Here is a 47169-nt window from a genome sequence, read left to right on the forward strand (position 1 = left end):
TGAAAATTACACCAATGCCGGGGGGAGTGGCCCTCGGGCTACGCCCTCACGCCACTCCCCCCGGCATGTAACACGATGGCCTGGTTTTACGCCGCCGAATGGCCGACTTTTGCTCCGCCGTTGACACTCGAGGTAGCGCTGCGCCAGGGTGCCCTCGACAGGCTGCGCTTCAGCCCAAAGACGTTCGACATTGCCGGCGTGGGGCAAGGGCCCGTCATTGTAGGTAAACGGCCCGCGGTTTGGTACACGCCGGAGCTCGCGCAGGACATTTTCTCGATCACACCCGGCAAAGCAGGTGACGAGGATTCCGCGATTGCCTTGGCGCAAGGAAAGGCTCGGCCTGTTGTCAGCATGGGATGGGCAACGGCACATGGCGACCCGGCCATGCCATTGCCCGCCGAGGGATCCGACTAAATCGACCAGCTCCTGGCTGGGCTTGAGAGCGACTAGGGACATGAGCTCATCCTTTCGCTGCTAGCCCTCCCCCTCCCCTCTTTCCATGCGCCCACAGTGAAGCAGCCGTGGCGTCAGCGAGGTGCCGCCGTCTTTCTCTTCGCTTTGTATGAGCTTCGGGGGGCATCTCTACGCGGCCTGAACTGTTCAGATGAGGAACTGGGGGCGTGCACAGTGGCTGGCCTGGGCAGCGTTGCACCTTGTGCCGGACCCCTAGCGAAATGCTATGGAGTTCAAGGGATTAGCCTGAATCTCGGGCGAAGGACCAACAAGGACCTGCAGATCAGCGTAATGCCGCCGGTGAAGTCAACGCTGCTGTCTATGTGAGTTTGCGGGGGTTGAGCCAGCTACAACTGGCGAGCTACATCTTCTTCTTATGAGCCTTGGGGGGCACCTTCGTAGCGGCCCTCTAGGCTTACCTTGGATGGCGACGGCAGGGTTGCTCCCTCCCCCGCTGCTGTTCTCAGGCAGCATCGGAAACGCACGGAGATCATCGGTCATTCGCTGCCGGATTGAGATCGCCGCTCGGCATAGCGGATGACGAACGCCTCCCAGACGCGTAGCCATTCGGTGTCGGTCCGTGGCTGCTTGATCCCCGGAAAGCCTGCCCGGAACGCTGTCGCCATATCATCGACCGACCAGGGTTTGCCTTTTTCGAGGCCAATCGCTCTAAAGGCTGCCTCTCGTGTTCCGTAGCTCATCGAACCTGCAGGGAAAGCCTGCTTGGGCTCGTCCTTGCCGACCTGAGCTTTCGCTCTTGGCGCGCTGACCGATGATCTCGGTGCCGTTTGATCCGGCTGAGCACCGATGAGCCGCAAGTGTGACCCCACGAGCTTGCGCTCCAGCGGCGCCGGGGACGGGTGAAGCACGACCTTGCGTCCCGAGAGATCGACATTTGCGTTCGGATAGACAGCCGACACGAGCTGCATTGTCTCTCGAACCGTCTGACGAAAGCGCTTGCTGTCGGCATCGTTGCCGAGGTGCTTGGCAAGCTGATCCCAGGATATGACCTGACCCTTGCCTGTGATCCGCGGTAGCCGATATGCCAAATAGGTATAGAGATCGAGCGCCGTAGGGGTGCCCTTCAACTCGCGGATGGCGACTTCGTTGAGCGGTACCGCATGATCCACCAAATGGCTATAGAACGCTTCGGACATCCGGATCTCGCGGGCAAAAGCACCGTTCGCGCCCAAGCTTCCGGCATATTCGTTGGAGATCTTGACGTCTCGGACGGCGAAGGCGTTATCGCCGGCATCCGTCCCGTCCCACCGGATCTGCCACTCGCAAGCGAGCAGACGGTCGACCTGCTCGCGCATGAGGTTGGCCGTGCCGCGCGGTCCGTAGGACACGGTCTGATACCCGAGCCGGCGCATCCACTCGGTGAAGTTGCGGCCCAGATAAACATCACGCGAGCGCTTCGTGACGGCCTGGGAAAGCAAATAAATCAGCGCGACTCGCGGATAGGCTCCGTACGGAACTCCCAAGCTACGGAAGACGGGCTTTCCGTCCACCGTCTGAAGAATAGGCTTGGGATTGATGGCGAGAGCATACCTGCCGTCTTCGCGTAAGATCGGCTGGGTGTCGTCCTTCGGCCGTTTTGTGGGTAGGCTCATGGCGCAGAGCGCGGAATGGAGGAAAGCCGGAACCGGTTCTTCGTCATGAACGCGTAGGAAGGCGTCCATCGTAAGTTGGGTGCCAGCGGCCTGGGCGACCCGGCGAACCCGGTCCTCGCCGCCGTCGAGCATGGCCAGAGCGTATTGATGCCCTATCGGTTTATGGCTGTCACCGCTCATGCCTTTGCCCTTCCCCGACTCACGGGCTCTGATTGGCTCCTTTCAACAGCTTCGGACGGCTTTGGCAAGCATGTTGGCAGTTTCAGCGCCGGCAGCAGGGCGAAACCTCCAAATTTACCGATGATGTCGGTGCGGTTTGCCCCCTCCCCTTTTCAAAATTGAAAAACGATTCGCCCAATCGGATTTCTATAGGGATTCGAGTCTTTAGGTATGGGCTCCGAGATCATCGGTCGGGTCGGAACCGAGATCATCGCTTTCCGGCACCGAGTTCATCGGCTCGCACCGACATCATCGGCGGTTATCCACAGCCCTGATCCCCACAACGGCCTGAGCGCTCGGGAACGCACTGGCCGCGGAAAACCGCACCGAGATCATCGGTCGCTGCCGCAAGTCAGGAGCCGGCGAACTCTCGAAGCCCCAGAACGGCTCGGAGATCATCGGTGAAGTTGCAAGGTTGGTGGACAATTCTTGCTCCAAACTGCCAACGACGGTAGAGATTGGCTTCAATCTCACAAAGTGGCGGCCATGGCGAGCGAACAAACCTTAGAAGCACCTCAGGACGAACTGCTGGATGACGGTCTCGGCCTATTGCACCGGCGCGCGCTCACGATCCTGAAACGGATCCGGGACAACGCAATTGATCCAGAGACTGGCGCGAAGAAGGGGCCGTCCTTCCCCATCTCGAAGGCGGCGGCGCTGGTTAGCCGCACGGCTTCTGCAATCCGCGAGGCCGAACGGGACGGCCGCCTGCCGGCGCGGGGGCGGACAGCGTCCGGTCACCGGGTGCAATATTCACTCGAGGAACTCGACCATATGCGCGAGGTGTTCGGTACGCGGCCGTGGCGCTCGCCTGAGGACGTGCCGGCCATCATTTCCGTGTCGAACTTCAAGGGAGGTGTGGGCAAGTCGACGATTGCACTTCACCTAGCGCAGCATTTCGCCATTCGTGGCTATCGCGTGCTGTTCATCGACTGCGACAGCCAGGCAAGCTCGACGATGATGTTCGGGTATCGACCTGATATCGACCTGTCAGAAGAAGACACGCTTTACGGACACTTCCACAACCCCGAGCTGCTCGGGGTTCGTAAGATCATCCGCAAGACGCATTTCTTCGGACTAGATTTGATCCCTGCCAACCTCAAGCTCTACAATCTCGAATACGAGATCGCGGGCTATCTGGCGCAGAACCAGAGCTTCGACATCATCGACATGATCGCGCAAGCGATCGATGACGTGGTCGACGACTATGACGTCGTTGTCATGGATCCACCGCCAGCCCTCGGCATGGTCTCCATGGCTGTCCTCCAGGCGGCGAACGCGATGGTGATACCGGTTCCGCCGAGCGTGATTGACTTTGCGTCAACCGTTTCCTTCATCGACATGGCGCGCACTACCATGCGGCAGCTGGAAAAGCTCGCGGGGAGGGTGAAGCCGGCATACAATTTCATCCGCCTCGTCGGAAGTAGGGTGGACGAAAGCAAATCGATGCAAAGCGAAATCCTGACCATGATGCGTCAGGTTTTTGGAGGTTCGATGATCAGTTCGGTGCTGCGTACGAGCGCCGAAATCGACAACGCAAGCTCTCGCATGAAGACCGTTTTCGAACTGGATCGACCGGTCACTTCCCACGAGGTCCACAACCGCTGTGTGAAGTACCTGAACGAGGTCTGCCTCGACATCGAGAAGGATGTCCTGCGCACCTGGCAGAGCCGGGCAGGGGAGGTGGCGTGACATGAATTGCCACGTGGCAACAACTCGAAACACGTCAGTATATGAATATGTTACGTCTGGCGCGGCGAGGCACACGCAGTGGATCACCCGCGACGATGAACGCCGGTTGCCACGTGGCAACGCAACCCTCGCCAAGCGGCTTTCAGGCCAAGTTGCCACGTGGCAATCGCGGCAGGGTGGAACAATTTCAAGTGGGATAAGCGATGATGTCCAAGGGTAACAGAGGCTTCGGCAGCAGTCTTACTGAGGGTCTCGACGAGGCAACCGACGTCGACACCGCTGCGCCGGCCGAAGGCATTATGGCGAGCCGCAGCCAAGCCTTGGCCCGCATCGCATCGGGCAAGGTGGTGACAGACCGTACCGAGTGGGTCGATCCTGCGAGGTGCCGGCCGTGGCGACTTCATAATCGCGATCTCGACCATCTCAATGAAGAGACCTGTCGCGATCTCATTGACGCTTTTCTCTCGGCGAAGAAGCAGCGCATTCCGGCAATCGTCAGGAGGCTGCAAGGCGATCCCGACTTCGATTTTGAAATCATCGCCGGGGTGCGGCGCTGGTGGACGGTCAAGTGGCTTCGTGAGCATCACCATCCTGAATATGACTACCTCATCACGATCCAGTCGGTTTCCGACGAGGAAGCATTCCGGGTCTCGGACATCGAGAATCGTTCCCGCAAAGACATCTCCGATTGGGAGCGGGCGAAGGAATATTCACGTGCCCTGGCGGAGTTCTACAATGGCTCGCAGGCCGAAATGGCAGAGCACCTCAAAATATCTCGCTCGTGGCTCAGCCGGCTGCTCGACGTGGCGCGCCTGCCGCAGTCCATCGTAGCCGCCTTCAGCGATCCTCACGATATCACCGTGCGGATTGCCCGCGACGTTAAGCCGCTCTCAGTTGACGCGAAGATGTTGCCGTTGATGGAGGCAGAGGCGCGGCTGATCGAGAGCGAGCGAGCCGATCTCGGAGCCAAACTGCCGGGCGCCGAGGTCGCCAAACGGCTCGTGCGCGCGACTGTCGCCCCAAAGCAAAAGGGTGGCGCGGAAGTGGAGCTTAAGGCGAGGAACGGGAAGGCGATGTTGCGCTATACGCGGGGCAGCCGCGGCGGCCTGTCCTTGAAGGTACTGCCACGCTCGGGTGCTTCGACCGACGAGGTTCTGGAATCGATCCGCAGCCTGCTTGAACCTTGAGCAAAACCGGCGGACTGCGACTCCGGAAGCGCTAGCCAATGCGACCGGAGTGGAGGTCAGCGGCTCGCAAGAAGCGCGTCTATGCGCTCCATCTCCTGGTCGAAGGCGACAAACGCCTCGGCCAGGTCCCGGCGTGGGGGCAGGGGAGGGGGCTCCTTTGGAGGTCGGCCGCGTTTGGGCGCCACAAAGCCAAAGTCGACAGCTAGATCTGCGGCAACGAAGATGCGCCAGGAACGCCGCCGCGTAATCTCGACGAGAAGCTTGGCCGAGGCGGCTCGTGCTAGGAGCTTGCTCGCGCCAGCAAGAGTCAAGCCGAGCGCGCCAGCCACCGATTGCGGCGAAAGCACCGGATGATGGCAGCTTAGCGCAGCAAGGGCGGGAAGCATGCCTGGCCGATACTCGGCCATAATCTTGCGCTGCGCATCCCGATAAAGCCTTTCGAGTCGATCGAGGCGATCAAGCCCGGCAATGGCGGCCGCTTCAACCGAGCGAACGGCCGCTTGCCAGTCATGGTCCGCTGGCATGCGTTTGAGGCGCAGCGCCTTGGCCCCTCCCGCGAGGCAAGGCAGCGGCGTCGTCGTCAGATCGTAATCGCGCAGCGCGAAGGCCAGGCCTAGCCATGGCTCGATGGTCGCGTCGATGCGGGCATGCTGGCGAACACGCTCGAGGGCCCGGACGAGGGCTGGGTGCTCCGTGACAAAATGCGGTTCCGTTACAGCTACCGGCAGTTTGTCACGCCAGGCGAGCCGATCAGGCTCGCGCAGCGCCTGCGCCCACGCCGGGAAGCCGTCGAATACATCCACGTTGGTCGCGCGCCGCGGCCGTTCTGGAATATGGATGCCGCAGCCCCAGGAAAATACGTCGATTTCGTCGATCTCCGCCGCCTGCAGGTGGAGCGCCCGCGCATAGCCCGACCAAGCAGCTCGGCGCGCCCAGGCGGATGCGGCTGAACTGACGCAAATGCGGGCATCGAGGCGCGAAATTGCCGCTGTACACGACGCTACGCTTGCAACCATCCGCGGGCTGTAAGTGGGGCCGAAGCGGGCCGGCGAGGAAGGTGCGGGCATAGCCAACAGTAAACCGAACAGGCATCTAAGTAAATCGTGCCGAGATACACAGTGGTGATAATAGGTCGTTATCAACACTGGTGGGCTGCGGACCGATCGTGTAAGACGCCGCAGCAATATCAAGGCGCCAGAAGGAAACCCGTGAATTTCGATGATGATCCGATCCGCAAGGCGATGCGGGACCTGAACGGCACGTCCGATATCATCCGCGCCGCAACGCAGGCGGGAAGGAACGCCGATGTCCTCGCTAGGGCGCTGAAAGGGCAGCGACGCCTTGACGAGATGCTTAAGCTTCGACCGACGATCTTCGAAGAGATGGCGGCGAATCACAAGCGCATCACAGACATGCTCGAGCGCCGTCCCAACATCATCGAGGAGATGGCCCGCCGACAAAGCGAGTTCGATAAGTTCGTTTCGAGCGGCGGCTATGCGCAAGCGACCGGTCGCCTTTCCGCCTTCCAAGAGGCGCTCGCGAGCGTCGAGCGGCTCGACAAGCTCCTGCCGAAGGCTGACGTTTATCAGCGCATGCTGGGTGCGCGCCCGCTGATCCCCGATACGGTGGCCGATGCTCTGGCGCGTGGTGGCGCGCTTGCGCCCATGCTCGAACGGCTCGGCACCGCGGCCGCGCTGGACCGATCGATTGTAGAGCAGCTTGCCGGTGTCGAGGAGTTCATTGCTGGCACGAATGCCGCGCGCCTTTCCCGCGCCGCGCTTTCGTCGAACTTCCCGGACCTCGTGCCTGAGCTGCGCTTTCCCACCGCGGCCGAGATCGCCGCAGTGGACCTTGCCGGAGTTGCGGGGGTGGGTGATCCGGCAGGGGAGTGGGCGCGTGCGACCGCCGCGCAGATGGCGGGCATTGAAACCCCCTGGGTGCGCGATGATCAGCCCGAGCTTTCAATCGAGGGTTATGCCGCTTTCAAGGGCATGACCGAGATTGTGGCGCGCACCAGTCCTGCCGCCCCTCGAGCCACCCAGCTGGTGCGCGCCGAGCTTGGCGACTATCGGCGCGAGGATCAGGGCGACGAAGCGGTCGACGACGCGATGCTGGCCTCAGGCCTGCGCATCGCGCGGGGCTTCGACATGCGCTTGGCCAGCCTGCCGATGGCGCTCGTGGGCAATATATTCGTGCCCTTTGGCATGGTTCCGGAAGCACCACCCGAAGCCGACCCCGATGAGCTCGATGCGGTCATCTCCTTGATGTTCCGCCAGCTCGAGCGCCGGCTGCGGGCCTTCATCGATCGGTCGATGAAGGCCGGGGTAGGGGAGAAATGGATCCGCCAGCGCGTCCACAAGAATATCCGCGAGGAATGGGAAAGACGGCGCCAGGCCGATGTGGACGCGCAGCGCGCACCTGGAGAGCTATTCGACTATGCCGATTTCGGTGACTATCGCGGCATCATCGAACGTGGCGAGAATTGGCGCGACGTGTTCCAACCGTTCTTCAAGGTGAAAACGTCAATCGGCGAGACGCTCGGCCGCCTCAGCGTCATTCGCAATCCAGTCGCGCACGTGCGGCCTTTGACCGTCGAGGATCTGCTCGTGCTGCGTGTCGAGGGCAACCGCCTGTACCGCTGGATGGGTGAGCCCGTGCCATGATCGATAGCGCAATCCTGGCACCCCAGGGCGAGACCGATCGCCATGGCAGTCTGGCGGTTGTCGCGGACGTCCGCGAGCTGGTGGGTCCAAGAGCACCGATCGACGAGGCGCTCGTTGCCGCCGCCGTTCGAGGATGGTCTGCGAACACGCGCCGCGCCTTCCGTTCGGACCTGACTCTCTGGGGCAAATGGTGCCGTCAGAACCGGATCGCGGCCGATCGCGCCGATGCCGCGCTCGTGGCGTCCTGGATCCGCGCTCTCGCCGGCATCGACGACAGCAGCGAGACTCAGCGGGCGATGGCGACGATCGAGCGCTACATCGTCAATGTCGGTTGGGCTTACCGCATGGCTGGTCTTCCCGATCCAACGTCCATGCCGCTCGTTCGGCTTGAGAAGAAAGCGGCGCGCAAGGCTCTCGGCGTCAAGCAGCGACAGGCCCGAGCCATTCGCTTCAAAGGCGAAATATCGGACCTGGACAGCCCGGCCGTGGGGGTCTGTCTCGCTCATCTCGTCAGAGCGTGCCGGCGCGACGAACTGGGCCTTCGCGATGAGGCATTCCTGCGCGTCGCCTACGACACCGGGGCGCGGCGGTCTGAGCTCGTGGCGATCGATGTCGACCATGTCGAAGGGCCAGATACCGAGGGGGCGGGCATTCTCTTCATACCTTCGTCGAAAACCGACCAGGTGGGGGAGGGGGCCTACGCCTATCTTGCGCCCAAGACGATGGCGGCGATACGCCGCTGGCGCGACAAGGCCGATGTTCGAAAAGGCCCCCTATTCCGGCGGGTCGAAACCCATTTTGACGGGTCTGTAGCTGCTATAGGCCGAAACCGTCTCCATCCCAACAGCGTCACCTTGATTTACCGGCGGCTGATACGAGCGGCCTGGGAACGCAAGCTTCTGGGTGCGATGTCTGAAGCCGAGCTTGAGCGCTGGGTGGCCGCGGTTTCGTCGCACTCGATCCGTGTAGGCGTGGCCCAGGACAATTTCGCGGCCGGGGAAGGCTTGCCCGCGATCATGCAGGCTTACCGCTGGCGCGACCCGAAGACGGTCATGCGCTATGGTGCGCGTCTCGCGGCCAAGAGCGGCTCCAGCGCTAGACTGGCCAAACGTTTCGCTGATTGAGCGAGCTGATCGACCCAGCCGAACGACGTTCTGGTCGTGGTTGCGCTCTCGTCAGGCAGCCTTGAGCCAGCTTACATCTTTTGCATCGTCGCTCGGGCCAGCCGTGAGGCCGCCGGTCATTTGATGCCCGGCGGTCTCAACCGGCTCGGGTCAACCCGTGGCAGGCAGGCGAACCTCGAAGGTGCTCCCTTCGCCCACCGCGCTTCTGGCCAGCACGATCGAACCGTCATGAAGCTCCACCAGCTGTCGAACCAGCGCGAGGCCGATGCCGAGACCGTCTTGCGTTGCACGCGCGCCACCTTCGATCTGCTCGAAGATCTCGAAAATTCGGCTCTGCTGCTCGGCCGGTATGCCAACGCCGTTGTCGGTGACCTGCAAGAGCGCCGAGGACCCGTCCCGGCCGACACTGAGATCGATCCTTCCGCCCGGCGGGGTATATTTCACGGCATTGCCTACGAGGTTGTTGATGATCTGGGTGATCCGGGCCGGGTCCGCATCGAGCCAGATGGGCTCCGGCGTCACGTCGAGATGGAGCGCGTGCTCTGCCTCCTCGAGGGCGGGCCGAACCGCCTCCATTGCAAAGCCGAGAACCTCCTGAAGATGCAAGCGCTCCTTTCTCAAGGATATCTTGCCCTGATCGATCCGCGCGATGTCGAGGAGATCTTCGACCAACCGGGTCACATGCTTGAGACTGCGGCGCATGCCGCTGCGGATTTCGCGCGCCAGCTCGGTTCCTTCGCGCTTTTCGAGGAGCTCGAGTCCACCGCTCAGCGCCATGATCGGATTGCGGAGCTCGTGACCAAGCACGGCGAGGAAGCGGTTCTTCTGCCGGTCGGCTTCCTGAAGCGCTTTCGTGAGGCCTGCGAGTTCGTCCCTTTGTGCGATGATCTGCCGCCGCTGACCGTAGAGATCGAAGAAGACATTGGCCTTGGAGCGCAGCACGTCGGCTTCGATCGGCTTCTGGATGAAGTCTACGGCGCCCGCTTCATAGCCGCGGAAGCGCCGGGTGACGTCGGCGCTGCCTGCGGTAACGAAGATGATCGGGATATGACGCGAACGCTCGTTGGCGCGCATGATTTCGGCGAGTTCGAACCCGTCCATGCCGGGCACGCGAGCGGTGTCCGCCGTTCACGCGCTCAGTTTGCGGACGTCGATTTGTTTGGACGCAGCTTCAATGCTGATCTCGAAATGATCGGTCTGGACGACATCGATGATTCCAGCCGGCCGATATCCAACGACGTTCGTGCCGCCCCGATGGCGCAAGCTGTCATAGGCAATGCCGGCTGAGGCCGACGCGCGAATTGTCTCGCCGAATGCCTGTGCTCCGGCATAGCTGTTCGGGAGATAGGCATCGGGATAGGCTGACTGCTGGCCGCAGATATCTAGGTAATTGCCGACCAGCGTGGCGCTGTAGGAGCGATAGGTCCGTGCCATGGCCTCTACCGAGCGCGCCACCGTTTCACGCCGCAGATGATGTCCGACCTCGGCCGCAGCCGTGACGATCGAGGCCGACGCGTACCAAGCGCCAAGATCGGGACCATTGAACCGCATGCCGCCGGGCGCGACATGGAGAAAGGATGCCATGATGATGCTCGCGTTGGGACGGCCATAAACCCACTGATCGCGAGGCAGGCGATCGATCCGTTCGGCCACCAGGCGGTCGTTCGTCCAACCGGCAAGCTCCATTACGGCAGCCGCGTCGGCGGCTGTCGCCACCGTGTCGAACAGGCCGATGGGGGGAAAGCGCGACGGCACAAGTCGATACGCCGGCCGAGGCGCGGGCCTGTAGTCGGTCACCCGAAGACGATTTCGCTGTCGCTGTAGGGAGCGAAGCCTTCGTCGGCGGCGTTCGGAGCCATGTAGATGCCGCCGCGCGCACTATCGAGGAAACGGCGCACGGTCATCAGCCCGTCCTGGGTGCCGCTCGTCAGCAGATCAATCGGCGGATGGCCGCCGAACACCGGAGCGTCGTGAGGCTGGCGCAGCCAGTCGATGCCTTCATGCTCGTCGGCGAACAGCACGCCCAGCGCCTGATGAATGCCGAACAGTGCCGAGATCCGGGTAAGCACGTCGACATCGAGGGTGATGGTCCCATGTTCGCGCGCCTGCTTGCACCAGCTATGATAGGTCGATCGGGAGGGATAGCCGAGCACCAACCGGCGCTGTTCCTCGTTAAGCCCCCACAGGTCGGCAATCGCGACGAAGGTCCGCATGGCAGGTGCGCTCAGGCGGCGTCGATTGGCCGGCGCGAAGCGGGACAGGTCCAGGCGCGGCGGAAGTTCCGCCGTCTGGCCGCCGCCTTCAATCGCGTTCCTCGCCATTTGCGCCTCCTGAACGGATTTGGATATAGTCCAAATCTGGACAGTTCGCAATTGCGCGAGTGCTTGTCGCGAATGGCTGGGGGGAGGGGCGACGGCACGAGCAACCAACGCCCGTGCCGCTCCATCCATCGATCCAGCATGTCGGGCGACACGCGCAGTCGACACAATACCAGAACAGCGCTGAACGGCATCGAGACCGCTAAGCGGGACAGGTTTCCGCCGCCATAATAGCGCCCGTTGCCGATGGCGATCTGAAGGGTGCGAACCCTGACGGTCTGTCCATCGTGCGAGACGGTCGCCCGGAACGGACGGACCGCGCGCAGCGCCCGGAGCGCCGCAATGATGTAGCTCCACCGGCCAAAGCGGCGTTTCGCCTCGCGAGTCAGCGCCTGCGCCAGGTCGGCGCTGAGCCCGATGCTGGCCACGTTGAAGAAGAGGTGTCCGTTTGCTTCACCCAGGTCGATCTTCGATGTGCGCCCTATGGTGGGCAGCGACACGCATTGCTCCAGCGTGCAACCGCCAAGGCCCAAGGTCCGCGCGAGATCGTTCGCGGTGCCGGCCGGCAGCAGGGCGAGCGGCAGGCCCGTTGCGAGCAGGCCTCGCGCGGCCGCATTCATCGTTCCGTCGCCGCCTGCGACCATCACGAAATCCGCGGCGTCGCCCTGCTGGGCGATCCAGGGGCTGACCTCCTCGGATGTCCTGCTGTCGAGCCGAGTGACCGTGCAGCCCTGGTCGGCGAGCAACCGGTGCGCTGCCTCGCCCATCGCTGCGCCCGACCGGCTCAGAGCATTGATCACGAGCAGTGCGCGCGTTGGACGAGACGCCAAGACCATTCCTTTCCAAATGAGCGGCGCTTGCATGCGGACGAGGCAAGGGCAGAAAAAAGACGCCGGCGGGAAGGCAGGGGGGACGTCCCCGCCGGCAAGGTTGTTCAGGCCGGGTGCGCGGCCTGGTCCCTCGTCTTCCATAGCGACCAGCCGATGCCGGCCGCCAGGATCGCGAAGGTGACCGAAAGCGAAGCCACGGGCGGGATCTTCGCCAGCCCCAGAGCGTCGGCGACGAAGATCTTGGAGCCAATGAACACAAGCAGGATCGCCAGCGCGTACTTGAGATAGTGGAACCGGTCCACCATCGCGGCCAGGGCGAAATAGAGCGCCCTGAGGCCGAGTATGGCGAAGATGTTCGATGTGTAGACGATGAACGGATCGGTCGTGATGGCGAAGATCGCCGGCACGCTGTCGACGGCAAAGACCACGTCGACGATTTCGACCATGAGCAGGGCCAGCATGAGCGGGGTCATGAACCAGGCCTGCTTGCCGGTGGCGGGGTCTGCCTGCTTCACCCAGAAATGCTCACCATGCAGGCGGTCGGTCACGCGGAAATGCCGGCGCACGAACTTGAGCACGGGATTGGCCGCGACGTCATATTCCTTGTCGGCGAAGAGCCACATCTTGACGCCGGTGAAGATCAGGAAGGCCGCGAAGACATATAGCACCCAGCTGAACTGCTCGACCAGCGTTGCTCCGACGCCGATCATGATCGCGCGCAGGACGATGACGCCAAGGATGCCCCAGAACAGCACGCGATGCTGGTAGAGGCGCGGTACGGCGAAATAGGTGAAGATCATGGCGATGACGAAGACGTTGTCCATCGCCAGGCTTTTCTCGACAACGAAGCCGGTCAGATAGTTCATGCCCGCGGTTGCGCCCATGTACCACCAGACCCAGCCGCCGAAGGCGAGGCCGAGCAGGATGTAGGCCGCGGACGTCACCAGGCTTTCGGTGACGCCGATTTCCTTCGACTTGCGGTGCACGATGCCGAGATCGACCGCGAGCATGACGATGACGATTCCCAGGAAGCTCAGCCAGAGCCACAGCGGCTTGCCGAGCCAATCAACAAACAGGAAATCCATGTGTCTCTCCTTTCGCGGCCGGCAAGCGGCCGCGTTTGTCCCTCCGACATCGCAGACGGTCAGTCTGCCAGCGGGGCCCGGCGGGAAGAGTGACGGCGGCCGCGCGGGGCGGCGCGCCGCCGATCAGTCGAAGAGCTCTTCGAGAAAGCTCTTTCGGCGCTTCTGATAAGGCGGGTGGTAACCGCTTTGATGGGGCGGACCGCTCCAGCCGGGCGACGTCTGGGCAGCCGCGGCTGGTGGGGCGGGCGGGGCCGCACTGCGCTCGATGATCTTGTCGAGCTCGCCGCGGTCGAGCCACACGCCCCGGCAGGAGGGGCAATAGTCGATTTCGATGCCTGAGCGCTCCGACATCTGGAGCTCGGTTCTGCACGAAGGGCAAAGCATGATCAGTTCTCCTGGCGCTGGCCGAAGAAGGTCAGCAGCAGCTGGAAAAGGTTGACGAGATTGAGGTAGAGCGAGAGCGCGCTCATCACGGCGAGCTTCTCGGCGGCTTGCGTGCCGCCATAAGCCAGATAGTCCGACTTGGCGCGCTGGGTGTCGAACGCGGTGAGCGCGGTGAACACGATCACCCCGACGATGCTGAGCACGAGCTGCAAGACGCTCGAGGCGAGGAAGAGGTTGACCAGGCTCGCGATGACGACGCCGACCAGACCCATCAGCAGGAAAGTCGACCATTTCGAAAGGTCGCGGCCGGTCGTGTAGCCCCATAAGCTCATCGCGAGGAACATCGAGGCGGCGATGAAGAAGGTCGTCGCGATGCTCTGCCCGGTAAAGACCAGGAAGATGCTCGCCATGGAGATGCCCATGACCGCGGCGAACGCAAAGAACGCCGTTCGGGCCCCAGCCGTGCTCATGCGCTCGATGCGGAAGGAGAAGAAGAGGACAAAGGCCAGCGGCGCGAACATCGCCGCCCATTTGAGCGGCGTATTGAAGATCGGCTCATAGATCGCCGGGCTCGAGGCGACGCCGAGTGCGACCGCGCCGGTGATGGCGAGGCCGAGGCCCATGTTGCGGTAGATGCCCAGCATGTGCCGGCGCAGGCCGGCGTCAAAGGTTGCCGTCGCCGCGCTCGCGGCATGCGCGTTCGCAGATGGGTAGGATCTGTAACGCTCCATCGTCACACTCTCCTCGGTGTTCGCGCGAGGGCAGCGAGCCGGTCCTTCAGGGCCAGCTTGAGCTTCTTCAGGCGCATGATTTCGAAGGGGTTGGGGACCGTATGGCGCTGCTCGGCGCGAAGCGCTTCATCGATCCGCTTGTGCATCTCGTGCAGACGGAAGGCACGCCAGTTCATTGTATATCTCCTCTAGTCACAAACCATGGGTTCGATCGGAGAGCTGACGGCATTTCGGCGATGATAGGGCCCGCTTGCATGCCATCGGAACGTCCGATGTGGTCCGACATCGCACGACAGGACTTCTCGCCGCTGCCGTGCCAGAGGGGCCCGGGCCACGTCATGTAATTAGCGAAGGAGCGGTGTTCTCGCCAATCGATCTCTCCCCTCTCGGTGATAGGATTAGCCTATCGGCTTACGCGCCTACGATTGTCAGCGCCTCGCATCGGACGCATTCCGCGATACGGGCATAGGCGTCGGCAAAGGCGGCGCCGTGCCGCCAGGCCGCGGCGATGCTGCGGGTCGGTTGCCAGTTCTTGACCTCCAGCACTTTGACTCCGGCGCTGCCGCCTACTTCCGAGCGGATATAGAGATCGGGAAGTATGGTGAGCGCGAGGCCCGTCGCCGCCATCTGCCGCAGGCTATCGAGGCTAGTGCCCTCGTAATCGCGCAGCAGCTCCATTCCGAGTTCCATGCAGAAGCCAGCGACCTGCCGATGGAGATGGTGCGCTGAATGAAGGCTCAACACCTGCGCGCCCTTGAGGTCGCTTTTGCGAAGGACCGGCCGCTGCGCAAGGGGGTGGTCCGGCGCGGCCACAAGCCGGAGCCGTTCGCGAAAAAGCGGCTCGACTATCGCCCCTTCGCCGGCGATCGGCAGCGGACCGAGCAGCATGTCGAGCTGACCGCGCGCCAGCTCGAGCGCCTGTTCATCCGGAATGCCCTCGCGGATATAGAGCCGCAAGCCCGGCTGTTGGCGGTGCAGCGCCAGGATCACGTTCGACATAAGATAGGGCCCTAAGGTGGGCGTGACGCCGAAGCGGATCGTGCCGGCGTTGCCTTCCTGCGCGCGCCTGGCGAGCTCGCGCATGTCTTCCACGGCCACCAGCACGCCGCGCGCGCGTTCGGCAAGCTCGCGGCCGATGGGCGTTAGTTCGACACTGCCCTGATTGCGTTCGACAAGAACGGTTCCGAGGCGCTGCTCGAGCGCGCGCAGCTGCTGGCTGAGCGAGGGCTGAGAGACGTGACTGGCCTGCGCGGCTCGACCGAAGTGGCGCAGGTCCGCGAGGGCGACGAGATATTCGAGCTGGCGGAGTGTCGGCATGACAGGACGATAGAGCGAAACTATCGCGTGGCTCAATCCTCATTGGCGCTGTCTCTTCTCGTCAGCTAGGTCCCCGCTTCCAGTTCCACTGGAACTTCCCGGGCTGCTTCGCCGCGCGACACGGTGAGCTTGACGACATTGCCGACCTTGCGGTCGTCGAGCTTCGCCAAAAGCGCGCCGAGGCTGTCGACATCTTCTCCGTCGATCGCGGTTATGCGGTCTCCCGGCACGATCCCGCCCGGTGTCGCCGTGATGCCGACAAGGCCTGCGCGGGCCGCGGGCGATCCGGGGCGAACGCTTAGGACATAAACCCCTTCCCGTCCGGTGATCGCTTGCAGGCGTTCGTTCACCTGCTCGTCCGCTTCGACGCCGAGAGCCGGCCGAACATAGCGGCCGCTTTTGATAAGTTGCGGGACAACGCGCATGACGGTGGCGACCGGGACCGCGAAACCGATGCCTGCCGATGCGCCTGACGGGCTGAAGATCGCCGTGTTGATCCCGATCAGGCGTCCGCTCGAGTCGAGCAGCGGGCCGCCCGAGTTGCCGGGGTTGATGGCGGCGTCGGTCTGAATGAGATGTTCGATGCTGGGTCCGCCGCGCTCGCTTGGCAGCGATCGGTCGAGCGCAGAAATTATGCCGGTGGTGAGCGTCCAGTCGAGCCCGAACGGATTGCCGATGGCAAAGACCTTCTGTCCGACCTTCAGATCCTCGCTGGTACCGATGGGAACGGGTGCCGGGCGGCGCAGCGCAACGCCGATCTTGAGCAGCGCAAGATCGTGGCTCGGGCTGGCGCCGACCAGCGAGGCGCGGAACTTGCGACCGTCGGCAAGTTGGACCGTCGCCTCCGAGGCGCCCTGGATCACGTGGAAGTTGGTGACGACGTGCCCGGCGCCGTCCCAAATTAAGCCGGACCCTGTGCCGCGCGGGACGGAGAATACATTGCGCGACCAGGCGTCCTCCACCAGCTGGGATGTCGAGATATAGACGACCGATCCGCGGGCCTTTTCGAACAGGGCTATGGTCGCCTTTTCATCGCCGGCAAGGTCGCCCCGCGCCGTTACAAGCCGGGATGCGGGATCCGCTGGAGCCATCGGCTGCAGGACGCGCCACAACAGGATCAGTGCGGCGGCGCAGGCAGTGACGAGAAGACAGCGGCCGATAAAGCCGAGTTTCGCTGTTTCAGGGCTCATTCCTGAAGACATGTTGCGCCTCGGGGAATTGCGTCAAGTATCTCAGATCCCGATTGTTGCAGGCGAGCTGCCGCGAGGCTCGCGACTTGCGGATGGTGGCGGGGTGAATGGCATGCTCCTGCTATGAGCGAACGTTCCGCGCCGCTCGGACGATCGACGTCCATGATACGCTTGATCGTCGTAACGTCTGTGCCCTGACCTTGACCCCATGGTGAAGCAGCGTTCGCTATCGGCCCACTGCCGCGTACTTGTGAAATCGTGAGGTGTTGGTCAGAGGATCTGCGACGTAGATCTCGGCTTCGAAGACAGAGAAAGGACGATCATGATCGGCAAGATTCTGGGTGCGATTGCGGGCGAACGAGCGGCCAAGCACGTGCGGGGGCTCGGGGGCCCCGGCGGAGCGCTCCTTGGCGCTGGCGCAGCCGCGCTGATACGGCGTCTGGGGCCGCTCGGCCTCGTTGCGGTCGCTGTCGGCGGATATGCGCTGAAGCGGCACCTCGACGCCAAGAACGCCGAACAGCCGGGGGCAGATGGGCAGGACAACGAGATGCCTGCCAATAAAGCCAGTCAGCCCGGTCAAGCGTAAGCTCTATATCGCGCCTCTGGCGGCCCAGAGATCAGGCGCAGCCAGTGACTCCTGTTCCCGGTCCGCGAGAGCGATAACTTTCGTAAAAGCCTCATGCTGCGACAGCCAGACCTTGCCTGAGAGGCCGTCGAGCAGATGCGAGCGCTCGAGCGCGTCCATGACCGGGCCTTTGACTTCCGACAGGTGCAGGCAAACACCGGCGTCGGCAAGACGCCGATTGATCATCTCGAGGCTCTCGAGTGCGGAGGCATCGATGGCGTTGACCGCCGAGCACATCAAGATGAGGTGCCTCACGTCACGTTTTTCGGCGATTTGTTCGAGAATAAACTCCTCCAGCCACCGAGCGTTGAGATAGGTCAGGCTCTCATCGATGCGGATCGTGAGCACCCGGGGGTCTGTGAAAACCCTATGGCGCGCGACATTGCGAAAATGCTCGGTTTCAGGAACGCGGCCGACGATTGCAGCGTGCGGTCGTGACGCCCGCCAGAGATAGAGCGCCAGGCTGAGACCGACGCCGGCGATGATTCCCGCCTCGACTCCGACGGCCAGCGTCAGAAGGATCGTCGCCAGCATCGCTGCGAAATCGGGTTTGGAATAGCGCCAGATCTCGACCGGTTTCCTCAGGTCCACCAGACTGAGAACGGCGACGATGATCGTCGCGGCGAGCGTGGCAATCGGAAGCGCGGCGAGGAGCGGCGTCAGGAAGAGGGCGGCGACGAGAATGCCGGCGGCAGTGTAAACGCCGGCGGCCGGCGTTTGCGCTCCGGCGTCGAAATTGACGACCGAGCGTGCGAAGCCGCCCGTCACCGGATAGCCGCCGGTGAACGCGGCCGCGACATTGGCGGCGCCCAGGCCGATCAGTTCCTGGTCCGGATCGATCTTCTGGCGCCGCTTGGCGGCGAGTGTCTGGGATACAGATACGCTCTCGACGAAGCCAATCACCGAGAGAAGAAGCGCGGGAATAGCGAGCTGCCGCCAGAGCTGCGCGTCGAACAAGGGCAGCGTGAGGGGCGGCAGGCTCTGGGGAATCTGGCCGACCACCCGGACGCCCTTGTCCTCGAGTTCCAGCGCGAGGACGGCGAGCGTTGAAGCCGCGACAGCCGCGATCGGACCGGTCTTGGCGAGAAGATCGGCGACGCGAGGCGCGATGCCGAGGCGGATCAGCAGAGGCTTTGCTCCGCTGCGCACCCAGAACAGGAAAGCGCAGGCGCTGACGCCGATTGCGAGCGTGGGCGGATGGATCGAGGCGAGATCGCTAGCAAGTCCGGCAATAAGCTCGGGCAAGGTGGCGCCCCCGCCGTCGACGCCGAGCAGCGACTTCATCTGACTTGCTGCAATGAGAATGCCGCTCGCGGTGATGAAGCCCGAGACGACTGGATGCGAGAGAAGGCTGGCGAGGAACCCCAGTCTGAGAAGGCCCATCGCCAGCAAGATCAGTCCTGATAGCAGCGCAAGTATGAGCGCGGCTGCGATGAAGCGCGGGCTTCCCGGCGCTCCAATCGCGCTGGCGGCGGTCAGCGTCATCAAGGAGATTACGGCGACCGGCCCCACCGCCAGAGTTCGGCTCGTGCCAAAGGCGGCATAGGCGAGGAGGGGCGCGACCGAGGCGTAAAGCCCGATTTCGGGTGGGAGCCCCGCGAGCATTGCATAGGCGAGGCTCTGGGGGATGAGCATGATCGTGACGATCGCCGCCGCGGTCATGTCGCTTGCGAGCGTGGCCCGGTCATAGCCGCGTGCCCAGGCGAGCGCCGGCAGGTAATGCGCAAGCTTCGCCATCACGCGCCGATCGGCTGCGGCCTGACCATCCATTCCCGGCCTTTGAGCATCCCATGCCAGTAGACCGGGGGCAGGATCGTGTCCTTGAGGAGCCAGGAGAGCCGCGAGGGGCGGGAGCCGTCGATCAGCCATCCTGGGAAGCTCGGCAGGAGCTTGCCTCCATAGCCGAACTCGGCGAGCACGATCTTGCCGGCCTCGACCGTCAGGGGACAGCTGCCATAGCCATTATAGGCCGCGGCTGGCGGCCGGCCGTCGAGCGCTGCGAGCGCGTTGACGGCAACGACCGGCGCCTGGGCCCGGGCGGCCGCCGCGGTCTTCGCGTTCGACGCCGAGCAGGCGTCCCCGAGGGCAAAGATGTTCGAGTATTGCGGGTGACGCAGCGTCGTCTCGTCGACTTCGACAAAGCCCGACGCCGCGGCGAGCGGACTTTCGCGGATGAAGTCGGGCGCGACCTGCGGTGGGACGACATGGATCATGTCGAAGCGCTCGGCCGCGCGCTGCGTGCCTTTGCCGTCGGCTCGTTCAAATACCGCCGTCTGTCGGGGTCCGTCGAGCTCCACCAGCCTCGAGCCGAAATGCAGATTTATGCCGTAGCGCTCGACATAGTCCATGAGCGCTGGGACATAATCGGGCACCCCGAACAGGACGCCGCCGGCTGTGTGGAAATGCACGTCGGCGGCGCCGAGCACGCCGGCTTTTTCCCAGCGATGGCAGGAGAGGTACATCGCCTTTTGCGGGGCGCCGGCGCATTTGATCGGCATCACAGGCTGAGTGAACAGCGCCCTGCCGCCCTTGAAAGCTTTGACGAGCCGGTGCGTATAGGGTGCCAGGTCGTAGCGGTAGTTCGACGTGACGCCATTACGGCCGAGCGTTGCGGCAAGACCGGGGATGGCGTCCCAGTCGAGCTTGATGCCGGGGCAGACGATCAGGACCTTGTAGCTGAGCCGCCGGCCGTCCTGCAGCATCACCTGATTGGCATCGGGCTGAAAGCTGCGCGCCGCTGCCTTGACCCAGTGCGCGCCTTTTGGAATCAGCCGCGCTTCCTCGCGCCGGGTGACCGCGGCGTCGAACACGCCGGCCCCGACCATTGTCCAGCCAGGCTGATAATAATGGTCTTCATTGGGCTCGACGACCGCGAGGCGCAGATGGTCCCGCCGCTTCAGGATGCTGGCGGCAGCAGCTATTCCCGCGCTACCTCCGCCAACCACCACGATGTCATAGTCCTCTTCCGCCGCACGCTGCCGGGCCCGCCCCGCCATTTCCGCGAGCTTTTCCGACCGTGCTCCCGAGCGGCAGTAGGCCAGGACGGGCGCCGGAAGCCTGTCGAGCGCCTTGGCCATGGCCTCGGCATCCGCATCGGTCAGCGCGCCGGCGACGGCGGGAACATGGACGAAGGCCAAGCCGGCGCTTGTCGCCGCCTGCTCGATGCTGCGAGCGGGCGGCTGGCCGGGTGCTTCACCGTCCGGGCGATTGCAGATGATCGAGCGGAACCCCGCTGCGGCTATGTCGGCGATATCCGCTGCGGTGAGCTGCGGCGCGACGCTGAGCGTCGGAGAAAGCTGCTTGATGGTAATGCGGACGTTTCCCAAAAAAGGCGTGCTTACCGCGATGTCAGGCGATGCAGCGCCATGCCCGCGAGCATGGCGAGCAGGAACGGCGCGGCTGCTGCAGGCGCGAGCGCGAGATTGGCCACGGCGGGGCCCGGACACAGGCCGGCGATACCCCAGCCCACACCGAAGAGAATGGAGCCGATCGCCAGCCGGCGATCGATGCGGCCAGTATCGGGGAGGTTGAAGGTTTTTGCCGCGAAGGGCCGGGCCATGCGGCTCTGGACCCTCCAGGCCATGGCCATCGGCACGATGGCGCCGGCCATGACGAAGGCAAGCGTCGGGTCCCAGGGGCCGAGCAGGTCGAGAAATGCCCGCACGCGCATCGGGTCGGTCATCCCCGAGACAGCCAGGCCCGCGCCGAACAGCGTGCCGCAGAGGAGGGCGATGAGCGCGCGCATCAAAGCGTTCCTGTCAGGCGCATCGCCGCCACGGTCGCGAAGCCGCTAGCCATGAAAAGCGCCGTGGCGACGAGCGAGCGGCGCGAGAGCCGGGAGAGGCCGCATACGCCATGGCCGCTGGTGCAGCCTGAGCCGAGCCGCGTGCCGTATCCGACGATCAAGCCGGCGACCAGCAAGAGGGGTGTTGTAGGGAAATGCGCCGGAGCCACTTCCGCGGTCGCTGCGAGAAGCCACGCGCCAAGGGGAAGGCCGAGGACAAATGCGGTCGCCTCGGCCCAAGGCGGCCCGGCGTCGGATAGTTTCAGAGCGCGGGCCGCGAGGCCGCTTACGCCCGCGATCCGACCCAGCGCCAGCAGCATGACGGCTGCGGCCAAGCCGATCATCAGGCCGCCAATAAATCCCGCCAGCGGCTGCGCATGGGAGAGGGCCGGAATCATAGCTGATTCACCGGGAGCTTGAGATAGCTGACGCCATTCCCCTCGGGGGGCGGCAGATGCCCCGCGCGCATGTTCACCTGGACGGAGGGAAGGATCAGCCGAGGCACGGGGAGCGTACGGTCGCGGCTCTCGCGCATTGCGACAAATTCGTCTTCGGTAATCCCGTCATGCGCGTGAATGTTCGCGCGCCGCTGCTCGGCGACGGTCGTTTCCCAGACATAGTGCCCGCGGCCCTCGGGCAGGTAGTCATGGCACATGAAAAGGCGGGTCTGCGGCGGCAGCTCGAGCAGGCGCCGAAGCGAGCGGAACAGGGTGCGCGCGTCACCGCCGGGAAAGTCCGCCCGAGCCGTCCCATAGTCGGGCATGAACATCGTGTCGCCGACGAACACGGCGTCGCCGATCACATAAGCGACGCAGGCTGGTGTGTGGCCCGGGACATGGAGAACCGTCACCGAGAGCTCGCCGATCAAGAAGGTGTCACCGTCTTTCCACAGCTGGTCGAAATCGGACCCGTCCCGCTGGAAGTCGCTGCCGGCGTTGAACAGCTTGCCGAAAGTCTCCTGCACCGTGCAGATGTGCGCGCCGATCGCGATTTTGCCGCCGAGCTTCTGTTGGAGATAGGGGGCCGCCGAGAGATGGTCAGCATGGGCGTGGGTCTCCAGGTGCCAGTCCACGTGCAGCCCGGCCTCTTGCACATGCGCGATGATCCGGTCGGCTGCTTCATGCGACGTGCGTCCCGACGCGGGGTCGAAGGTCAGCACGCTGTCGATCACGGCGGCGCGAAGCGTCTCCGGATCATGGACGACGTAAGTGACCGTGAAGGTCGGCTCGTCGAAGAACGCCGCGATGACGGGAACGCCCGCTTGCGCAGCGGTGATCTGCGTTGCGGCATGGGCAAGAGCGGGGTCGGTCATGCGACTCTCCTTGATTTCAAAGTTACAATAATCATGTATGTAACCGATCATAGATCGTCAACGGCTTGCTTCGTCGGGCGGGCATCTGCAGGAGGACCTCATGATTGAAGCAGCTGCCAGCATGCCGTCGGCGATCCGGATCGGGGATGCCGCGCCGGATTTTCAGGCGCGCTCGACAAGGGGCGAATTCCAGCTTTCCAAGCTCCGCGGCCATTGGGTGCTGCTGTTTTCGCATCCGGCCGATTTCACGCCGGTCTGCAGCACCGAATTCGTGGCGCTGGCGCGCCGGCAAGCCGAGTTCGAGGCGCTGGGATGCAAGCTTGTCGGCGTGTCGGTCGATAGCCTCTACGCGCATATCGCCTGGGTGCGGGCGTTGAAGGACCTCTTCGAGGTCGAGATCGGTTTCCCGATCATCGAGGATCCCAGCATGGCGGTGGGCCGCGCCTACGGCATGATCGGCGAGAACGCGGCCGACAGCATGGCGATGCGCTCGACCTTCTTCATCGATCCTCAGGGGGTGGTCCGTGCCACAACCGCGTATCCGCATAATGTCGGCCGCTCCGTCGACGAGCTCCTGCGGCTCTTGCGCGCTCTCAAGTGCGTCGATGAGAAGGACGTGCTTACGCCCGAGGGCTGGACAGAGGGCGAGGCCGCGCTCCTGCCGGTCGACGATCAGACGAGCGGCGCGCGCGACTGGTTCTGCCGTTTCGAGCCGCAGCCATGACTCCACTCTTCGAAAACAAGGATGCTGCATCGGCCGCAGCCGACAAGCTCAAGGTCTTCGCCCAGCCGCAACGGCTCATGATCCTCTCCTGTTTGCTCCTCGGTGAGCGTAATGTGGGCGAGATTGCTCAGGCGACGGGGATCGGGCAGCCGGCGCTGAGCCAGCAGCTGGCCGAATTGCGCCGGGCAGAGCTGGTGAAGGCGCGCAAGGCGGCAAAGCAGGTGTGGTACACGCTTGCCGATGAAAGCGTCGAGCAGTGCGTCAGCAATATCGAAGCCATGCTCGGCGGCGCCGCGCCGACAATCCGATCCGGTCAACAAAGCAACAGCGCTGCTCCTCACGGCGTGGCGAGCTTCGCTCGAATCCTTTAGCGAGCTGCCCGGTGATCCAACCTCGCAAGTGCTGAGGAAAGACCAGATACCGTTCCGCCAGGAGCTGTTTTCCTATAGGCCCGGGATGCAAGAGCCAAGGCGATGAACTTTCTTGCGCGGACCTCCATATTCTCGGGCACCCGTATTCACGGCTAAAGTGTCGATCGCGAAGATATAGCTCACGGCGTTGCTTCTGAACCTGAAGCTCCTGCAGACAGATATTGGACCGCTACGGGCAACCTACTGTCACTCGTCTTCGGCATGCGCTTAAGCAGATATATTCTCTTTCTTCCTTATCTGCTACGCGGCAAGGGCGCGCTCATGCGAGGCTGGGCTGCAGCATTTGTTCTTGTCGAATGAAGGGGGAAGTCGGCTGATGGTGCGATCGGATTTGCTCAGGTGCTTGGGTCAGGACAATCCCGAGCTTGCTGCTGCCGATATCGAACGTCTTGTCGACCTGTTCTTCGACGCAATCGCGCGGCAGATGGCTGCCGGTGGGCGTGTCGAGCTGCGCGGGTTCGGCGTCTTCGAAGCGCGGTGGCGCCGCGCGCGTGCGGGCCGAAACCCGAAAAACGGGTCGACCGTCGCGGTGCTTGGCAAGCGTGTTCCCTTCTTCAAGGCGGGTAAGACGCTCCGCGCGCGCTTGAACGGCGATGCGCATGCTGACTGAGCGACGAAGCGCATTTAGGATCGGTTTTCAGCCGATTGTCGCTTGATCGCCATGGCAAAACAGTGACAACGGGCGTCGTTTCTGAGGAAGGCACGCCCCTGCCGCGAGTCCGGAAAACAGAAACACCAGGTGGGGACTGGCCCGACCTGGTGCTCGATATTCCGTGTCGAGGGCGCTTGGCGATGCCAGTGGGGCCGATTCGACTGCTGTTATGGTCTTGCGCGTGAATGGCTGAAAGTCAAGTTCCTTATCCCTATCTCCCGGCGCAAGTGGACGCGATTCGCGCCTCGCTGTCGGAACCGAGGTTCGGCGCCTACCTTTCCAAAGGTGGCAATGACACGGGCTACGCGCTGGCGCTCTACCTCTACAATGCCCGGCTCGCCAAGGCGTTCCTCTATCCGCTGCACGTGGTCGAAGTAACGCTGCGGAACGCGATCGATGGTCTTCTCGTAAGTCGCTACGGCCAGACCTGGCCGCACGAGGCGGCGCTGCGCGATGGGCTCCTGACAGATGCCGGACGAGCGACGCTCGACAAGGCGATCGGACGCGCGGGCGCCGGCGCATCGCGGGGGCAGATTGTCGCGGAACTCACCTTCGACTTCTGGTCGCATTTGCTCCGACCCGAATACCACGCCCTCTGGCGCACGGCGCTCAACATCGTCTTCCCGCATGCGCGGCCGCCGGTCGGCCGGCACGAGGTCCAGGGCCTGGCAAGGTCGATCAACCGGTTTCGCAACAGGGTCGCGCACCATGAGCCGATCCTCGACCAGAATGTGGGTGACCTGCAGGCCAAGATCGTCGAGTTGATCGCCTTGCGTTGCCCGGAAACGGCAGCCTGGACCCGCCACCATACGACCATCGGACAGGTGCTCCGGACGCGGCCGCGAAACGGCCGCGGGCACGGCGAGCTTCTGTCGTCGAAGCTCGCGCCCGAGTTTGTCCCGGCGACGCTCGCCTCGAGCCTCGAGGACGTGATGCGCGCGCTCGATCGCGGCCGTCCGGTTGCGATCTGCCTCGACGATGACGGGCGTCCCGTCGCGGCTTTTTCGGCCCTAGACATTACCCGCTACATTCTGGCCGACGCGGACCGGAATGCCGGCCTGTTTGCGCCGGCCGAGCGGACCGTCGCGGACATGCTCGCCGGGATCGACGCGCCGGCGCGCACGGCGGTCATGCAGGAGGACGAGCCCCTTGCGCTGGCGGTCGATACGCTGCGGCGGCCGCGCGTCGACATCCTGGTCGGGGTTGGGGCTGGCGATGGGCGTCCCACGGGGACGATCATGCGCGCGCATCGGCGCTATTAGCCCATTCGCCCGTCGCGCGGGTGACCGCCGCCAGCTTTATCCATCATCCGGGGCAGCGCTGCGGCCGATCGCGTCACAATTGCTTGAAGCTCATGCGGCCGATCTGCATGCTGGTGACAAAGCGGCATTTGCAAGCAAGGAGGCATGCGTCATGCACAGGGTGATCGAGGCTGGCGATGATGTCATCGCGCTCGAGGTTTCCGGAAAGATCACGGGCGCCGATCTCGACGCCATGATGGACCGGCTCGACCAAGCGATGGCCCATCACGAGAAAATCCATATATTTGTCGAGACGCGCGGCATCGACGGCATCGAGCTCACCGGCCTTCCGGGCTATGTGGCGCGCGCCATGCCCCTTTTCGGCAAGCTGACACGGTTCGGACGCGTGGCGGTCGTTGCCGACCAGACATGGGTGCGGATCGGCACCCGGGTCGAGAGCGCGGTTCTGCCCTTTATCAGCTACAAGACTTTCGAGCCGGCGCAGCGCGAGGAAGCACTCGCCTGGGTCAAGGGCGCGCCTTCCGCGGCCTAGCAGGATGGCTGATCGCGCTCGAGGCAGCGTCGGCCACTCAACGCGCGGCTGTGGGTCGGCGCCTCGCGGCGGTCTCGCAACGGGTCGGAGCGCTTGAGATGCACTGCCATCCGTACAACTCCTAATGATGCACGAGAAATGATCCTTTTATCCGGCGGCTCGACGATCACGTCGCGTTGGAGCTGGTACGGTGCCCGATCTGGAGTTGAACGAAGAAGGTCTCGGCGAGCTCGTCGATGCGTTCTACGCCCGCGTGCGGAAGGATCCGGAACTCGGTCCCATATTCAATGACGCCATTGGCGACTGGCCCGAGCACCTGACGAGGCTGCGTGCCTTCTGGTCCTCGGTCATGACGGGCAGCGGGCGGTACAAGGGCCAACCGGTGCCCGCTCATCTCAAGCATCGCGACCGGCTGTCGCCCGCCTTGTTCGAGCGGTGGCTCGCGCTCTGGGCGCAGACCAGCAACGAGCTGATGAGCCGCGAAGCCGCGGCCGCGCTGCAGGCCAAGGCCGCGCGCATCGCCGAGAGCCTCCAGCTCGCCATGTTCTTCCGGCTGGAGCGCCAGCCGGACCACCATTCCGCCTGAGCCGCGGTTGCAAACAGGATTGAACCAATGACCGAGATTCCCCTCGTCGACCTCAACGTCCATCATGCGCCGCGCGACATGCGCGATCGCGTCGCTCTGGGCTTTACGAAGATGCTTCGCTTCTGCGCCGACACCTTCTTCGCCAAGCGTTATGGCCATCGGGCCATCGTTCTCGAGACGGTGGCGGCCGTGCCCGGCATGGTGGGGGCGACGGTCAATCACCTCAAGTGCCTGCGCCGAATGTGCGACGACAAGGGGTGGATCCGGACGCTCATGGAAGAAGCCGAGAACGAGCGCATGCATCTGATGACCTTCATCGAGGTCGCCAAGCCGACGCTTTTCGAGCGACTGGTGATCCTGGCCGTGCAGTGGGTGTTCTACCTTGCCTTCTTCGCGCTTTATCTGGTGAGCGCCCGAACCGCGCACCGGGTGGTCGGCTATTTCGAGGAAGAGGCGGTGATCAGCTACACCCTCTACCTCAAGGAGATCGATGAGGGGCGTAGCGCAAATGTGGCAGCGCCTGCGATCGCGCGGCACTATTGGAAGCTGCCCGAGGGCGCGACACTGCGCGATGTCGTGCTGGTCGTGCGGGCCGATGAGGCACATCACCGCGACGTCAATCATGGGTTCGCGAACGAGCTCGCGGGCTTGGCGCCGGCGGAGACGGTCGCGCCCTATCCCGAGCACGCCGAGCAAATCCGGCTGGCCGCCTGAGATGAGCGCTCCGACGCCCTATCGCTCGACCCCGGTCTTCGATCAGGACACGCTACCGGCCGCGCTCCGCGCCCGCCATACCACCAAGGCGGGCGTCTGGGGCGTGATCCGGGTGCTGGAAGGTGAGCTTCGGCTCACCATCCTCGAGCCGCCATCGGAAGTCGTCATCACGCCCGGCAATCCGGCCGTGATCATGCCGCAGCAGCCGCATCTGGTGACGCCGCTCGGGCCGATGCGGATGCAGGTGGACTTCTACGACGAAGCGCCGAACTAGGCGTCCCCGCCACCGTCACCGCCTCTCGGCGGGGCATATTGCTGAGCCGGCAAAGATGATCAACCAGCGGTTGGTAGAGCGGCGTCTCGAATGCGAGGCCGGCGGCACCATATTCGGACCAGATGACCGTCGCGCAGAGGCCCTCGAAACCTTGCGGTCGAACGACGACGCGCTGGCCTTCAGCGAGGTGGATGCCCATTGCCTCGATGCGGCAGCCGGCGGACGAGAGATCCACCAGCATGACCGGCTCCTTGAGCGTTGACGTCCTGAACTGGGCAGGGTGGCGCAAGGGCTGGCGGCTTTGTCGCCGGCGAGATCTATGAGGCGTCGTCATGGCCGCAACTTGCGCCGGAACGTTTTCGCAAAAGTTGAAGGGCACCGATAAGCCTGTAAAATTATGTAAAGCCAGAAGAGTAAAGCCTCGGAGCGGGCGTGAGCATGATCGATGTTGAACCGGATTAGAGCGGTTTTCGATCAATCTGGGTCATATCCGCACGAACTGAAGTAGTTGGCGCATTCCTTGGGCTGGAAGATGTCGACGAGCTTGCCGATGAGGCTCCACAAGCCGCTGACGGTTCTCTCACCTGCCTTGCGGAGCATGGCCTTGAGGCGGGAGAAGGCCTTCTCAATCGGGTTGAAGTCGGGGCTGTAGGGTGGGAGGAAGCGCAGCGTTGCTCCTGCCGCCTCGATCCGGTCGCGGACTGCGGGACGTTTGTGGCTCGACAGTTTGTCCATGATCACGACGTCGCCTGGCCGCAATTCGGGCACGAGTACCTGCGCCACATATGCTTCAAACCAATCACCGTTGATCGGGCCGTCTAGCACCATCGGCGCGACCATGCCGGTCATGCGTAGGCCGGCGACCAGCGTGGTGGTCTTGCGGTGACCATGCGGGAAGCCCATTCGCAGGCGCTGACCTCTGGCGCAGCGCCCATGACTACGGGTCATGTTCGTGGCAGTCCATGTCTCGTCAATGAAGACCAGGCGTTCCGGATCGAGATCGATCTGGCCGTCAAACCAGTCGTGGCGCTGCCTCAGGACGTCGGGCCGGTCTTGCTCGATGGCATGCCCAGTCTTTTTTTGCGCGTCATGCCCCGCCGCGCGAAAAACCGATGCAGCCCGGCAACCGAGATGGCGAGCCCCTCCTCGACCAAGGCGAGGCGCAGTTCTTCAAGCGAGATGTCCTTGCGCGCTTCCCAGAGGGCGAGAATGTCGGCAGATCGCTCCTCGACACGGCGCGAGCGCATATCTCCGCCTTGAGGTTTGGAGGCAACGCTGCCGGTTCCGCGCTGCTGCGCATGCCACCGGATCGCCGTCGACGGTGCTACGCCGAAACGCGCCGCCGCTGCCCGGCAACTCAGCCCGCCTGCAATCGCAGCCAGAAGCCGAACCCGCAAATCCATCGAGAGAGCGTGACCCATCCATGCCGGCCTCCTTCACCAGCACGGATTCTGAATCAGAAATCACGCGGAGAGGGAATCCCTCATCGATTCAAAGCGGTCGAAAAACGCTCTAACAGTGATCTTGCTATGCGATCCGACCTCTCATCTCACGGATCAACATGGCGGGCCGAAGGCATCCACCTTTACATGTTTTTACAGTGAAGAGGGTTTCTCGAGCGAGCGCGAACTATCCGATTGCGCCATAAGCTTTAGAGTGGGTCTTGGAACGCGGCGCGACGCGCTGCAGTCGGGAGCATGGATTTGATCCTCTATTCGCGCGGCTTCGCATCGGCCGGACGAACAACCGTGGTCACGATGACGAAGCGCTTGCGTCCTGGCGGTCAGGAGACCGCCTATGACAGGGGGGCCGGCAGGAATTTCCGCCCATGAGCGCAGGTCCTCTCCTCACCAGCGCTTCGCGTGTGCGCAACGTCGGCCTCGAAGGCGAGCATCCCGACAATATTGTCGCTGACATCGCCAGGCGCGGGAAGCTGCCAGCACGGATCATCGTCGTCGCCAACGAGAAGGGCGGGGTGGGCAAATCGACGATCGCATTTCACCTGGCGGTCGGCTTGCTCCATCGCGGCCACAGCGTCGCGGCGATCGATCTCGATCGACGACAACAGACCTTGTCCCGCGTCCTGGGCTATCGGGACGGAACGATCTGCCGGCTTAAGGCGCCGCTCAAGAGCCCGAGGCATGCCGTTCTGCAGGTCCCGAGCGGCGCGATGCTATGTCAGGAGATGATGCGCATCGGGTCGGCTTGCGACTACATCGTGATCGACGTGCCGGGGTATGACTCGGCCATCGCCCGCCGTGCTCTGGCGCTGGCTGACATCCTTGTCACGCCGATCAGTTCCAGTTTCGTCGATCTCGACCTCCTGGCCCGCGTGCACCCCCTCACGCTCGACATCGTGTCACCGGGCTGCTTTGCCACGGCGGTGAACGAAATCAGGCAAGCGCGTCTTCGGCAGGGGCTCGGCGGCATCGATTGGATCGTGCTCGAGAACCGCCTCCGGCGCGAAACCAGCCATAACCGTGACCGGGTCGAAGCGGCACTGCGGACTATCGCCCCCGAAGCCGGTTTTCGCATGACCAAGGGCCTTGCCGAGCGAGTCGCCTATCGCGACCTCTTCCTGATGGGGCTGACCCATCTCGATCTTAAGGCATTGCCTGCGCTTCCGTTTCCCAATTCGCGCGTCGTGCAAGAGATCAGGAATCTGGTTGCAACGGTGGAAGAGACGCCGGCGGACCGGCGGTGTCTGGTGAATGCCTGACGGGCACGGCGCCAGCATGTTGTGCTGAAGAGAGGCGCTGTTTCACTGACCCTACGGACTATCACGGATGGCCCGAGAGTGCCCGCGCGTGGAAACGGTCCTCATGAACCTGTCTTTGGAACTTGCGGTCGCCACTGCCTTGGTGGTGCTGACCATCTTCATCCATCTTGGCGGGATCGCGCTTCTCCTCGCGCTGCTCCGCCGTCATCGCGGAAGGCGAACCGTTCGCACGCTCTGGCATGAAGGATTGGGGATCCTGGGCGCGGCCGGCGGCCTGTTCGTTCTCCATGCCCTTGAAATCTGGCTCTATGCAGGCTTCTACATCGCCGTCGAGGCGCTCAGGAGCTTCGAGGCGGCGCTCTACTTTTCAACCTCTTCCTACACGACGGTGGGATATGGGGATGTCGTCCTCGACGAGCGCTGGCGTCTGCTCGGCGCGATCGAGGGAGCGAACGGCCTCATCCTTCTGGGATGGTCGACCGCGTTCTTTGTCGCCATCGTCGGCCGGATCCGCGGGCTTGAGAACGAGGTTCAGGCGCTGCCATGAAGGTAAAAACGCGCTGGCTTGCAACCGCCCTGCGCCTTTGCTCATGAAGGAAGGCGCGGGTTTCACAATCAGACCCTTGCAGCTCGGCCCGCCGCTCGGGGCGGGAATGCATTGGCTCAAGATCAATCAAGAGGGAAACAGGTGACCCATCAGCTCACGATGAAGTTCCACGGTGCGGCAGGCACTGTCACCGGCTCATGCATGGAGCTCGCGCTAGGCGCCCGCTCGATCCTGGTCGATTGCGGTCTGTTCCAAGGCTCGCGCAGTCTCGAGGCGCTCAACCTCGGCAGCTTCGGGTTCGATCCGCGGAGGATCGACGCGGTGATTCTGACCCATGCGCATATCGATCATTGCGGCCTTCTCCCCAAGCTTGCGGCCCAGGGCTATGAGGGTGCGATCTGGTGCACACAGGCCACGAGCGACCTTCTCGAATTCATGCTGGCCGATGCCGGCAGGATCCAGGAATATGAGGCGGAGCGCCGGAACCGACGGCGCGACCGCGCCGGCGACGCGCTGTTCGAACCTCTCTACACCGAAGAAGATGCGATCAGCGCGTGGCGGCTTTCTCGTCCGGTCGCGCTCGGGAACTGGTTCGAACCCGCCCCCGGGTTCAAGGCCAGGCTCTGGAACGCGGGCCATATTCTCGGCTCAGCCTCGGTGGAGCTCTATGCCGGCGGGGCACATATCCTCTTGTCGGGCGATCTCGGGCCCGACAACAAGGCGTTCCACGCCGATCCCGCCGCGCCCAAGGGCCTCGATCACGTCGTCTGCGAATCCACATACGGCAATCGCGCGCGCGAGAAGCTCACGATCGACGAGCGCCGCGCGCAGCTCGAAGGGGTGGTCAAGGAAGCCATCGCGCGCGGCGGCAACCTCGTCATCCCGAGCTTCGCGCTCGAGCGGACACAGGAGCTGCTCCTCGACCTTGCGCGACTTTCGGACGCTAACCGCATCCCGAACGTGCCGATCTTCGTCGACCCGCCGTTGGCGAGCCGGGCAATCAAGGTCTTCTCGAGTCATATCGACGAGATGGAGGATGTCGACGGTCGCGACATCTTCCGCCATCCGAGCATCCGTTACGTCGAGGACAGCCTGGAATCGATGCGCCTCAACACCGTTTCGGGGGCGATCATCCTGGCCGCGTCGGGCATGTGCGAAGCCGGGCGCATCCGCCATCACCTCAAGCACAATCTGTTCAGGCGGGAGTCGACTGTCCTCTTCGTCGGTTTCCAGGCCGAAGGAACGCTTGGCCGCGTCATTCTGGACGGCGCGCAACGAGTACGGATCTCCGGCGAGGACGTGAATGTGCGCGCGCAAATCCGCCGCATCGACAGCTATTCCGCGCATGCGGACCGCGACGAGCTGCACGACTGGATCCGCGACAGAGGCAAGCTTGGTGGCAGCCTGTTCCTTTCGCATGGCGAGGGCCAGGCGGTAGAAGGGCTCCGCGCGCTCGTACAGGGCGACGACCCGGCCGCCAGCGTCATCGCGCCGCAGATGGGCGAGCGGTTTGCGCTTCCGCCAGGCGCGCCAGCCAAGCGGCTCGAGACCGGCCGCGTCGATCTCAACCAGCTGGCGGGCGAGGATTGGCAGAACGACTATGCCGACTTCATCACCAACCTGAAGCGCAACCTCTATTCGATCAAAAGCGCGCGGGCGCGCCGCGAAGCGCTCGACGACATGCGCCGCGTCCTCGACAGCTACAATGCGTTACGCGAGGAACGTAAGGCGCGCGCGTCCGCCGGCGCGAAGCCGTCGGGAAGACAAGAACGCTAGGGCAGGCAAAGCAGGTTGCGAGCTTCCAGCGCGTCCGCGAGCAGGGGCGCGAGATGCACCTGATTCGTGCGGTGAGGAATGCTGTCGCTGCTCGCCAGGCGCTCGATCCCGCTTGCCGTCAGTCGCGCGAGGTCCTGGTCCGATGCGAGACAATGAGTGACGATCGCCTCGACGCGGGCGGCACCCGCTGAGAGCAGCAGCTTCGCGGTCTCGACCAATGTGTGACCGCTCGAGACAAGGTCGTCGACGAGGATGACCCGGCGCCCTCGGGCGCGTTCCGCGCCGTCTAGCGCGAGCGATACGGATCGGTCGCCATGCCGCTGCTTCGTCCCGACCAGCATGTCGAGATCGAGCGGCTCGGCAATCGTCCGGGTCCACTGCAGCGATTCGCTGTCGGGGCCGACGATTAGCGGATTGTCGTCACGACCAACGAGCTCCGCCAGGAGCGGCGCGGCCGAAAGAGCAACGGCGGGTATGCCCGGCACCGCGTCGCTCAGGCTCGAAATACGGTGCAGGTGCGGATCGACGGTGAGCAGAGCGTCGAAATGGCTGGCGAGGAGCCCCCCGATAACTCTCTGGCTCACCGCCTCGCCGGCGCGGAACGCCTGGTCCTGCCGCATATAGGCGAGATATGGCGCAACCAGGACGACGCGCCGGGCGCCAAGCTCGCGGGCGGCCGAAGCGGCGAGGAGCAGTTCGACGAGCTTGGCGTCGGGATCGTCGAGCGAACGGTGAAGGATCACCACGGGGGCGGCGGCCGGCACGCGCACAAGGGCCTCGTGATCGGGGAAGCGGCGCACTTCAACGGCCGCCGCTTCAATGCCAAGCGCGTGGGCAAGTCGTTCGGCTGCCTCCAGGCTTTCGGAAAACCCGAGTACGAGCGCGTTCATCGCACAATCTCGTAGCCGGCGTCTTCCCTTGCCAGGTCATGGGCGAAGCCAAGCCCGGTCGCCGATTGGGCGTGGATCCGATAAAGAGCCTGGCCTTTGCGCACTTCGGCGCCGACCTTGCATATGAGGTCGATGCCGGCGCCCTTGTCCATGGGCGCTCCGGCAAGCCGGGCGATACGCGCGATCCGGTGGCAGTCGATCGCGATGACACGGCCGTCGCGGGGGGCACAGATTTCCTGGATGTGCGCGCCCGGCTTGAATTCCGCGGGCTGTCGGCCCTGGGCAGCGATCAGCCGCTCCATGGCCTCCAGTGCCGCCCCCGAGGCGAGCAGCTCGAGCGCACGGGCGAACCCCCGCCCCCCTTTGAGCGCCGGATCGAAATCGAGGACACGCCCCGCCAGCATCAAGGCATGATCGCGCAAATCTTCCGGCGCATCGGCGTCGTTGCGTAACACGGCCATTACGTCGCGGGCTTCGAGCACGGGTCCAATGCCCCGGCCGATGGGCTGCGAGCCGTCGGTCAGCACGATGTCGATGACGAGCCCCAGCTTGTCGGCGACGTGCTCGAACAGCTTGCGCAGCCGTACCGCTTCACTTTGCGAGCGGACCTTGGCGGTAGGACCAACGGGGATGTCGAGCACGAGATGGGTGGACCCCGCCGCCAGCTTCTTCGACAAGATCGACGCGACCATCTGTTCGAACGTGTCGATGCGCAAGGGCCGTTCGACCGAGATCAGCACATCGTCCGCGGGAGAGAGGTTCACGCGCCCGCCCCAGGCGAGCACCGCCTTCTCGCGCGAGACGATCGCGCGCAGCTCGTCTTCGCGCAGATCGACATTGGCGAGCACTTCCATCGTGTCCGCCGTGCCGGAAGGGGATGTGATCGCGCGCGAGGAGGTCTTGGGGATGATGAGGCCATGAGCGGCGACGATCGGCACGACGATCATCGACGTGCGGTTCCCGGGAATGCCGCCAATGCAATGCTTGTCGACGACGAGCGGCGCGTGCCAGTCGAGCCGGTTGCCGACGGCCGCCATCGCGCGGGTCATGGCGAGCGTTTCCTCGGTGCTCATGAAGCCGGCGCAGGCAACCAGAAAGGCCCCGATCTCCATCGGTGAATAGCGGTGGCCGGCGACATCACGAATGATGGCGGCGATCTCGCTTTCATCGAGCGTGTCGCCGTCGATCTTGCGCCGGACCGATTCGAGGCTCGCGGGAACGGGCGCCTGCTCGATCGAGACCGCAGCCCCCTCAGGCAATCCAAGGCGGCGAAAGGCCTGCTCGCCGAGGCCGATTTCACCAGCCTCGACAAGGGCAGGCTCGTCGACCAGAGCCAGGGTCGCCAATATCTCGGCGCTCTCGCCCGTGATGCGTAAGCGCTGTTCTGCCCCCACCTTGCGCGTTTGAAGCGTAGCGCCGAGTTTCCGCGCCCTGATTGGGCTGGAGTGCGCTGCTACTATGATAATCTCGGGTGATGATCCTGTGAGCAAGGGCGCGCAGCGGTTCGAGGTGTTTACGGGCGCGGGCAAGCGGCGAGAGTGGCCGCCCGAAGTGAAGGCCTCGATTGTTGCAGAGTGCTATTCGGGCCGGGACGGGGTCAGTGCCGTGGCTCGCCGGCATGGGCTCGATCCCTCTCAGGTTTACGCGTGGCGGCGGGATTTGCGCAAGCAGCTCGAGGCCAAGGGGGGGATCCTGCCTTCGGAAGAGCCGGAAGCGGTCGCGTTCGTGCCTGCCGTAATCGAGCCCAGCGCGGTGTCCGGTCCTGCTCCCACGCGGCGTCCCCGCCGTCGACGTTGCGCAGCAGCTGCAGCTGTCGAGCTGGAGATCGACGGTGTGGCAGTGAAGATCGGCCGCAGTGCCGACGTCGGTGTGATTGCCGCGGTGATCGAAGCGCTCAAGGCGACGCGATGATAGGACCTGGGGCTGGCGCGCGCGTGATGGTCGCGACGCGCCCGGTGGATTTCCGCAAGGGACCTGACGCCCTGGCCGCGCTGGTCGGAGCCGAGTACGGCGGCGATCCCTATTCGGGCGTGATCTACGTGTTCCGGGCGAAGCGTTCGGACCGGATCAAGCTGGTCTGGTGGGACGGCACGGGCCTGTGTCTGATGGCCAAGAAGCTCGAGACCGGTGGCTTCAAGTGGCCGGGCATCCAGGACGGCGTGATGCGCCTGACCTCGGCGCAACTCGGTGCCCTTCTGGAGGGTCTGGACTGGCGCAGAGTGCACGGTGGACGCCGTCCCATTGTCCCGCAGATTGCCGGTTGACGGGGCCTTCGCCTACTGATTCACTGCCTGCCATGCTCATGGAAGCGGACCTCCCCGACGACGTTGAAGCGCTGCGTGCGCTCGTCCTCGAACAGGCCCGCGAGCTCGACACGCTCAAGGTTTTCCAGGCTGATGTGGAACGCCTGAAGGCGATCATCGAGGCTCTGCAGCGCCACCGTTTTGGACGCCGGTCAGAGCAGTTCGATCCTGATCAGTTCGAGCTTGCGCTGGAAGAAGTCGAGACGGCGTTGGCTGAAGCCGAGCATGCCAGGGACAAGGCAAGCCGGACTCCCGCCGAGCGCCCCCGCAAGAGCAACCGCGGTTCGCTCCCTGCCCATCTCGAACGGATCGAGCAGGTCGTCGATGTCGAGGACAAGGCCTGTCCGTGCTGCGGCGGCGCGCTCCACCAGATCGGCGAGGATGTAGCCGAACGCCTCGACGTCGTGCCCACGACCTTCCGTGTCCTCGTCACCCGCCGCCCGCGCTACGGTTGCCGCTCGTGCGAGAGCGCCATTGTGCAGGCCCCGGCACCGGCGCGGATCGTCGAGGGCGGCATTCCCACCGAAGCGCTGATCGCCCAGGTGCTGGTCGCCAAGTACGCCGATCATCTACCGCTGTACCGCCAGGCGCAGATCTACGCCCGGCAAGGCATCCAGCTTGATCGATCCACCCTGGCAGACTGGGTCGGACGGGCAGCTTGGTATCTGCGCCCCTTGCGCGATCACATCCTTGAGCGATTGCGACGATCAGAACGACTATTTGCGGACGAAACTACGGCGCCGGTGCTCGATCCGGGGCGTGGGCGAACCAAGACCGGCCAGCTATGGGCCTATGCCCGCGATGACCGACCTTGGGGCGGCGATGATCCGCCGATGGTCGCCTATGTCTATGCAGCCGATCGCAAGGGCGAACGGGCAGAAGCGCATCTCGGTGATTTTGCAGGTATCCTGCAGGTCGATGGCTATGGCGGCTATGCCGCGCTCGCCAGGCGCCGCCAGCAGATCAGCCTCGCTTTTTGCTGGGCACACGTCCGGCGCAAGTTCTACGAGCTGGCCGACAACTCGCCGGTGGCAACGGAAGTGCTGCGTCGCGTCGCCTTGCTCTATGCCATCGAAGATGAGGCGCGAGGATTATCGGCGGAGCAACGCCGGGCTGTTCGCCATGACCGCAGCCGCATCATCGTCGATGATCTTCGCCAGTATCTCGAGGCCCGCATCCGCCAGGTCAGCGCCAAGAGCAAGCTCGGCGAAGCGATCCGCTACGCGCTCACCCGCTGGGATGGGCTGTCACGCTTCCTCGAGGATGGCCGCATCGACCTCGACAGCAACACCGTCGAACGCTCTATCCGGCCCCTCGCGCTGAACCGCAAGAATGCCCTGTTCGCCGGTTCCGACGAAGGCGGCGACAACTGGGCGGTGATCGCCACGCTCATCGAAAACTGCAAGCTCTCCGGCATCAACCCGCACATCTGGCTGACCGATACGCTGAACAGCCTGGCCAACGGTCATCCTGCGAACGGCGTCGCCGAACTCATGCCTTGGACCACCGTGGGCTGAGAACACCGCTTACCGTGATGCGGATCTTGCGCAGCGCCTGAAATTGTTCGGCCGAGTAGCCATTACCCTGCCGCGGCAGAAAAGCGGTATTCTCAGGATGGGTGTCTATCGCCAGGCGTCGGATCTTCAGCATGGCCGGCCTCAAACCCTTTCGGGCCGCATGCGATCAAAGTCCTGCGGCGTGATCTGCCGCTTCGCGGGTACCGTCTGCAAGGGGCAGCGACCTTGCGCGTCAGGTGTGGCAGCGCCCCGATCGCGGCGATAGATGTCGGGAAAGTAGCGCACGCCGCCAAGGCTATCGGGTTCGGCGGTGAAATAGGTGATATAGACCGGCAGAGCAGCGGGCAGCATCGCGCTCTGCGTGCGGCCGGAGCCCACGACTGTGTCGACCCTGGCACGGTCCCATCCAGGGCCGAGCAGGGTTGCAGCGAGTCCGAGGGCATCGCCCACGCGCACGCAGCCATGGCTATAGGCCCTGACCTCCTTTTCGAACAGCGCCTGGGCAGGGGTGTCATGAAGATAGACGTTGAACCTGTTGGGCATGACGAGCTTCATGCGCCCCAAGGCGTTCTGGGGTCCGGGACGCTGGCGGTAGCGCCCGTTCTCGCGCACATAACCGCGTCGCGCCGCCTCGGCGGGATTGTGAGCGACAAGACGGGCGATCCCCTCGGCGGCGATGCTCGGGGGGATTTCCCACCAGGGATTGAAGATGACGCCGGTGACCCTGGCTTGGAACACAGGTGTCGGCGACCCCGTCTTGCCGACAACGACCCGCCACCGGCCGGCCAGCTTGCCGTCCTCCCACAGGCTTGCCTCGAAAGCGGCGGTGTTCACCAGCAGGTAGCGCGCCCCGAGTTGCCGCGGCATCCACCGCCATCGGTCGAGATTTGCGGCAAGGATGGCCCGGCGGTTGGCGTCCCTCTCTTGCGCATAGGCCTGCGACAGCGCGTGGTAAAAGGGATGGGAAGGCCGTGTCGTACGGAAGAGATCGTCGAGCCGATCCTGGGCGAGCGCTGTGGACACGCTGGCGCGAGGATCGGGCCAGGCGGACGGCTCGGCTATGTGCCAGTTCGAGCGCAGCGCGGCATTGCAGCAGCCATTGCGGTGCGCTTGCAGAAGCCGGACGGCGGAGGCAGTCGCGAGTTCATCGCGGCGGGCGTCGTCGCCACGGTTGACCGCGGCTTGCAGCGCCGGAAGGCCGACCGCCGCGGCTCCGAGGCCTTCGGCGTCCGCCGCTTTCATCCAATGGATCAGGCGCTCCGTCTGCGCCTCCGTCCATTGCGGCTCGGAAGCTGCGAAAGTGAAGCTGGGGGCAAATATCAGGAGGAGGAGGAGGAGTATGGAGAAAGTGCGCTTCATGCGTCCGCCATGTGCGAAACCGGGCGAAGGAGACCATGCGGAATGTTACGAGGGTGAGCAATGGTTGAGTAACACGGGGCTCGCCGGGAAGTCGCGAAACCAGGGCCCACCGCCGTGCGCCGATATTTTAGCGAGGCGTGCAGAGCCGACGCGCGAGCTAGCGGCTTTGTGCCTGCGCCCAGCGCGCCGCGTTAGCGTCGGCGCAGATGCGGTCCGCCGTTTGCCGGACCTTTTCGAGTTCCATCGCGCCGCGATCGGCGGACATGCCGTCCACGATATTGTCGAGGGCAAGTCTGTAGGCGCGCTCGGCGCCGAGAACGTCCGAAAGATATCGGTCGAACAGCGTATGCATGGCGCTTTCTACTCCCTTCTCGGCCAGCCAGGCGCTGCTTGTCGAGGAAGTCGAGATCTGTACGAGCCGTGTGCCGTTCAGCGGACGCTCGTGGGGCTCGTCCCCGACATAGCGCGCGGCGTTGCCGAGCACCCGCTCGAGATAACCCTTGAGCATGGCGGGCATGGAGCCGAACCACATCGGATAGACCAGCACGAGGACGTCGGTTCGAGCGAGCCGGTCGCACTCGGCAAGAATCTCGGGGGGCGGGGCATAATCAGGCTTGCCCGGCCGTTCGTTCGCCTTGAGGATCGGGTCGAAGCCTTCCGCATAGAGGTCGAGCACCGTGCCGGTCTGATGATGCTTCTGCGCACGTTCCAGCCAGCACCGCGCCACGCTGGCGCAAAAGCTGTCCTGATCCGGATGGGCCAGAACGATTGTGTGGTCGACGGCGGGTGGGGCCATTGTCACGCTCCTCGCTGAATTTCACATCCTGTTGCCACGGCATTGCGCGCGGTTGTCCTTGCCATCGCGTGGATCAATTCCTCGACGACACGCGTAGGACGATCGGGCCGCAAGCGTTCGAACTGAAGATCGATCCTTCCTCCGCAATCGGCTAGCGCAAAAACGATTACTCGCTACCCGCTCAAACCTGCCAGGGGCTGTTGAGTTTCCAAGACGATCGCCAAAGAAGACCGGATCGCAGCCGGTTCGTCAGGCCGATAGTGAGGCGAGTTCACCGGTCAACTTCGCAGGACCGGCCCGCTCTGTCGTTGCCTGCGGCAAAATGTCCGCAAGGCTGTATCTCTCCAGCGTGCGGCGGAAGGCCCGTCCCGCCTCGTCGAGCACGGCAGGAAGACCGCAGCGCCGGCGGAGCCGGCAATCCGAACATTCGACAAGCGCGCATTGCGGCTCGGTCGTGCGGAGAACTTCGCCAAGATTGATGAGGGCGGGCTCGCGCGCGAGGCGGACCCCGCCGCCGCGGCCGCGCGTCGCTTCCACGATCCCTGCTCGCGCGAGCCGATTGACGACCTTCATCAGATGTGTGCGCGAGATCGCCTGAGCCTGCGCCACCTGCGCGATCTGCGTGCGCTCGTCTCCCCGGCCGGCGAGATCGATCAGCAGGCGAAAGGCATAGTCGGTGTGGCGGGTCAGTTGCATGCGAAATGGCCGTTGAGGACCGCATCGTTATGCCATCTTATCCGCGTCGCTGTTTTGATTCTGATCAAATTCAACTTTGCGAGTCGGGTCTAAGCGGAATTGTACATTCCACTTATCGAGAGGTATCCGATGTATTGCGTTCAATGCGAACAGTCGAACAAGGGTGGCTGCGCGGTCAAGGTCGGGTCCTGCGGCAAGACCGCCACTGTCGCCGATCTCCAGGACGTGCTGCTGCGCGTGATGCAGGGCGTGTCCGCGGTCGCCGCCCGCGCGGCGGACAAGGGCGTCCGCGACGCCGAAGTCGATGCCTTCACGCCCCATGCCTGGTTCACCACGCTCACCAACGTCAATTTCGACGAAGCGCGTTTCCTGAAGCTGATCGCGACGGCGCTGCGCATGCGGGAAAAAATCCATGCGGCGGCGATGGCTGCCGGCGCTGACCTCTCAGACCTGCCTGAGCCCGCGACGTGGGAGCCTGGCGCGACACTGGCCGAGCTTTCGGCGGCGGCACCGATGGCCAGCATCCAGCGTTTCGTCGACCGCGACGGGCCCTCGATCGTCGGCCTGCGCGATCTGATCCTCTACGGGCTCAAGGGCACGGCGGCATACAGCGAACATGCGCGCGTTCTCGGCACTGAAGAAGCCGAGGTGGTTGCCGAATTCCATCGTATCTCCGCCTTTCTCGCCACCGATCCAACGGACGTCGACGCGCTGCTGCGCGAGGCCCTGGCGATCGGCGCGCTCAACCTGAAGGTCATGGAGCTTCTCGACGCGGCCAACACCGGCCGCTTCGGGCATCCGGAGATCTCGAGCGTGCGCATGACCCCGAAAGCGGGCAAGGCGCTTCTGGTGTCGGGGCACGACCTCGGCGACCTCGAGATGATCCTGCAGCAGACCGAGGGCAAGGGCGTCAACGTCTATACGCACGGCGAGATGTTGCCGGCGAACGCCTATCCCGGGCTCAAGCGCTATCCGCACCTGGCGGGGAACTACGGCGGGGCATGGCAGGATCAGCAGAAGGACTTCGCGGCGTTCCCTGGCGCCATCGTCATGACGTCGAACTGCCTCATCAATCCGGAGATTCGCGGCTATGCCGATCGGCTGTTCACCGCGGGGCCGGTGGGCTGGGCCGGCGTGCGCCACATTGTCGATCATGACTTCTCGCCGGCGGTTGCACGGGCGCTGGAACTGCCGGGCTTTGCCGAAGATGCGCCGGAAGAAGTGATCACCGCGGGTTTCGCGCGCAACACCGTCATGGGCGTAGCCGACACGCTGCTCGGAATGATCGGGCGGGGTGAGGTGAAGAATCTCTTCCTGATCGGCGGATGCGATGGGGCGCGTCCGGGCCGCAACTATTTCCACGACCTCGCCATGGCGACGCCGCAGGACAGCCTTATCCTGACGCTCGGCTGCGGGAAGTTCCGCTTCAACCGCGAAGAGCTGGGCAACATCGCCGGCGTGCCGCGTGTGCTCGACATGGGTCAGTGCAACGATGCCTATTCGGCGATCCAGGTGGCCGTAGCGGTCGCCAATGCGCTTGGCTGCGGGGTCAACGACCTGCCGCTCCACTACGCCATCAGCTGGTTCGAGCAGAAGGCGACCGCCGTCCTGCTGACGATGCTGCACCTCGGGATCAGAAAGATCCATCTCGGCCCGACCTTGCCGCAGTTCCTGACGCCGGAGGTTCTCGAAGTGCTGGTGGAGAAGTTCGACATCCGGCCGACCGGCGAAGTGGCGAGCGACCTCGACCGCATGCTGAAGGCAGCCTGAGCAATGCTGTCGCCCCCGCATCGCGGACCATGCGGGGGCGACATCCTGGCGGAGATATTCAAGTCTCGTCGGCGTTCATCGCATCGATGAAGCCTTCAAACAGGCTGATGACCTTCTGTGAGGACAGTATGTCCTCGAAGTCGCTGGGATGGACGAACTGGTCCCGGAACCACGGGTAGAGCTCACCGGAAAAGCATTGCTGCAGCCAGGCGAGCGCCAGCCTCACTTCCGGGACGGCTTCGCGCGCCGGGTTGATGACGCATAGGATCTCGCGGCGCAGCTGCAGGTTTATGTCGAGCGGCTTCACCCTGCGGCTGACGGCGCGAGCGTAGGTCGGCAATATGCCGATGCCGCCGCCGCCGGCGATAGCGCGGAAATGGGCGGAGCTGCTGTTGGTCCTTATGCCGATAGGCCCGTCTATGTCGGTGGTGCCGAGAAAATAGGGTAGCAGGTGCGAGGCGACCTGGTCGGCCTCCTGCCAGACAAGTCTGTGACGCGGCCAGTCATCGACGGAACGGGGCATGCCGGCGTCGCTGAGATAGCGCTCCGATGCGAAAGGCATGAGGTGCAGGCAGCCGAGCCGGCGGCAGATCGTCGTATTTCCCTCGCTGGGGTGCTCGAGCTGAATGGCGATATCGCACTCCCCGCCGGCCACGTCGCTGCGCTGCATGTCGCAGTGGAGAACGACATCGATTTCGGGGTTTGCATTCTGGAAGTCGACCAGCCTCGGCATCAACCAGTATGTGCCAAGACCTTCGGTTACCGCGATGCGCACGCAGTCCCGGGTGCCGGAGGCCGTTTGTTCCTGCTCCAGAAACTGACGGGAGCGGCGCATCTCGCGAGCTACGTTCAGGAGCCGATCGCCCGATGAGGTGAGCTGCAATCCGGCGGGATCGCGGTGCGCGATGATATCGCCGAGCTTGTCCTCGATGCGCGCGAGCCTGCGCCGGATCGTGCCGACGGCGTGGCCGGTCTTCGCCGCTCCGGCGCGCAGGCTGCCGGCTTCCGCGACTTCGAGGAACAGCTCCAGGTCCTGCCAGTCGATGCGGCGCAGCCTGTCCTGAAAGCTTGTCGCGCTGCGCCGCGCGGCTGAGCGAACCGGCGGTGCGGCGGGATTGGCGGGAAGGGCTCTTGTCCGGGATGCAGCGTCGATCGGCTTCTTGCGTGACGTCATCAATCGCCTACCCCGCCTCCGCTCCAATTATCGATTGTCCTATCTCATTCCATTTGTCGCTGGCGGCAACAACTTAATCGCTTCGAAACGGATGTTTGTGCGCTCAGGCTTCCAGCCATCGCTCGCGGGGTGTGTTCATAATGCTCCCGCCCGGGCGCGCGATGAGATCGCCACGAGACGAAGCGCCTCCAATATTTGGGAAACCCTTCAGACGCGGAAGGGAACACCATGTATCACGAGACGATCGGAGCAGAAGCTGTCGAGGGCTATGGTCCCATGGCCTTTACGGTGCGCATGATGAAGGCCGTTGCCGGGACAGGCGAGCTCCCGACCAGCCGGGCCGCAGGGATCGGGGAGGCGTTGCGCGCCTTGGCGATAGCCCGCGAACATGTCCATGGCCTGGTCCCCGACGAGATCGTCGCGCGCGCGCTGGCCCACAACCGCGAGATCATCCAGTTCGTCGAGGCTCCGGGTGCGCGACCCGACTGCCAGGCGTTCCTGGCTTTCCTGCCGCTCACAGCTAAGGGCGCCAAAGCGCTTGTGGAAGGGCGGTTCAATGCCAGCGATCCCGACCTGTCGCTGGTCTGCCGGCCGGGCGAGCAGCCGAGCGCCATCTACATCTGGCTCATCTTCGCGCCGCACGCGCTTGTTCCCGCGCTCCGCGCGCTCGCTCCCCTGCTGGGCCGGCTCGCCCCCCAGGGCTGCCCGCTCTTCGCGCGGGCAGCGACAGGTCACACTGCCCGGCTGTTTCCGCGGATGGGTTTCGCCCCGGCGCGCAGCCACTACGAGGCGGCCGGTGCCGACCTGCTCGTGCTGCCGCCGCGCTCGGGCTGCCCCGCCTTCGAGGTGACACCGGCCGACAGGGCGTCGGGACAGATTGCGGTGCGGGTCGCGCGAACGATGGAGGACATGATGAAGTGCTTCTCGGTGCGGGCGGCAACCTACATGTCGGAGCAGGAGTGCCCGTCCGATGAGGAATTCGACGGCAATGACTTTTGCGCCACGCATTTCATCGGAGAGATCGACGGCGAGCCTGCTGGTTGTCTCCGGGTGCGCTACTTTGCCGACTTCGTCAAATTGGAGCGCCTTGCCGTACGGAAGGAATTTCGCACGTCGCGGCTGTCGTTCAGGCTGGTGCGCGAAGCGCTGACCTATTGCCGGCGCAAGGGGTATGGCCGCGCCTATGGTCACTCGCGCAGTGACCTGACGCGTTTCTGGGGGCTCTTCGGGTTCAAGGCTGTCCCGGGCCGACCCAGCTTCGTCTTCTCCGATGTGGAATATGTCGAATTGGAGGCGGCGCTTGCGCCGGAGGATGCGCGGTTGGACATCGGCGAGGATCCTTATGTGCTGATCCGCCCGGAAGGCGAGTGGGACCGGCCTGGACCGCTCGACCGCTCGAGGTGCCGCGCGCCATTGCGTCAACCCGGCCCTCGGCCGAACCGGCGCCGCGAGGAGAGCGATCATCCCCAATTGCAGTCCGGAGGAGCGGCCGCATGAGCGAGGAGGCCTCCAAACATCATGGGAGAGACAGGTTCTTTGGTAACGAAGGCGGCGACAGTCGGGCCGATCCGGCAGCAGAGCCACAGCCGGAGGCCTTCACGGCGCTAAGCCAGACGCCGGGGACGCCTCCGCCCGGCGCCGAACTGGCGGCCTGGCTGTTCATGGCGCGCCGCTTGCGCGAGGAGGTGCTGGGCGCGCACCTCTTCTCCGATCCCGCTTGGGACATCCTGCTCGACGTCTATGCGGCCGATGCGCGGGGAGAGAAGATCCAGATCAGCAGCCTGTCGCCGATGAGCAATGTCCCGTCCAGCACCGCGCGGCGCTGGGCGCACAAGCTGATCGAGCTGGGCTTGCTTGAGCGCGAGCGTGACGAACGGGACCACAGGCTGACCTATATCCGGCTGAGCGGAGAAGGGCGCTGGCGCATCATGACCTTCATCGGCCGGCTGACGGCGAAAGGGCCGCCGCCGCCGATCGTGCGCTAGCTCTCCTGCGCGCCGTCTGTCTGCTGCATTCGCCGGGGACGGTCGCGAGGGCCGACGGACGACCTGGCGCGAAGCGAATGCCGGGGCGAAAGCCAGGGAAGGGGCGCAGCGATCGAGCCCGATCGCAGCTCACGCTTCGCGCGCTGAACGGCGCGTTCGATATAGGCGGCGCTATCACTGTCGCCGCGATCCATCTTGTCGAGCAGGCGTAGCGCTTCCTCGAGCCGCCGGACGACGGCGATCATGTGTCTGTGCGTGTCTGACCCTGCCTTCATCCCGTGCCTGTCACCGTCTTCCGCCGATCGTCGGGAGGTCCCGATGCCCCCGCGTGGGACGCGGGAGCCGGGGCTGGTAACATGCGAAACGACATGCGCCTGCGCTTTTAGCCGCAAGCGACCTGGACATATGCACAGGCACCCCGGCGGATCTCTCCACCGGAGGGGCATCGCGTTTCGCGGGATTACCAGTCCCGGCGCTGCACTTTGCAGCGCGGGGCGTGCAGTAGCACAGGCATGGGTGCCGGCCAAGCGAGGGGCGATAGCTCGTCGAAGCTCGCTGCCGTGGCGGGTGGCTTTTTCCTCAAACTGCCGCCGCAAAAATCGTCGGCATTGTTGCCCGCATCGTCGAGAAAGGGCAGACTGGCGTGATGGAGATTGGCTAGGCGAGCTCATCCGGATCGCGGCAGAGGAGGTTTCGACCATGCATGGCTGCGCGTTCGTGAAGAAACTGTCGTTCGGACTCGCGACAGCGCTGGCCTGCGCGGCGCCGGCTTGGGCAGTCCCGTTGAACGGGCTCAAGGGACAAGGCCTCAACGCGATCTACGGAAGTTATGCGCCGCGCGGCGACTGCACCGCCGAGCCGCGGCTTTCCATCGACGATAGCGGATTCACGTTCCGCGCTAACGGCCGCGTCGTGAAGTCGGTACGGGTCGAGCAAGCGCTGAGCTACCTGGGACCCGATTACCGCGGCATCAGCCTCGTCTTCTTTCCCTTCCCGGTGAGCGACGATGATTTCGGCCCGGTCGTGATGACGGTCAATGATGGCGAAAGACGAGGGGTCATTCGTCTGGAGGCGGACTTTGCGCCCGGCCGGCGTGTCGATCCGTTCCAGGTAGCACTGACCCGGTCCTCACCCTACTCCCGGTGCGCGGCCGCCAAGCGCTAGCCTATCAGCAGCCAGTCGACCACCAGCGGGCGCGGCAGCCACCCGAATTTCCGTTATCGCCAACGACCTGCATTGCTTGATCTTTCCGACATGTGGCCTCGCCGACTATCGGGCTGCTCGAAGCAACGAGCGAAACCGGCTGTCGGCGAACCTCAGCCGATCGCGCATGTCCGCCTTGGTTCATCCCGGCACACGCGCTATGAGACGCATGGGCCGGGGCCAGGTGAATCGCGCGAACCGTACGGATCTTGCAGCTTACGCCAGCGACTCGGTCGCGTAATGGGGTGAGCTTCGGGGTGGAATGGCTGGCGAGATACAAAAGCACCTCTGGGCGGATCTGGCGAATGCGCCAGATGGGCCAGGCGTTTATGCGTGGTACTATAGCCCAGAGATCACAGACTTCGACCTCGACCGCACCATCGAGGCTGCTCGATCCGCATCCGATAGGGTTGAGGCTGGATGTATCTGTCGACCGTGCTCGACGACTTCTCGCGCTACATCATCGCCTGGAAGCTGTGCACCAACATGCGAGCCGAGGACGTCACCGACACGCTGGACCTCGCCCTGGCGGCTTCTGGTTGCGACAGCGCCACGGTGCTGCACAAACCCCGGCTACTCAGCGATAATGAGGGCATGGCGTGGATGGTACGCTAAACGATGGAGTGGATGGCTCCCGCTCACCGGCTGAGGCAGACTGCCTCGGCTGAAGAGCGAGGAGACGGACGATGAGTGAGATTGTCACGATTGGGCTGGATATCGCGAAGTCGGTGT

At 64.1% G+C, this 47169-nt stretch carries 50 protein-coding genes and 2 pseudogenes; 23 read left to right on the forward strand and 29 right to left on the reverse strand.

What is annotated here, in order from left to right; translation table 11 throughout:
• Nucleotides 1–129: 129 nt before the first annotated feature.
• Nucleotides 130–456 (reverse strand): annotated as a pseudogene (locus BRX37_RS27675) (DUF7146 domain-containing protein); the annotation flags it as partial.
• Nucleotides 457–950: 494 nt separating this feature from the next.
• A complete protein-coding gene (locus BRX37_RS22350; RefSeq protein ID WP_069336927.1) occupies nt 951–2246 on the reverse strand; it encodes a replication protein RepA in 1296 nt (431 codons plus the stop codon).
• Nucleotides 2247–2771: 525 nt separating this feature from the next.
• Between BRX37_RS22350 and BRX37_RS22355 the strand changes: the two genes are divergently transcribed.
• Entirely contained in the window at nt 2772–3977 is a 1206-nt protein-coding gene (locus BRX37_RS22355; protein WP_069336926.1) for an AAA family ATPase, read from the forward strand.
• Between the two features lie 206 nt (nt 3978–4183).
• The gene (locus BRX37_RS22360; RefSeq protein ID WP_069336930.1) at nt 4184–5164 is read left to right on the forward strand and encodes a ParB/RepB/Spo0J family partition protein; all 981 of its coding nucleotides are present in this window, start codon (nt 4184–4186) and stop codon (nt 5162–5164) included.
• Between the two features lie 56 nt (nt 5165–5220).
• Here the strand turns inward: BRX37_RS22360 and BRX37_RS22365 are convergent, their stop codons facing one another.
• A complete protein-coding gene (locus BRX37_RS22365; protein WP_170828674.1) occupies nt 5221–6231 on the reverse strand; it encodes a hypothetical protein in 1011 nt (336 codons plus the stop codon).
• 141 nt (nt 6232–6372) lie between these two features.
• Here BRX37_RS22365 and BRX37_RS22370 point away from each other — a divergent pair, with 141 nt between their 5' ends.
• Together BRX37_RS22370 and BRX37_RS22375 are read left to right on the forward strand one after the other, a co-directional pair.
• Complete coding sequence (locus BRX37_RS22370) at nt 6373–7827, forward strand: Swt1 family HEPN domain-containing protein (protein WP_069336925.1); 1455 nt, start codon at nt 6373–6375, stop codon at nt 7825–7827.
• Nucleotides 7824–8951, forward strand: a complete 1128-nt coding sequence (locus tag BRX37_RS22375; protein ID WP_125989545.1) for a tyrosine-type recombinase/integrase — start codon at nt 7824–7826, stop codon at nt 8949–8951. The genes BRX37_RS22370 and BRX37_RS22375 overlap by 4 nt, the downstream gene beginning before the upstream one ends.
• A gap of 150 nt (nt 8952–9101) precedes the next feature.
• Here the strand turns inward: BRX37_RS22375 and BRX37_RS22380 are convergent, their stop codons facing one another.
• The 16 genes from BRX37_RS22380 to BRX37_RS22455 all read right to left on the reverse strand — a co-directional run bounded on the left by BRX37_RS22380 (nt 9102) and on the right by BRX37_RS22455 (nt 22527).
• A complete protein-coding gene (locus BRX37_RS22380; protein WP_081331678.1) occupies nt 9102–10052 on the reverse strand; it encodes a hybrid sensor histidine kinase/response regulator in 951 nt (316 codons plus the stop codon).
• 27 nt (nt 10053–10079) lie between these two features.
• Nucleotides 10080–10748, reverse strand: a complete 669-nt coding sequence (locus tag BRX37_RS22385; RefSeq protein ID WP_099232165.1) for an RES family NAD+ phosphorylase — start codon at nt 10746–10748, stop codon at nt 10080–10082.
• Entirely contained in the window at nt 10745–11272 is a 528-nt protein-coding gene (locus BRX37_RS22390; RefSeq protein WP_069336918.1) for an MbcA/ParS/Xre antitoxin family protein, read from the reverse strand. The genes BRX37_RS22385 and BRX37_RS22390 overlap by 4 nt, the downstream gene beginning before the upstream one ends.
• The gene (locus tag BRX37_RS27460; RefSeq protein WP_278985973.1) at nt 11176–12069 is read right to left on the reverse strand and encodes a diacylglycerol kinase family protein; all 894 of its coding nucleotides are present in this window, start codon (nt 12067–12069) and stop codon (nt 11176–11178) included. Before BRX37_RS27460 ends, BRX37_RS22390 begins: the two co-directional genes overlap by 97 nt.
• Before the next feature lie 134 nt (nt 12070–12203).
• Complete coding sequence (locus tag BRX37_RS22400; protein WP_021224327.1) at nt 12204–13184, reverse strand: TerC family protein; 981 nt, start codon at nt 13182–13184, stop codon at nt 12204–12206.
• A gap of 123 nt (nt 13185–13307) precedes the next feature.
• Nucleotides 13308–13568: a TFIIB-type zinc ribbon-containing protein gene (locus BRX37_RS22405; RefSeq protein ID WP_069336917.1), complete on the reverse strand. Its 261-nt coding sequence runs from the start codon at nt 13566–13568 to the stop codon at nt 13308–13310.
• Nucleotides 13569–13570: 2 nt separating this feature from the next.
• The gene (locus BRX37_RS22410; protein ID WP_069336916.1) at nt 13571–14299 is read right to left on the reverse strand and encodes a Bax inhibitor-1/YccA family protein; all 729 of its coding nucleotides are present in this window, start codon (nt 14297–14299) and stop codon (nt 13571–13573) included.
• Between the two features lie 2 nt (nt 14300–14301).
• Nucleotides 14302–14475 carry a DUF465 domain-containing protein gene (locus BRX37_RS22415; RefSeq protein WP_021224324.1) on the reverse strand — a complete coding sequence of 58 codons (174 nt, stop codon included), beginning with the start codon at nt 14473–14475 and terminating at the stop codon, nt 14302–14304.
• Nucleotides 14476–14710: 235 nt separating this feature from the next.
• Complete coding sequence (locus BRX37_RS22420; protein ID WP_069336915.1) at nt 14711–15616, reverse strand: LysR substrate-binding domain-containing protein; 906 nt, start codon at nt 15614–15616, stop codon at nt 14711–14713.
• A gap of 65 nt (nt 15617–15681) precedes the next feature.
• Complete coding sequence (locus BRX37_RS22425; protein ID WP_202968921.1) at nt 15682–16806, reverse strand: S1C family serine protease; 1125 nt, start codon at nt 16804–16806, stop codon at nt 15682–15684.
• Between the two features lie 226 nt (nt 16807–17032).
• Nucleotides 17033–17386 carry a hypothetical protein gene (locus tag BRX37_RS26900; protein ID WP_164522511.1) on the reverse strand — a complete coding sequence of 118 codons (354 nt, stop codon included), beginning with the start codon at nt 17384–17386 and terminating at the stop codon, nt 17033–17035.
• Nucleotides 17387–17395: 9 nt separating this feature from the next.
• Entirely contained in the window at nt 17396–19168 is a 1773-nt protein-coding gene (locus BRX37_RS22435; RefSeq protein ID WP_318276869.1) for a SulP family inorganic anion transporter, read from the reverse strand.
• Nucleotides 19168–20742 carry a bifunctional protein tyrosine phosphatase family protein/NAD(P)/FAD-dependent oxidoreductase gene (locus tag BRX37_RS22440; protein WP_069336922.1) on the reverse strand — a complete coding sequence of 525 codons (1575 nt, stop codon included), beginning with the start codon at nt 20740–20742 and terminating at the stop codon, nt 19168–19170. Before BRX37_RS22440 ends, BRX37_RS22435 begins: the two co-directional genes overlap by 1 nt.
• Nucleotides 20743–20768: 26 nt before the next feature.
• The gene (locus tag BRX37_RS22445; protein ID WP_180275705.1) at nt 20769–21176 is read right to left on the reverse strand and encodes a DUF6691 family protein; all 408 of its coding nucleotides are present in this window, start codon (nt 21174–21176) and stop codon (nt 20769–20771) included.
• Entirely contained in the window at nt 21176–21613 is a 438-nt protein-coding gene (locus BRX37_RS22450) for a YeeE/YedE family protein (protein ID WP_069336911.1), read from the reverse strand. Before BRX37_RS22450 ends, BRX37_RS22445 begins: the two co-directional genes overlap by 1 nt.
• On the reverse strand, nt 21610–22527 hold the full coding sequence (locus BRX37_RS22455; RefSeq protein ID WP_069336921.1) for an MBL fold metallo-hydrolase: 918 nt from the start codon (nt 22525–22527) through the stop codon (nt 21610–21612). Before BRX37_RS22455 ends, BRX37_RS22450 begins: the two co-directional genes overlap by 4 nt.
• Before the next feature lie 100 nt (nt 22528–22627).
• Between BRX37_RS22455 and BRX37_RS22460 the strand changes: the two genes are divergently transcribed.
• From BRX37_RS22460 to BRX37_RS22495, 8 genes are all read left to right on the forward strand, one after another.
• Nucleotides 22628–23251: a peroxiredoxin gene (locus tag BRX37_RS22460; RefSeq protein ID WP_021224316.1), complete on the forward strand. Its 624-nt coding sequence runs from the start codon at nt 22628–22630 to the stop codon at nt 23249–23251.
• Nucleotides 23248–23622, forward strand: a complete 375-nt coding sequence (locus BRX37_RS22465; protein ID WP_069336910.1) for an ArsR/SmtB family transcription factor — start codon at nt 23248–23250, stop codon at nt 23620–23622. Before BRX37_RS22460 ends, BRX37_RS22465 begins: the two co-directional genes overlap by 4 nt.
• A 376-nt stretch (nt 23623–23998) precedes the next feature.
• A complete protein-coding gene (locus BRX37_RS22470) occupies nt 23999–24292 on the forward strand; it encodes an HU family DNA-binding protein (RefSeq protein ID WP_069336909.1) in 294 nt (97 codons plus the stop codon).
• Between the two features lie 269 nt (nt 24293–24561).
• The gene (locus BRX37_RS22475) at nt 24562–25596 is read left to right on the forward strand and encodes a hypothetical protein (protein ID WP_234893070.1); all 1035 of its coding nucleotides are present in this window, start codon (nt 24562–24564) and stop codon (nt 25594–25596) included.
• A gap of 151 nt (nt 25597–25747) precedes the next feature.
• Complete coding sequence (locus tag BRX37_RS22480) at nt 25748–26128, forward strand: SpoIIAA family protein (protein ID WP_069336920.1); 381 nt, start codon at nt 25748–25750, stop codon at nt 26126–26128.
• Between the two features lie 190 nt (nt 26129–26318).
• Complete coding sequence (locus BRX37_RS22485; RefSeq protein ID WP_069336907.1) at nt 26319–26714, forward strand: group III truncated hemoglobin; 396 nt, start codon at nt 26319–26321, stop codon at nt 26712–26714.
• Nucleotides 26715–26741: 27 nt separating this feature from the next.
• Nucleotides 26742–27428, forward strand: coding sequence for an alternative oxidase (locus BRX37_RS22490; RefSeq protein WP_069336906.1), 687 nt, complete (start codon nt 26742–26744; stop codon nt 27426–27428).
• Between the two features lies 1 nt (nt 27429).
• Nucleotides 27430–27702 (forward strand): TehB family protein, encoded by a 273-nt coding sequence (locus BRX37_RS22495; RefSeq protein WP_099232202.1) that lies wholly within the window; start codon nt 27430–27432, stop codon nt 27700–27702.
• Here BRX37_RS22495 and BRX37_RS27680 read toward each other — a convergent pair.
• Both BRX37_RS27680 and BRX37_RS22505 read right to left on the reverse strand, forming a co-directional pair.
• Nucleotides 27620–28036 (reverse strand): PilZ domain-containing protein, encoded by a 417-nt coding sequence (locus tag BRX37_RS27680; RefSeq protein WP_366514084.1) that lies wholly within the window; start codon nt 28034–28036, stop codon nt 27620–27622. The two genes, BRX37_RS22495 and BRX37_RS27680, sit on opposite strands and share 83 nt — an antisense overlap.
• A gap of 140 nt (nt 28037–28176) precedes the next feature.
• Nucleotides 28177–29123, reverse strand: a protein-coding gene (locus tag BRX37_RS22505) for an IS630 family transposase (protein WP_125989547.1) whose coding sequence is annotated in 2 segments (ribosomal slippage) — nt 28177–28787 and nt 28787–29123 — 948 coding nt in all. Because the reading frame shifts where the segments join, the coding sequence is not laid out codon by codon here.
• A 407-nt stretch (nt 29124–29530) separates the two neighbouring features.
• On the opposite strand from BRX37_RS22505, the gene BRX37_RS22510 reads away from it, so the two are divergent.
• The 3 genes from BRX37_RS22510 to BRX37_RS22520 all read left to right on the forward strand — a co-directional run bounded on the left by BRX37_RS22510 (nt 29531) and on the right by BRX37_RS22520 (nt 32744).
• Nucleotides 29531–30421, forward strand: coding sequence for a division plane positioning ATPase MipZ (locus BRX37_RS22510; RefSeq protein ID WP_234792246.1), 891 nt, complete (start codon nt 29531–29533; stop codon nt 30419–30421).
• 103 nt (nt 30422–30524) lie between these two features.
• Nucleotides 30525–30968 carry an ion channel gene (locus tag BRX37_RS22515; RefSeq protein ID WP_021224309.1) on the forward strand — a complete coding sequence of 148 codons (444 nt, stop codon included), beginning with the start codon at nt 30525–30527 and terminating at the stop codon, nt 30966–30968.
• A gap of 201 nt (nt 30969–31169) precedes the next feature.
• Nucleotides 31170–32744: an MBL fold metallo-hydrolase gene (locus BRX37_RS22520; RefSeq protein ID WP_201450344.1), complete on the forward strand. Its 1575-nt coding sequence runs from the start codon at nt 31170–31172 to the stop codon at nt 32742–32744.
• Here the strand turns inward: BRX37_RS22520 and BRX37_RS22525 are convergent.
• Together BRX37_RS22525 and BRX37_RS22530 are read right to left on the reverse strand one after the other, a co-directional pair.
• Nucleotides 32741–33634 carry a ribose-phosphate diphosphokinase gene (locus BRX37_RS22525; RefSeq protein ID WP_069336900.1) on the reverse strand — a complete coding sequence of 298 codons (894 nt, stop codon included), beginning with the start codon at nt 33632–33634 and terminating at the stop codon, nt 32741–32743. The genes BRX37_RS22520 and BRX37_RS22525 overlap by 4 nt on opposite strands.
• Entirely contained in the window at nt 33631–35163 is a 1533-nt protein-coding gene (locus BRX37_RS22530) for a thymidine phosphorylase (RefSeq protein WP_318276872.1), read from the reverse strand. The genes BRX37_RS22525 and BRX37_RS22530 overlap by 4 nt, the downstream gene beginning before the upstream one ends.
• Between BRX37_RS22530 and tnpA the strand changes: the two genes are divergently transcribed.
• From tnpA to tnpC, 3 genes are read left to right on the forward strand one after another with little or no spacing between them, the layout of a single operon-like run.
• Nucleotides 35117–35545, forward strand: a complete 429-nt coding sequence (gene tnpA, locus BRX37_RS22535) for an IS66-like element accessory protein TnpA (protein ID WP_279731898.1) — start codon at nt 35117–35119, stop codon at nt 35543–35545. The genes BRX37_RS22530 and tnpA overlap by 47 nt on opposite strands.
• 26 nt (nt 35546–35571) lie before the next feature.
• Complete coding sequence (gene tnpB / locus BRX37_RS22540; protein ID WP_206434212.1) at nt 35572–35898, forward strand: IS66 family insertion sequence element accessory protein TnpB; 327 nt, start codon at nt 35572–35574, stop codon at nt 35896–35898.
• A 32-nt stretch (nt 35899–35930) separates the two neighbouring features.
• Nucleotides 35931–37454 carry an IS66 family transposase gene (gene tnpC, locus BRX37_RS22545; RefSeq protein WP_004209593.1) on the forward strand — a complete coding sequence of 508 codons (1524 nt, stop codon included), beginning with the start codon at nt 35931–35933 and terminating at the stop codon, nt 37452–37454.
• Here the strand turns inward: tnpC and BRX37_RS26905 are convergent.
• The 4 genes from BRX37_RS26905 to BRX37_RS22560 all read right to left on the reverse strand — a co-directional run bounded on the left by BRX37_RS26905 (nt 37429) and on the right by BRX37_RS22560 (nt 40305).
• Nucleotides 37429–37587 carry a hypothetical protein gene (locus BRX37_RS26905; protein ID WP_164522512.1) on the reverse strand — a complete coding sequence of 53 codons (159 nt, stop codon included), beginning with the start codon at nt 37585–37587 and terminating at the stop codon, nt 37429–37431. The two genes, tnpC and BRX37_RS26905, sit on opposite strands and share 26 nt — an antisense overlap.
• A gap of 8 nt (nt 37588–37595) precedes the next feature.
• Nucleotides 37596–38813, reverse strand: coding sequence for a L,D-transpeptidase family protein (locus BRX37_RS22550; protein ID WP_069336898.1), 1218 nt, complete (start codon nt 38811–38813; stop codon nt 37596–37598).
• Between the two features lie 157 nt (nt 38814–38970).
• Nucleotides 38971–39609: an NAD(P)H-dependent oxidoreductase gene (locus BRX37_RS22555; protein ID WP_069336897.1), complete on the reverse strand. Its 639-nt coding sequence runs from the start codon at nt 39607–39609 to the stop codon at nt 38971–38973.
• 249 nt (nt 39610–39858) lie between these two features.
• Nucleotides 39859–40305 (reverse strand): RrF2 family transcriptional regulator, encoded by a 447-nt coding sequence (locus tag BRX37_RS22560; protein ID WP_020820434.1) that lies wholly within the window; start codon nt 40303–40305, stop codon nt 39859–39861.
• Nucleotides 40306–40434: 129 nt separating this feature from the next.
• On the opposite strand from BRX37_RS22560, the gene hcp reads away from it, so the two are divergent.
• Nucleotides 40435–42075, forward strand: a complete 1641-nt coding sequence (gene hcp / locus BRX37_RS22565; RefSeq protein WP_069336896.1) for a hydroxylamine reductase — start codon at nt 40435–40437, stop codon at nt 42073–42075.
• 58 nt (nt 42076–42133) lie between these two features.
• Here the strand turns inward: hcp and BRX37_RS22570 are convergent, their stop codons facing one another.
• On the reverse strand, nt 42134–43249 hold the full coding sequence (locus BRX37_RS22570) for a LysR family transcriptional regulator (RefSeq protein WP_069336895.1): 1116 nt from the start codon (nt 43247–43249) through the stop codon (nt 42134–42136).
• Nucleotides 43250–43477: 228 nt separating this feature from the next.
• Here BRX37_RS22570 and BRX37_RS27140 point away from each other — a divergent pair, with 228 nt between their 5' ends.
• Both BRX37_RS27140 and BRX37_RS22580 read left to right on the forward strand, forming a co-directional pair.
• Nucleotides 43478–44746, forward strand: a complete 1269-nt coding sequence (locus BRX37_RS27140; protein WP_234792244.1) for a GNAT family N-acetyltransferase — start codon at nt 43478–43480, stop codon at nt 44744–44746.
• Nucleotides 44743–45234, forward strand: a complete 492-nt coding sequence (locus BRX37_RS22580; protein WP_069336894.1) for a helix-turn-helix domain-containing protein — start codon at nt 44743–44745, stop codon at nt 45232–45234. The genes BRX37_RS27140 and BRX37_RS22580 overlap by 4 nt, the downstream gene beginning before the upstream one ends.
• Here BRX37_RS22580 and BRX37_RS22585 read toward each other — a convergent pair.
• Nucleotides 45231–45479 carry a hypothetical protein gene (locus tag BRX37_RS22585; RefSeq protein WP_069336893.1) on the reverse strand — a complete coding sequence of 83 codons (249 nt, stop codon included), beginning with the start codon at nt 45477–45479 and terminating at the stop codon, nt 45231–45233. The genes BRX37_RS22580 and BRX37_RS22585 overlap by 4 nt on opposite strands.
• 472 nt (nt 45480–45951) lie before the next feature.
• Here BRX37_RS22585 and BRX37_RS22590 point away from each other — a divergent pair, with 472 nt between their 5' ends.
• Both BRX37_RS22590 and BRX37_RS22595 read left to right on the forward strand, forming a co-directional pair.
• Nucleotides 45952–46398, forward strand: coding sequence for a hypothetical protein (locus BRX37_RS22590; protein WP_125989549.1), 447 nt, complete (start codon nt 45952–45954; stop codon nt 46396–46398).
• 453 nt (nt 46399–46851) lie between these two features.
• Nucleotides 46852–47025 (forward strand): annotated as a pseudogene (locus tag BRX37_RS22595) (DDE-type integrase/transposase/recombinase); the annotation flags it as partial.
• Nucleotides 47026–47169 lie beyond the last annotated feature (144 nt).

Origin of the sequence: Sphingomonas sp. S-NIH.Pt3_0716, assembly GCF_003950715.1 — a bacterium.
GTDB classification, from domain to species: Bacteria; Pseudomonadota; Alphaproteobacteria; order Sphingomonadales; family Sphingomonadaceae; genus Sphingobium; species Sphingobium yanoikuyae_A.

Excerpts from the sequence above, each read along its gene's own strand:
- BRX37_RS22400 (WP_021224327.1), bottom strand. The coding sequence starts at position 13,184 with ATGGATTTCCTGTTTGTTGATTGGCTCGGCAAGCCGCTGTGGCTCTGG.
- BRX37_RS22365 (WP_170828674.1), bottom strand. The coding sequence starts at position 6,231 with ATGCCCGCACCTTCCTCGCCGGCCCGCTTCGGCCCCACTTACAGCCCG.
- BRX37_RS22415 (WP_021224324.1), bottom strand. The coding sequence starts at position 14,475 with ATGAACTGGCGTGCCTTCCGTCTGCACGAGATGCACAAGCGGATCGAT.
- BRX37_RS22515 (WP_021224309.1), top strand. The coding sequence starts at position 30,525 with ATGAACCTGTCTTTGGAACTTGCGGTCGCCACTGCCTTGGTGGTGCTG.
- BRX37_RS22580 (WP_069336894.1), top strand. The coding sequence starts at position 44,743 with ATGAGCGAGGAGGCCTCCAAACATCATGGGAGAGACAGGTTCTTTGGT.
- BRX37_RS22470 (WP_069336909.1), top strand. The coding sequence starts at position 23,999 with ATGGTGCGATCGGATTTGCTCAGGTGCTTGGGTCAGGACAATCCCGAG.
- BRX37_RS26905 (WP_164522512.1), bottom strand. The coding sequence starts at position 37,587 with ATGCTGAAGATCCGACGCCTGGCGATAGACACCCATCCTGAGAATACC.
- BRX37_RS22355 (WP_069336926.1), top strand. The coding sequence starts at position 2,772 with ATGGCGAGCGAACAAACCTTAGAAGCACCTCAGGACGAACTGCTGGAT.
- BRX37_RS22480 (WP_069336920.1), top strand. The coding sequence starts at position 25,748 with ATGCACAGGGTGATCGAGGCTGGCGATGATGTCATCGCGCTCGAGGTT.
- BRX37_RS22455 (WP_069336921.1), bottom strand. The coding sequence starts at position 22,527 with ATGACCGACCCCGCTCTTGCCCATGCCGCAACGCAGATCACCGCTGCG.
- BRX37_RS22465 (WP_069336910.1), top strand. The coding sequence starts at position 23,248 with ATGACTCCACTCTTCGAAAACAAGGATGCTGCATCGGCCGCAGCCGAC.
- BRX37_RS22380 (WP_081331678.1), bottom strand. The coding sequence starts at position 10,052 with ATGGACGGGTTCGAACTCGCCGAAATCATGCGCGCCAACGAGCGTTCG.
- BRX37_RS22405 (WP_069336917.1), bottom strand. The coding sequence starts at position 13,568 with ATGCTTTGCCCTTCGTGCAGAACCGAGCTCCAGATGTCGGAGCGCTCA.
- BRX37_RS22435 (WP_318276869.1), bottom strand. The coding sequence starts at position 19,168 with ATGGCGAAGCTTGCGCATTACCTGCCGGCGCTCGCCTGGGCACGCGGC.
- BRX37_RS22445 (WP_180275705.1), bottom strand. The coding sequence starts at position 21,176 with ATGCGCGCGCTCATCGCCCTCCTCTGCGGCACGCTGTTCGGCGCGGGC.
- BRX37_RS22425 (WP_202968921.1), bottom strand. The coding sequence starts at position 16,806 with ATGAGCCCTGAAACAGCGAAACTCGGCTTTATCGGCCGCTGTCTTCTC.
- BRX37_RS22360 (WP_069336930.1), top strand. The coding sequence starts at position 4,184 with ATGTCCAAGGGTAACAGAGGCTTCGGCAGCAGTCTTACTGAGGGTCTC.
- BRX37_RS22570 (WP_069336895.1), bottom strand. The coding sequence starts at position 43,249 with ATGACGTCACGCAAGAAGCCGATCGACGCTGCATCCCGGACAAGAGCC.
- BRX37_RS22550 (WP_069336898.1), bottom strand. The coding sequence starts at position 38,813 with ATGAAGCGCACTTTCTCCATACTCCTCCTCCTCCTCCTGATATTTGCC.
- BRX37_RS27680 (WP_366514084.1), bottom strand. The coding sequence starts at position 28,036 with ATGACGACGCCTCATAGATCTCGCCGGCGACAAAGCCGCCAGCCCTTG.
- BRX37_RS22375 (WP_125989545.1), top strand. The coding sequence starts at position 7,824 with ATGATCGATAGCGCAATCCTGGCACCCCAGGGCGAGACCGATCGCCAT.
- tnpC (WP_004209593.1), top strand. The coding sequence starts at position 35,931 with ATGCTCATGGAAGCGGACCTCCCCGACGACGTTGAAGCGCTGCGTGCG.
- BRX37_RS22525 (WP_069336900.1), bottom strand. The coding sequence starts at position 33,634 with ATGAACGCGCTCGTACTCGGGTTTTCCGAAAGCCTGGAGGCAGCCGAA.
- BRX37_RS27140 (WP_234792244.1), top strand. The coding sequence starts at position 43,478 with ATGTATCACGAGACGATCGGAGCAGAAGCTGTCGAGGGCTATGGTCCC.
- BRX37_RS22410 (WP_069336916.1), bottom strand. The coding sequence starts at position 14,299 with ATGGAGCGTTACAGATCCTACCCATCTGCGAACGCGCATGCCGCGAGC.
- hcp (WP_069336896.1), top strand. The coding sequence starts at position 40,435 with ATGTATTGCGTTCAATGCGAACAGTCGAACAAGGGTGGCTGCGCGGTC.
- BRX37_RS22585 (WP_069336893.1), bottom strand. The coding sequence starts at position 45,479 with ATGATCGCCGTCGTCCGGCGGCTCGAGGAAGCGCTACGCCTGCTCGAC.
- BRX37_RS22460 (WP_021224316.1), top strand. The coding sequence starts at position 22,628 with ATGATTGAAGCAGCTGCCAGCATGCCGTCGGCGATCCGGATCGGGGAT.
- BRX37_RS22555 (WP_069336897.1), bottom strand. The coding sequence starts at position 39,609 with ATGGCCCCACCCGCCGTCGACCACACAATCGTTCTGGCCCATCCGGAT.
- BRX37_RS22510 (WP_234792246.1), top strand. The coding sequence starts at position 29,531 with ATGAGCGCAGGTCCTCTCCTCACCAGCGCTTCGCGTGTGCGCAACGTC.
- tnpB (WP_206434212.1), top strand. The coding sequence starts at position 35,572 with ATGGTCGCGACGCGCCCGGTGGATTTCCGCAAGGGACCTGACGCCCTG.
- BRX37_RS22450 (WP_069336911.1), bottom strand. The coding sequence starts at position 21,613 with ATGATTCCGGCCCTCTCCCATGCGCAGCCGCTGGCGGGATTTATTGGC.
- BRX37_RS22420 (WP_069336915.1), bottom strand. The coding sequence starts at position 15,616 with ATGCCGACACTCCGCCAGCTCGAATATCTCGTCGCCCTCGCGGACCTG.
- BRX37_RS22490 (WP_069336906.1), top strand. The coding sequence starts at position 26,742 with ATGACCGAGATTCCCCTCGTCGACCTCAACGTCCATCATGCGCCGCGC.
- BRX37_RS22520 (WP_201450344.1), top strand. The coding sequence starts at position 31,170 with ATGGAGCTCGCGCTAGGCGCCCGCTCGATCCTGGTCGATTGCGGTCTG.
- BRX37_RS22560 (WP_020820434.1), bottom strand. The coding sequence starts at position 40,305 with ATGCAACTGACCCGCCACACCGACTATGCCTTTCGCCTGCTGATCGAT.
- BRX37_RS22390 (WP_069336918.1), bottom strand. The coding sequence starts at position 11,272 with ATGGCGAGGAACGCGATTGAAGGCGGCGGCCAGACGGCGGAACTTCCG.
- BRX37_RS22495 (WP_099232202.1), top strand. The coding sequence starts at position 27,430 with ATGAGCGCTCCGACGCCCTATCGCTCGACCCCGGTCTTCGATCAGGAC.
- BRX37_RS22350 (WP_069336927.1), bottom strand. The coding sequence starts at position 2,246 with ATGAGCGGTGACAGCCATAAACCGATAGGGCATCAATACGCTCTGGCC.